We start from the raw sequence: 57,671 nt of genomic DNA on the forward strand, positions 1-57,671 counted from the left end.
AGGCAGGATGTCCGCGCACAGCCCGTGGCCCCGGCACAGCGTCCAGTCGACGTGGATCTTCTGGCGGCTGGGACCGGTCCCGGCGGACGCGCCGCCGCCCGGTACGCCCGTCGGTGCCCCGCCTCCCCCGAGGAGCGGCAGCACCCCCGCCACGGGCCGTCCGCAGCCGGTGCCGAGGACATGGGCGGCGAGGTCGTCGGTGCACGCCCGCACGGCCGACTCCAGGAACATCGCCGAACCGTCGGGGTGCGCGTACGCGCCGCGCCGCTTGACGTTCCGCGTGACCTGCTCGAGCGCCTCCAGGGCGGCCGGCCCGCCGCCGTCCAGGACGTCCGCGGGGCCGCGCGCCGCGGCCGGCAGCCCCAGGTAGGGGGGTCCGCACTGGCCGGCGCTCTCCTCCGCCAGCCACTGCGCCACCCGCAGTGACTCGCCCAGCGGGCACGTCTCCTGACCGATCGGCAGGATCGCGCCCGCGCCGAGTGAACCGCCCGTCGCGTCCAGGGAGCTCCGGGAGACGATCACCTCGTCCACGGTGGCCGCGTCGGTCCACTTGCCGTGGTAGCCGCCCGTCAGCACCCCCCTGCGGGACCGGCGGGGCGCCAGCGAGCTGGAGGACGTAGCGCAGCGGCACCCCTGTGGGGACCTCGATCACCATGGGGCGGGCCACCGCGCCGGAGACGGTGAGCATGACGGTGCCCGGCTCGTCGTACAGGCCGGTGTTGCCGTAGCGCGCCGGGCCGATGCGGGCGGCGATGGCGAGCTGGGCGAAGGCCCCGGCGTCGGAGAGCAGTGTCGGGGCGCCGCCGACGCCGCTTCCGGAGGCGCTGACCTTGCGGCCGGGAGGGATCGCCGGGCCGCCGTCGATGGAGCGGATCAGCGAGGCGGCGGCGCCGGTGACCATGCGGACCGGATGCGTGGCGACCCAGGAGTCGTCCGCCGTCATGGCGAGGAAAGGGTTCACGGGGGGTGGGTTCGTGGGGGCACTCCGAGCGGTTCGGGGAAGCGGTCCCGGTGCCGCACTCCAGGTGGCGCCGTACCCGCGGGTAGGAGGTTTCGGTTATTGCGTTGTTATCAAATGACTATGCGGTTGTTGTGATGCCCTTCAGTGGCTGTTACGCGAGTGATCCTCGGCCCTCCTCCCGGCCGGGAGGGGCCGGGCAGCCCGTCGCGGCCCCTGGGGCGACTGCGGTACCCTGACCCCATGCGTGCCGTACGCCTTCTGCTTAGCGAGCCGCGCTGATCAGTACCGACCTCCGGTGCTCCGGACGGGTCGGAATCGGCGCGGCGTCCCCTCCTGTGCGAGGGGATTTTTCATTTCCGGCACGGGCGGCCGTCCGGCAGGGACGACCGCCCCGGGCTGAAAGTCGCAGCCGCAGGCGAAGACGATCGATGGAGCTTTGAGGACCATGAGCGAGACGAACCCCGCTGCCGCCGCCGAGGTGGCCGCGCCGCACCGCTACACGGCCGCCCTGGCGGCCGACATCGAGGCACGCTGGCAGGACTTCTGGGACGCCGAGGGCACCTACGCCGCGCCGAACCCCACCGGTGACCTGGCGGGCGACCCGGAGACGGTCGCCCGGCCCAAGAAATTCATCATGGACATGTTCCCGTACCCGTCCGGTGCGGGCCTGCACGTCGGCCACCCCCTGGGTTACATCGCCACCGACGTCTTCGCCCGCTTCCAGCGGATGACCGGCCACAACGTCCTGCACACCCTGGGCTTCGACGCCTTCGGCCTGCCCGCCGAGCAGTACGCCGTGCAGACCGGCACGCACCCGCGCGTGTCCACCGAGGCCAACATGGAGAACATGAAGGCCCAGTTGCGCCGGCTGGGCCTGGGCCACGACAAGCGCCGGTCGTTCGCCACGATCGACCCGGAGTACTACAAGTGGACGCAGTGGATCTTCCTGCAGATCTTCAACTCCTGGTACGACCAGGAGGCCGGGAAGGCCCGCCCGATCGCCGAGCTGGTCGCCGCCTTCGAGACCGGTGAGCGCCCCGTCCCCGGCGGACGCCCCTGGAGCGAGCTGACCGCCGCCGAACGCGCCGACGTCCTCGGCGAGTACCGCCTGGCCTACGCCTCGGACGCCCCCGTCAACTGGTGCCCCGGCCTGGGCACCGTCCTGGCCAACGAGGAGGTCACCGCCGACGGCCGCTCCGAGCGCGGCAACTTCCCCGTCTTCAAGGCCAAGCTGCGCCAGTGGAACATGCGCATCACCGCCTACGCCGACCGGCTGCTGGAGGACCTGGAGGAGCTGGACTGGCCCGAGGCCATCAAACTCCAGCAGCGCAACTGGATCGGCCGCAGCGAGGGCGCCCGCGTCGACTTCCCCGTCGACGGCGACCACATCACGGTCTTCACCACCCGCCAGGACACCCTGTTCGGCGCCACCTACATGGTGCTGGCCCCCGAACACCCCCTGGTGGAGAAGTTCACGCCCGCCGCCTGGCCCGAGGGCACCCGCGAGGCGTGGACCGGCGGCCACGCCACCCCCGCCGGGGCCGTCGCCGCCTACCGCGCGCAGGCCGCCGCCAAGTCCGACGTCGAGCGGCAGGCCGAGGCCAAGGACAAGACCGGCGTCTTCACCGGCGTGTACGCCACCAACCCCGTCACCGGCGAGCAGATCCCCGTCTTCATCGCCGACTACGTCCTGATGGGCTACGGCACCGGCGCCATCATGGCCGTCCCCGCCCACGACAGCCGCGACTTCGCCTTCGCCCGTGCCTTCGACCTGCCGATGCGCTGCGTCGTGGAGCCCTCCGACGGCCGCTCCACCGACCCGTCGACCTGGGACGACGCCTTCGCCTCGTACGACGCGAAACTCGTGAACTCCTCCGGTGCGGACATCTCCCTGGACGGCCTGGGCGTGGTGGACGCCAAGGCCCGCATCACCGAGTGGCTGGCCCAGCGCGGCATCGGCGAGGGCACCGTCAACTTCCGCCTGCGCGACTGGCTGTTCAGCCGCCAGCGCTACTGGGGCGAGCCCTTCCCCATCGTCTACGACGAGGACGGCATCGCCCACCCGCTGCCCGAGTCGATGCTGCCGCTGGAACTGCCCGAGGTCGAGGACTACTCCCCGCGCACCTTCGACCCCGACGACGCCGACACCCAGCCGGAGACGCCCCTGTCCCGCAACGAGGACTGGGTCAACGTCACCCTGGACCTGGGGGACGGCCCCAAGAAGTACCGGCGCGAGACCAACACCATGCCCAACTGGGCCGGTTCCTGCTGGTACGAGCTGCGCTACCTCGACCCGCACAACAGCGAGGAGCTGGTCGACCCCCAGATCGAGCAGTACTGGATGGGCCCGCGCGAGGGCCGGCCGCACGGCGGCGTCGACCTGTACGTCGGCGGCGCCGAGCACGCCGTACTGCACCTGCTGTACGCCCGCTTCTGGTCCAAGGTCCTGTTCGACCTGGGGCACATCTCCTCGGCCGAGCCGTTCCACAAGCTGTTCAACCAGGGCATGATCCAGGCCTACGTCTACCGCGACGCGCGCGGCATCGCCGTACCGGCCGCCGAGGTGGAGGAACGCGACGGCGCGTACTTCTACCAGGGCGAGAAGGTGTCCCGCCTGCTCGGCAAGATGGGCAAGTCCCTGAAGAACGCGGTCACCCCGGACGAGATCTGCGCCGAGTACGGCGCGGACACGCTCCGCCTGTACGAGATGGCCATGGGCCCCCTGGACGTCTCCCGGCCGTGGGACACCCGCGCGGTGGTCGGCCAGTTCCGGCTGCTCCAGCGCCTGTGGCGCAACGTCGTCGACGAGGCGACCGGTGAGGTCACGGTCGTGGACGCCGAACCCGACGTGGACACCCTGCGCGCGCTGCACAAGGCGATCGACGGGGTCCGCGGCGACCTGGAGGGCATGCGGTTCAACACCGCCATCGCCAAGGTCACCGAGCTGAACAACCACCTGACCAAGGCCGGCGGCCCGGTCGCGCGGCCGGTCGCCGAGGCCCTGGTGCTGATGATCGCGCCGCTGGCCCCGCACATCGCCGAGGAGCTGTGGCGCAAGCTCGGCCACACCGACTCGGTCGTCCACCAGGACTTCCCGGTCGCCGACCCGGCGTACGTCGTCGACGAGACCGTCACCTGCGTCGTGCAGATCAAGGGCAAGGTCAAGGCGCGGCTGGAGGTCGCCCCCTCCATCTCCGGCGAAGACCTGGAGAAGGCGGCGCTGGCCGACGAGAAGGTCGTGGCCGCGCTGGGCGGCGCCGGCATCCGCAAGGTGATCGTGCGCGCGCCGAAGCTGGTCAACATCGTGACGGCCTGATCCGGCCGGGACCGGTCCCCGGGGTGACTCCCTAGGGGGCTCTCGGGTGATTTCCTACGGGCAGGTTCGGGGTTCCGCCGGAACTCCTTGCCTGCCCGTGGCGTTTACGGTGGAAGAGGTGGCGCGGTGGGCGCCGCGAGCGCTCGCCGGGCCACACCGCCCGCAGGGCCCAAGGAGGAGCACCGTGGAAGCAGTGATCACCGTCATCGCCCTGCTCTTCGTGCTCATGGTCGCCCTCGGCGCCTACGCCACGGTGAAGGCCGTCGGCGCCGCCCGGCGCGGCGTGGACCGCACCCTCACCCAGGCCCGCCGCACGGTCGAGGACCAGACCCTGCGCGCCAGGTCCTTCGCCCAGCCGGGCACCGCGGGCGAGGTCGCGCGGCTGCGGCTGGCGCTGCGCACGTCCATGCGTGCCACGCGGGACGCGCTGCACGCGGGCGCGGCCGAGGACGCGTCCCTCAAGGAGTCCCTGGGCCTCTTCGAGCGGCTCAGCGCCCACGGTCAGGAACTCGACGCCGAGCTGCGCCGCCTGGAGTCCGAACCGGACCGCGCCGCGCTCGCCGACACCCTCCCCGCGCTGCGGGAACGCACCGAGCGCATCACCGGCGCCGCGGATTCGCTGCGCTGGGCGGCCCGCGACCGGGCCCGGCGCTTCGCCGACGACGACCTGGACTCGCTGAGCGCGCAGATCGACGTCGAGGCGGGCGCCCTGCGGCACTGGACCCGGACGGAACCGACCCGGGAGCCGTGGACCGTCACCCCGGACGACAAGAGGACATCGGACGGGGAGAGGGCACCGGACGGGGAGAGGACACCGGGCGTGAAGAAGAAGGCGGACCTGAAGAAGACGCCGGACGCCTCCGAGGGGCGTCGTTCCGGGTCCGCCGGGGAGCGGTCCCGGCCGGCCATCGACCCCGCCGCACCCCGCCCGGCCTACCCCTGGCAGCGCAAGGCCCGGCCGGAGAGCACGACCTGACGCAGGTGCCGTAGGCCGGTGACCCGGCCGGGCCGGGACGCCGGTCGGGCCGGACGGGGCCGGTCAGCGGGCGGGCGGAGCCGCCGGCCGGACCGAGGGGAGCCGGTGGCCGGGCCGGGCTGCCGTACGGGCGCTACGGCAGGTAACCTCCAGCTCATGTCCCGCCATGTCGCGATCATCACCGATTCAACGGCCTACCTGCCGCCCCGGACGATGGAGCGCCACGGCATCACGGCGGTGCCTCTGACCGTGGTCCTGGGCGACCGGGCCCTGGAGGAGGGCACCGAGATCTCGACCCGCTCACTGGCCCAGGCGTTGCAGAAGCGACGACCCGTCACGACCTCCCGGCCCGGCCCGGAGGTGTTCGCCGAGACCTACCGCAAGGCCGCCGCCTCCGGCGCCACCGGCATCGTCTCCCTCCACCTCTCCGCCGAACTGTCGGGTACCTACGACGCCGCGGTCGTCGCGGCCCGCCAGGCACCCGTCCCGGTGCGCGTCGTGGACACCGGCATGATCGCGATGGCCCTGGGCTTCTGCGCGGTCGCCGCGGCCGAGGCCGCGCAGAGCGGCGGCACGGTCGACGATGCCGTCACCGCGGCGGAGAAACGAGCCGCGGACACCTCCGCCTACTTCTACGTCGACACCCTCGACTACCTGCGCCGGGGCGGCCGGATCGGCGCCGCGCAGGCCCTGTTCGGGTCCGCGCTCGCGGTGAAACCCCTGCTGCGGCTGGACGGCGGCCGGATCGAGCCGCTGGAGAAGGTGCGTACGGCGTCCCGGGCCATCGCCCGCCTGGAGGAGATCGCCGCCGAACGGGCGGGCACCGCGGAGGTCGACATCGCCGTCCACCACCTCGCCGCCCCCGACCGGGCCACGGCCCTGGCGGACCGGCTGCGCACCCGGCTGCCGGGCCTGGCCGACCTGCACGTCAGCGAGGTCGGAGCGGTGATCGGGGCGCACACGGGACCCGGGTTGCTGGGGGTCGTGGTCTCGTCCCGCTGAGGGCGGCCCCGCCGGGGGGCGGTCCGAGGCTGGCGGCCGGCGGTCGGCGACTGATGGTCGGCGGTCGGCGGTCGGCGGGTGGGGGTTGGCGGTCGGCGGTCGGCGGTCGGCGGGGAGTGGTGAGGGCCGGCGGCCGAGGGACGTGAGGGGGACCGGTGGCCGACGGCGAGTGGCGGCGGGCGGTGGCCGGCAGCGAGTGATGGCGGCCGGTGGGCGGTGGGCGGTGGCCCGTGGCGGCGGTCGTCCGGCGGTGACGCGAAGATGTCCGTCACTCGTGCGGGTGGCGGAGTTATCCACAATCGGGCGTTCGTCCACGGAAATCCAGCAAGATCATCGAGAGAGTGCCGGCCCGTCCCATCCTCTTCGCATGGCACTTCGATCACGCTCTCGCGCAACGGCCCCGACCAGCGGTCCGGGCCGCCACCCCGTTTCCGACGGCCGCTTCCGGCACCGTCGCCCGCCGTACGCCCGCGACCGGCCGGGCGCACGGCACCAGCGCCGCCGGGCCTCGGCGGAGGAACTCCGCAGGCGGGCGGAGGCGCTCTTCGAGGAACGGCCCTCCTGGGCCGAACACGGGGAGCACGCGGACCGCGCCGACCCGGTGGCCGCCGATCGGCGGCACTCGGGGAAGGCGCCGCCGGGCACGGGAGCGCCTTCGGGTACGGGAGCGCCTTCGGGTACGGCGGCGGAGGCGGGCGCGGCGCGGGAGGCGGGCGCGGGTTCCGGGGGCGGCGCGGCGAGCGGTGACGTTCCCGGCGTGGGCTCCCGGTGGGGGCGGGCCCGGCTGGCACTGCGGGAGCGGATGCCGCTGTGGCTGCAGACCCGGTGTGGGCTGGAACGGCGCGGGGCGGTGGCGCTGACGGTGGTGCTGGTCGCCGCCGCAGGGCTCGCGGCCCAGCACTTCTGGACCGGCCGGACGCATTCCGTCGCCGCACCGGAAGTCGTACGGGCGGCGGCGACCCCCGCGACGGACGAGCAGGCCACGGGCACCGACACGCCGGCCGGTGCGGACGGGACGGGGAGCGAAGTGGCGGGAGCCGCCTCACGAGCCCCGGGTGCCAGCGGTACCGCCGGCGCGGAGATCGTCGTCGACGTCAGCGGCAAGGTCCGCGAACCCGGCGTCCACCGGCTGCCGGCCGGTTCACGTGTGGCGGACGCCCTGCGCGCGGCCGGTGGCGTGCGGCCCGGCACGAACACCGACGCGCTCAACCGGGCACGGTTCCTGGTCGACGGCGAGCAGGTCGTCGTCGGCCCGCCACCGGAGGGCGCACCGGTCGGCACGGGTGCCGGGGCGGGCGCGGCGACCGGCGCCGCCCCCGGCGCGCCGCCCGCCGCCCCCGTCTCCCTCAACACGGCCACCGTCGACCAGCTCGACACCCTTCCGGGAGTCGGCCCCGTCCTCGCCGGGCACATCATCGAGTACCGGACCAGCCACGGCGGCTTCCGCTCCGTGGACGAACTGCGCGAGGTCAACGGCATCGGTGAACGCCGCTTCGCCGACCTGCGCGACCTCGTACGCCCATGACCCGCCCGACCGGGCCGGCCCGCGCACCGGACGACGCGAAGGACGCCCCGCGGGCGGCAGGGGCCGGCCGACCGCGCTCCGCGGCGGGCCGGGGCGCCCCGCCGGCACCCCGGTCCGCCGTCCACGCCGCATCCGGCAGACGCCTCGGCGCCTCCCGTCCCCGCCAGGAGGGCCCGGCTGATCTGCGCCTGGTGCCCCCCGCCCTCGGCGCCTGGGCGGCAGCGGCCCTGGCACCGGACCTGCCCTCCGCGTGGATCGTGTGTACGGCGGTGGCCTGCACCGTGACCGCCGGCGCCCTGCTCCTGACGTGCCGCCGGAGGACCCGCGGGCGGTACCGGCCCGCCGTCGCCGCCCTGCTGCTCTGCGTCGCCGCGTCCGTCACCTCCGCCGGACTGCACGGCGCCGACGCGCGCCGCGGACCGGTACCGGAACTGGCCCGGCGGTACGCCACCGTGACCGCCGAGGCGCAGCTCACCTCCGCCCCCCGCCTCGCCCGCCCCCGCGTCCAGGGCAACCGCGCGGCCCCGCCCGCCGCACTGGTGGACGCCGACGTCCGCCGGGTGGAACAGCGGGACGGGACGACGACGACCACACGGACACCGGTACGCCTGATCGTCGACCTCGACACCACCGCGGACCGGGCCCGCGCCTCGCCCTGGCTCGAACTGCTGCCGACGACACGGGTACGGGTCACCGCGCGGACGGCACCCCCGACGGCGGGCGGGGACCGCATCGCCGCCGTGCTGCGGGTACGGGACGAGGCGGAGCCGGACGTCGTGAGCGGGCCGTCGCGGGCCCAGCGGATCGCGGGACGGCTGCGCGCCGGACTGCGGGAGGCCACCGACGACCTGCCGGCGGACGCGCGGGCACTGCTTCCGGGGCTGGTCGTCGGCGACACCTCACGGGTCACTCCGGAACTGGACGAGGCGTTCAAGGAGACCGACCTCACCCACACGCTGGCCGTGAGCGGAGCCAACTTCACCATCCTGCTCGCCCTGCTGCTGGGGCCCCCCGGTCTGGCGCAGCGCAGCGAACGCCGGGGACTGGCACCCCGGCTCGGGGTCCCGCTGCGGACGACGGCACTGCTCGGGGCGGCGCTGGCCCTCGGGTTCACCGTGGTGTGCGGCCCCGACCCGAGCGTGCTGCGGGCCGCGGCCTGCGGAGGCGTGGCCCTGCTCGCCCTCGCCACCGGACGCCGCAGATCCCTGATCCCGGCACTCGCGACGGCGGTACTGCTGCTGGTGCTGTACGACCCGTGGCTCGCCCGGAGTTACGGCTTCCTGCTCTCGGTGCTGGCCACCGGCGCCCTGCTCACCCTGGCACCGCGCTGGAGCGCCACCCTGCGCGGGCGGGGTGTGCCGCCCCGGCTCGCCGAGGCGCTGGCCGCCGCTGCCGCCGCCCAGGCGGTGTGCGCGCCGGTCGTCACCGTGCTGTCGGCGCGGGTGAGCCTGGTGGCGGTGCCGTGCAACCTGCTGGCCGAGTTCGCCGTCGCCCCGGCCACCGTCCTGGGCTTCGGCGCGCTGGTGAGCGCACCGGTGGTGATGCCCGTGGCCAAGGCACTGGCGTGGTGCGCGAGCTGGCCGGCGGGGTGGCTCGCGGCCGTCGCCCGGACCGGGGCGGAACTGCCCGGCGCGGGCGTGGACTGGCCGGGGAGCTGGGCCGGGGCGGCCCTGCTCGCCCTGCTCACGGGCATCGTCCTGCTCGTGGGGCGGCGGCTGCTGCGGCATCCCTGGTGGTGCGGGGTCTGCGTGGTGGCACTGGCCGTCGCGGTGGTCCGGCCGGCTCCGCTGGCCCAGGTCATCACGGGCTGGCCGCCACCGGACTGGCGGATGGTGATGTGCGACGTCGGGCAGGGGGACGCGATGGTGCTCGCCGCGGGTGAGGGCGCGGGAGTGGTGGTGGACGCCGGACCCGACCCCGCGCTCGTCGACCACTGTCTGCAGTCGCTGGGGATCACCCGGGTCCCACTCGTCGTGCTGACCCACTTCCACGCCGACCATGTCGCGGGTCTGCCAGGGGTGCTCCGGGGCCGTGCGGTCGGCGCGATCGAGACGACCGGCTGGGAGGAACCGGCGGACCAGGCCGACTTCGTCCGTCACCAGGCGACGGCACGGAAGGTCCCCCTGCGGCATGCCGTCGCCGGGGAGGAACGGAGGGCGGGCCCCCTGTCCTGGCGGGTCCTGTGGCCTCCGCCGAACCCGGATGGCGTGGGGCCCGGTGGTCCGGTGCGCGGTCCGGTACCGGGCCTGGAGGGGGCGAACGACGCCAGCGTCACGCTGCTGGTGCGCACAGCAGGGCTGCGGCTGCTCCTGCTCGGCGACCTCGAACCGCCCGCCCAGCGGGCGCTGGCCGCGTCACCGGCGGACTCCGCACTGGAACGCGTGGACGTGCTCAAGGTGGCCCACCACGGCTCGGCGTACCAGGATCCCGGCCTCCTGCGCAGGGTGGCACCACGGATGGCGTTGATCTCCTGCGGTGCGGACAACGCCTACGGCCACCCCGCGCCTGGCACACTCGCCGCACTGCGCGCCCAGGGCACGGCGGTCCTCCGGACGGACCGGGACGGCACGTTGGCGGTCGCGGGATCGGGACCGGGACCGAGGCCGGCGATGGCTTCGGAGGCCGGCGTGGCGAGCGGGGCGGGAGACGGGGACGGTGGTGGTGCCCGAGGGGAGGGGTTGCGGGTGGTGAGGGGCTGAGGAGGGAGGGTGGGGGAGGCGGGGCGGGTGGGGGGGTGGGGGGGAGGGGGAGCCCCCCCAGGCTTCCCATACCGCCTATGGGGCAGCTGGGCAAAACCCGTACCCGTGCCATCAATCCGCATCACATCGGGGCCACTCGTCCACACTCCCGTCACATGCGCCGCTTTGCTGTGATGTGGTCCCGTGTTGCCTGGAAAGCCTCAACGGTGATCGAATGCTTCTTCGGTAGGAGCAGATTCACGTCGTGCAGAGGGTGTCGTAGATGATCGGCCGCTTGTTGGGAAGCCGCGCCAAGCGGGTACGTCGGACGGGGCCTCTGGCGGCGGTGCAGATACCGCCGAGTGCCGGGGTGTTGAGCTGCAGGGTGCTCGACGGGGTCAATGAGCCGGTGGCGCACGCCGAGTTGACGGTGAGCGACATCATGGGGCGCAAGGTCGTCAGCGGGGGGACGGATCCTTACGGGTCGTTCGTCACGGCCGTGCCGGCGGGGGAGTACCGGCTCGCGGTGTCCGCCGAGGGTTTCACTCCGTACCGGGCGTCGGTGACGGTGATCGAGGATTCGCTCGCCTCGCTCGGGGATGTGACCTTGCAGGTCGCGGCGCCGCCGGAGGTGCCGTCGGCGGGGGAGTGGGAGATCGAGCCGGCGCACTCCTCGATCGGGTTCACCGCGCGGCACATCGGGCTGGCCCGTATCCACGGGCGGTTCAACTCCTTCGCCGGGGCGGTGCGGATCGCCGACGAGATGGAGCAGTCGGCGATGCACGTGGTGATCGACGCGGCGTCCATCGACACCAATGTGCGGATGCGCGACGACCATCTGCGGTCGGCGGACTTCCTGGACGTGCAGCGGTATCCGACGCTGGAGTTCTACAGTGACCGGTTCGCGCACCGGGGCGGCAACCGGTGGTCGATCACCGGCGGGCTGTCGCTGCACGGCGTGACGCGGACGGTCACCCTGGACGCGGAGTACCTCGGGCTGGGCAACGGCATGGAGGGCGAGACGCGGGCGGCCTGCCGGGCCACCACGGAACTGCGCCGCGACGACTTCACGGTGAGCTGGCAGACGATGCTGGCGCGCGGCATCGCGGTGGTCGGCCCCAGCATCAAGATCGACCTCGATGTGCAGATCGTGCCCAAGGGCTGACTTCGGGCCCGGAGCCGTGCGGTCGGCGTCGGGCGCGGCCCCGCGGGGCCGGTCGCGCGGCGTGGACCCGGGCGGACGTCCGCCGGCGGGGGTGACGGAGAATGGCCGGCGTGAGTGACGTGAGACATGTGCTGGTGCTGCCCGACCGCGATGCCGCGGAAGAGGCGGCGGAGGCGCTCGGGGAGCGGTTCGGCGTCGCCGAGGAGCCGCAGCTCGTCCGGGACGCGCTGGCCGGGGAGGACGACGCGGAGGACGCCCAGTGGCTCGTCGTCCTGCGGGACGAGGACGGGGAACTGGACGCCGCCGAGCTGGACGAGTTCGCCGCGGAGTGGGACGGCTGGCGGGAGGAGCCCTAGCCTCGCGCCGTGCGGGCCGTGCGGGCCCGGACGGGCCGGACGGTGCGTCGGCTGCCCGGAGCGAGGGCGGGGGCGCCGCCGAGCAGGGTGGGGGCACCGCCCTTCGTGACGAGGGGGCCGTGACCGTTCGCCTGGCCGGGCTGCACGGCGCGCAGGCTTCTCCCGTCGGCCCGTCGGCCCGTCGGCCCGTCGGCCCGTCGGCCCGTCGGCCCGTCGGCCCGCCCGTTCCCCCGCGGGAACCGGTCAGCCCCAGGTGAGCGGGTCGAGGTGGAGGTAGAAGCGCAGGCGGTCGGGGTCGAGGGCGGTGCCGTACCTCATGGCGAAGGCCGTGTCCGCGGCGCGGGCCCGTTCCTCGTCGGGCCATGTCTCGCGCGCGTTGGCGAGCAGCAGGGCCAGGTCGGCGTGGCGGTCGGCCGGTCCGAGGCGGCCCAGGTCGATGAAGCCCGCCACGTCCAGGGTCCGCGGGTCGAGAACGATGTTGGGCAGGCACAGGTCGCCGTGGCACACGACCGTGTCGGCGGCTTCCTGCTCCCGTCGCCGCGAGACCTGCCGGGTGAGGCGGTCCAGCAGTTTCGCAGGGGGCGTCCGCCGCTGGTCGACGGGGAGGAAGTCGGGGTCGACGGCGTCCCGGGCCACGACGTCGCGCGCCATGGCGACCATGGCGTCCAGGCCCCGGCGGAAGGGGCACCGGGACACCGGTACCTCGTGCAGTCGGCGGACCGCGTCCGCGAGGGGACCCCAGGCGGTCCGCAGGTCCTCGGCGGACACCTGGTCGGCGGGTGTGCCGGAGACGGCGCGGGTCACCAGGCAGGCGCCGGCGTCACCGGACCGCCAGTCGAGCACCCGGGGACCAGGTACGCCCTGATCGCCGAGCCACACGACCCGGTCGCGCTCGGCCGCGAGGCCGGCCGCGTCCGCGGCGGGGACGCACTTGGCGTACCGGGTGGCGTCCGCGCTGCGGAAGACGGCCGCTCCCGACTCGCCGGCGGTGACGGGCGACCAGCCGTCGTCGTCCACGCCGAGCAGCATCGGCGATACGGTGCGGGGCGCGGGCCGGTCGCTCATGGCGGCCACTGTAGTCAGCCCCGGCGCACCGGGGCGGGCCACGGAGCGCCGGCTCCCGGTCGGCGTCCGGCACGCGCCGGAATCCGAAGGCGGGAACCAGCCCGTTCCCCGCCTTCGGGGGCCGTCGCCCCTCCGGGCTCGGGACGTGGTGTCGGTGCCCCGTGCGATGCTTGGCGCGATGGCCAGGAAGACTGCGAATGACGACCCTCTCGCCCCGGTGACGCTCGCCGTGGGCCAGGAGGACCTGCTGCTCGACCGCGCGGTGCGGGAGGTGGTGGCCGCCGCGAAGGCCGCCGACGCCGACACCGACGTGCGCGACCTCACGCCGGACCAGTTGCAGCCCGGCACGCTCGCCGAGCTGACCAGTCCCTCCCTCTTCGCCGAGCGCAAGGTCGTGGTCGTACGCAACGCCCAGGACCTGTCCGCCGACACGGTCAAGGACGTCAAGGTCTACCTGGGCGCCCCCGCCGAGGAGATCACCCTCGTCCTGCTGCACGCGGGCGGCGCCAAGGGCAAGGGGCTGTTGGACGCCGCGCGCAAGGCGGGGGCGCGGGAGGTGGCGTGCCCGAAGATGACCAAGCCGGCGGACCGGCTCGCCTTCACCCGCGCGGAGTTCCGTGGCGCGGGGCGGTCGGCGACGCCCGAGGCGTGCCAGGCGCTGGTGGACGCGATCGGCAGTGATCTGCGGGAGCTGGCGTCGGCGGTGTCGCAGCTCGTCGCGGACGTCGAGGGGACGATCGACGAGGCCGTGGTCGGGCGGTACTACACCGGGCGGGCCGAGGCGTCCAGCTTCACGGTCGCCGACCGGGCGGTGGAGGGGCGGGCCGCGGAGGCGCTGGAGGCGCTGCGGTGGTCTTTGTCGACGGGGGTGGCGCCGGTGCTGATCACCAGCGCGCTGGCGCAGGGGGTGCGGGCGATCGGGAAGCTGTCGTCGGCGCGCGGGGGGCGGCCGGCGGATCTCGCCCGGGAGCTGGGGATGCCGCCGTGGAAGATCGACCGGGTGCGGCAGCAGATGCGGGGGTGGACGCCGGACGGGGTGGCGGTCGCGCTGCGGGCCGTGGCCGAGGCGGACGCGGGGGTGAAGGGCGGGGGTGAGGACCCCGGGTACGCGTTGGAGAAGGCGGTCGTCACGGTGGCGCGGGCGGCACGGTCGCGGGGGCGGTAGTCACGGGCGCGGGCCGGGACGGGAGTCTCCATCCCGGTCCGTGCGTGGACGATCTGGGTCTGTGTGTGGACGATCCGGGTCCGTGCGTCGACGATCCGGGTCTGTGCGTGGACGATCCGGGTCCGTGCGTGGACGCGGTCGGTCCCGTCCCCTCCGCCCCCTCTCTCTCCGCCCCTTCCCTTCCCGTTCCTGGCGGCCGCGCCGCCCCCAGGACCCCCCTTCGCTGGACGGTTCCGCCCTCTCCCGTCCCTGGGAGCCGCGCCCCCAGACCCCTCTTCGGGCCTTGACCCCAGGTCCCCCTTCGGCCTGGACGGCCCCGTCGTCGAACGCCGGACGGGCCGCCCCCCTGGCCCTCCCGCACACGCCAAAACCCCGCCCAGGACACTGGGGCGGGGTTCCGGGTCACGCTTCGGTTGAGCCCACACCCGCGTGGCGAACGCAGGCCGCGTGCGGGCTCGGGGTGCCGGTCGGGAGCGGAGAGAGAGGGCCCGCTCTGGGTCCTTCCGGCGGTCAGATCAAGAGAAGAGGTCAGGCCTTGATGCCGGCGACCTTCTGCGCCAGCGCCGACTTCTTGTTGGCGGCCTGGTTCTTGTGGATGACGCCCTTGGAGACGGCCTTGTCGAGCTGGCGCGCCGCGGCGCGCTGGTACTCGGTGGCCTTCTCGACGTCACCCGCGGCAGCGGCCTCGCGGGCCTTGCGGATCGCGGTCTTCAGGGAGGACTTGACGGCCTTGTTGCGCAGCCGGGCCTTCTCGTTGGTCTTGATCCGCTTGATCTGGGACTTGATGTTCGCCACGAATGAGCCTTTACAGGTTCAGGCACGGAGCCCCGGAGGGTCCCGCGCCGGTGATTTCCAGAGGGTGTGTCTCGCGCTGAGAGGGCAAGAGACACAGCCCCCCACACTAGCAGCGGCCCGGTGCGGGTCCCAAACCGCGTCCGGCGCCCCCCTGCCGGAGCCGCCCAGACCCCGCCGCGGTCGCCGCGCGTGGGACGATGGAGGCTACGTATCGATCCGACCCGAGACCGCAGACACTGCGGACGCCTCAAGAATCAGGACCCTGCGTGCCCGCGATCCCCAGCCATGTGCCCGAGCCGAGCCGTACCGACCCGGCGCTGATCCGCAACTTCTGCATCATCGCGCACATCGACCACGGCAAGTCCACGCTCGCCGACCGGATGCTCCAGCTGACCGGTGTGGTCGAGCAGCGGCAGATGCGCGCCCAGTACCTCGACCGCATGGACATCGAGCGCGAGCGCGGCATCACGATCAAGTCCCAGGCGGTGCGACTGCCGTGGGCCCCGACCACGGGTCCCGACCGGGGCAGCACGCACATCCTCAACATGATCGACACCCCGGGGCACGTCGACTTCACCTACGAGGTGTCGAGGTCGCTCGCCGCGTGCGAGGGGACCATCCTCCTCGTCGACGCCGCCCAGGGCATCGAGGCGCAGACCCTCGCCAACCTGTACCTGGCGATGGAGAACGACCTCACCATCGTCCCCGTGCTGAACAAGATCGACCTGCCGGCCGCGCAGCCCGAGAAGTTCGCCGAGGAGCTGGCCAACCTCATCGGCTGCGACCCGTCCGACGTGCTCAAGGTCTCCGCCAAGACCGGTCTCGGCGTCGAGGCGCTGCTGGACCGGGTGGTCGCCGACGTCCCGGCTCCGGTCGGGGTGGCCGACGCCCCCGCCCGCGCGATGATCTTCGACTCGGTCTATGACTCGTACCGCGGCGTCGTGACGTACGTACGTGTCATCGACGGCCAGCTCAACAAGCGTGAGCGCATCAAGATGATGTCGACCGGCGCGACCCACGAGCTGCTGGAGATCGGGACGAACTCGCCGGAGATGCTCGGCGCCGACGGCCTCGGGGTCGGCGAGGTGGGCTATCTGATCACCGGGGTGAAGGACGTCCGCCAGTCGAAGGTCGGTGACACCGTCACCAGCCAACACAAGGGGGCCACGGAGGCCCTCGGCGGGTACAAGGACCCCAAGCCGATGGTGTTCTCCGGGCTGTACCCGCTGGACGGCTCGGACTACCCGGAGCTGCGCGAGGCGCTGGACAAGCTCCAGCTCAACGACGCGGCCCTGGTCTACGAGCCGGAGACCTCGGCCGCCCTCGGCTTCGGTTTCCGCGTCGGCTTCCTCGGTCTCCTCCACCTGGACGTGATCCGGGAGCGGCTGGAGCGCGAGTTCGGGCTCGACCTGATCGCGACGGCGCCCAACGTCGTCTACCGGGTGGTCATGGAGGACGGCAGCGAGCACACCGTCACCAACCCGAGCGAATTCCCCGAGGGCAAGATCCAGGAGGTGTACGAGCCGGTCGTGCGCGCCACGATCCTGGCGCCGACCGAGTTCATCGGCTCGATCATGGAGCTGTGCCAGAACCGGCGCGGCACCCTGCTCGGCATGGACTACCTCTCCGAGGACCGGGTCGAGATCCGCTACACACTGCCCCTCGCGGAGATCGTCTTCGACTTCTTCGACCAGCTGAAGTCGAAGACCCGCGGCTACGCCTCGCTGGACTACGAGCCCACCGGCGAGCAGACCTCCAGCCTGGTCAAGGTCGACATCCTGCTGCACGGCGACAAGGTGGACGCCTTCTCGGCGATCACCCACAAGGACCAGGCGTACGCGTACGGCGTACGGCTGGTCGCCAAGCTCAAGGAGCTGATCCCGCGGCAGGCGTTCGAGGTGCCGGTGCAGGCGGCCATCGGTTCCCGGGTGATCGCCCGCGAGACCATCCGCGCCATCCGCAAGGACGTCCTCGCCAAGTGCTACGGCGGTGACATCTCCCGCAAGCGCAAGCTGCTGGAGAAGCAGAAGGAAGGCAAGAAGCGGATGAAGATGGTGGGTTCCGTGGAGGTTCCCCAGGAGGCCTTCATCGCCGTCCTCTCCAGTGACGACAGCGCGGCGTCGGGCAAGGGCAAGAAGTAGCCGCGGGAACGGACGGAAGGGGCCCGCCGTGCGAGAGCACGGCGGGCCCCTTCCGCGTCCGGGGGGCCGCCGGCCGTGCGAAGTGACGGGGCGCGGGCTCTTACGTACCGGGCGGTCGGGCCTTACTCTGATCCCCTGCCCGATAGTTACTCGCGAGTTAAACAAGAGAGTCACCAGAGTCAGCCGCACAGAGCCAGCCGCACCGTCGCGGGCCCGGAGGATGTCGTGAGCGACACACAGACACTGATCGAGAACCGTCCGCCCTCCGTGGCGGGCCTCTTCCTGGAGCGCGTGGCGGCCACGCCGGACGCCGAGGCGTACCGCTACCCCGTACCGCCCGCCTCCGGTGTGGGGCCGGACGACTGGAAGTCGCTGACCTGGGCGGCGGCCGCCGAGCGGGTGCACGCCATCGCGGCCGGCCTGATCGAGCTGGGTGTCGAGCCGGAGCAGCGGGTGGCGCTGGCCTCCTCGACCCGGCTGGAGTGGATCCTCGCCGACCTCGGCATCATGTGCGCGGGCGCGGCCACCACCACCGTCTATCCGCAGACCAACGCCGACGAGTCGGCGTACATCCTCTCCGACTCCGAGTCCCGGGTGCTGATCGCGGAGAACGCCGAGCAGCTCGCCAAGGCGCGGACGAAGCGCGCCGAGCTGCCCGACCTCACCCATGTGGTCGTCGTCGACCCGGCCGGTGCCGACGCCGACGAGGACTGGATCCTCACCCTGGACGAGCTGGAGCGCCGGGGCGCGGCCCGCCTGGAGCAGGACCCGGACCTGATCACGAAGCGGGTCGGCGCGCTCACCAAGGACCAGCTCGCCACCCTCATCTACACCTCCGGCACCACCGGCCGCCCCAAGGGCGTGCGGCTGCCGCACGACTGCTGGTCGTACATGGCGAAGGCGATCGCCGCGACCGGGCTGGTGACCCGGGACGACGTGCAGTACCTGTGGCTGCCGCTGGCGCACGTCTTCGGCAAGGTGCTGACCTCCGGGCAGATCGAGGTCGGGCACGTCACCGCCGTCGACGGCCGCGTCGACAAGATCATCGAGAATCTGCCGGTGGTCCGGCCGACGTACATGGCGGCCGTGCCGCGCATCTTCGAGAAGGTCTACAACGGCGTCGCCGCCAAGGCGAAGGCGGGCGGGGCCGCCAAGTACAAGATCTTCCAGTGGGCCGCCGGGGTCGCCCGGGAGTACGCCAGGGTCACCCAGGACAACTTCCGCCGCACCGGCACCGCGAGCGCCCCCTTCGGCCTGTCCGCCAAGCACAAGGCCGCCGACGCCCTGGTCTACGCCAAGATCCGCGAGGCGTTCGGCGGCAACCTGCGCGCCTGCGTCTCCGGCTCGGCCGCCCTCGCCCCCGACATCGGCTACTTCTTCTCCGGCGCCGGCGTGCACATCCTGGAGGGCTACGGCCTCACCGAGACCTCCGCCGCCTCCTTCGTCAACCCCGGTGAGGCGTACCGCACCGGCACGGTCGGCAAGCCGCTGCCCGGCACCGAGGTCCGCATCGCCGACGACGGGGAGATCCTGCTGCGCGGCCCCGGTGTCATGCAGGGCTACCACAAGCTGCCCGAGAAGACCGCCGAGGTGCTGGAGGCGGACGGCTGGTTGCACACCGGGGACATCGGCGAGCTGTCGCCCGACGGCTATCTGCGGATCACCGACCGCAAGAAGGACCTGATCAAGACCTCCGGCGGCAAGTACATCGCGCCCGCCGAGGTCGAGGGCCAGTTCAAGGCGGTCTGCCCGTACGTCTCCAACATCCTCGTGCACGGCGCCGACCGGAACTACTGCACCGCCCTGATCGCCCTCGACGAGGCCGCGCTCATGGAGTGGGCGAAGGAGAACGGCCTGGCGGGCCGCACCTACGCCGAGGTCGTCGCCGCGCCGGCCACGGTGGAGATGGTCGACGGTTACGTCCAGCAGCTCAACACCGGGCTCCAGCGCTGGCAGACCATCAAGAAGTTCCGGCTGCTGCCGCGCGACCTCGACATCGAGCACGGCGAGATCACGCCGAGCCTGAAGCTGAAGCGGCCGGTGGTGGAGCGGGAGTACAAGAACCTGATCGACGAGATGTACGAGGGGACCCGCGAGGCGTAGTCCGGGGGCGCGCGCCGTGACGGTACCGCCCCTCCGTCACCGCGCGCGCCCGCCGCGCGCCACCAGGTCCCGCAGCTCCCGCACCTGCCGGCGCAGCGCCGGGACGTCCGGCGGCGCGGTGCCGTCCAGCTGGGCCTCCAGCCCGGCCAGCCACGCCTCGAACGCCTCCCGGACGGCCCGCTCCCGGGCCAGCACCAGCTCCAGCTGCCGGTTCTTGCGGTGCAGGTCGAGGAAGACACCGACCTTCGCGCGCAGCACCCAGGGGTCGAACGGCTTGGCCAGATAGTCGGCGGCACCGGTGGCGTAGCCGCGGAACGCGTACCCGGGATCGTCGTCCGCGCCGGTCAGGAAGATGATCGGGACGTCTTTGGCCCGGTCGAGCCGGCGGATCTCCGCGGCCGTCTCGAAGCCGTCCATGCCCGGCATCCGCACGTCCAGCAGGACCAGGGCGAACCGGCGGCACTGCAGCGCCCGCAGCGCCTCCTCGCCGGACCGCGCCCGCACCAGCGGCTCGTCCAGGGAGCCCAGCACGGCCTCCAGCGCGATCAGGTTGTCCTCCATGTCGTCGACGAGGAGGATGCCGGCGCGCTCGTCCGTCCTCGCCCCGGCGCTCCCGCCCGTAACCCGTCCCGGCCCGTCGGGACGCACACCTGTAGCACGGTTCTCACTCATCGCGGCCCACTTCGGTGACTCGGCGCGTATGGGCGGGGTCAGTCTGTCACTCTGTCGCCATCGACTGCGGCGTATCCGTACGAACTGCCCGGGGAGCTGTGCATGGGGGCCATTCCGACGCAGCGGGAGACCGCCTCCCGCGCCACCGGGGCGTACGCCCGCCCGTCCGATGCGCCCGCCCAGGTCCGCGCGGCCCTGCCCGGCACCTCCGCCGCGCCGGGAGCCGCCCGGCAACTGGTCCGGGCGGCGCTCACCGAGTGGACCGGGGCGGGACTGCCCGGCACCGAGCGCCTCACCGCCCGGCACGCCGACGACGCCCTGCTGGTCGTCAGCGAGCTGGTCACCAACGCCGTCGTGCACGCCGGCACGGACGTCGAGGTGGTCTTCCGGCTGGAGCCCTGGGGCACGCTCGTCGTCGAGGTCGCCGACCGCCATCCCGCGCGCGCTCCCCGCAGGGGCGACACCGAGCCCGCCGGCGACGCCCCCGAGTACGGCCGCGGCCTGCGGCTCGTCGCCACGCTCTGCGACGCCTGGGGGATCACGTACCGCACCGGCACCAAGACGGTCTGGGCCGGCCTGCCCGCCGAGGGGGACGCGGCCGTCGTCGCCGGGCGGATCGAGGCCCACGCCGAGGAGCGCGCCCGGGAAGGGGACCTGCGGGTCACCGGGATCCTGGGCTCGCTGGGCGCGGCGACGGCCGGCCCGGCCCGGACGGCCGGCCCCGACGCGCCACGGGGCCCCTGGGACTGCGCCGCGCAGTGGGCCCGCCCGGGTACGGCGGTGACACCGGCCGGTGCCGCGGACCCGCCCGCCGGTGCCGCGGATGCGGACGGTCCCCGGGACGCCCGGGACCGTCCGTGGCTGGGCCGCGGCGCCCTGTCCTTCCTCGCCGAGGCGTCCGACCTGCTCGCCGGGCAGCTCGACGAGGACATGATCGCCGCCCTCACCGCGCAGCTCGTCGTCCCCCGCCTCGCCGACTGGTGCGCGGTCTGGCTGGAGGACGAGTCCCTGGGCCGCGCCGACCGGGGCGACGGCGCCACCACGGTCGGCGTCCGCCTGGCCCGCGTCTGGCACGGCGACGAGACCCGCGTCGAGGACCTCCGCCGGGCCCTGGAGAAGGACCCGCCGCGCCCGCCCGACCCCTCGCACTCCGGACCGGCCGCCCACCCCTGGCCGGGCGACGCCCTCGGCCCGCGCGGCGCGTGGGGCGCGGCCCTGGCCTACCGGCTCGTCGCGGCCGGCCGGCCGCTGGGCACCCTGGTCATCGGCCGGGCCGGCGCTCCCCGCGTCCCCGACGGGATCACCGGCCTGGTCGAGGACCTCGGCCGCCGTGTCGCCCTCGCCGTCGGCACCGCCCGTCAGTACGCCCGGCAGGCCACCATCAGTGCCGTCCTCCAGCGCGGCCTGCTGCCCGGCGCGGTCGCCGAGATCCCCGGCATGCGCAGCGCCCTCGTCCACGAACCCCGGGACCGGGGCGGACCCAGCGGCGACTTCTACGACCTCTTCCCGGCCGGCGACGGCCGCTGGTGCTTCGCCGTCGGCGACGTCCAGGGCAAGGGCCCGGAGGCCGCCGTCGTCATCGGCCTGGCCCGGCCCTGGCTGCGGCTGCTGGCCCGCGAGGGCTACGGCGTCGCCGACGTCCTGGACCGCCTCAACCAGCTCCTCCTCGACGACGCCACCGAGGTCGCGGACGCCGCCGCCCGCGCCCTGGTCGGCGGCGGCGGCCGGCCCCTGGCCCCCGGCGAGGGGCCGCAGACCCGCTTCCTCTCCCTGCTCTACGGCGAGCTGGCCCCGTTCGACGGCGGGGTGCGCTGCACCCTCGCCTCCGCCGGCCACCCGCTGCCGCTGCTGCTCACCCCCGGCGGAACGGTCCGCGCGGTCGCCCGCCCGCAGACCCTGCTGGGGGTCGTGGAGGACGAGACGTACACCAGCGAGGAGTTCGACCTGCGGCCCGGGGACAGCCTGCTGTGCGTCACGGACGGCGTCACCGAGCGGCGCGACGGCTCCCGCCAGTTCGACGACGACGACGGTCTCGCCGCCGCGCTCGCGGGCTGCGCGGGCCTGGACGCGCGGCGGATCGCCGAGCGCGTCCGACGGCTGGTGCACGCGTTCGGCGACGGCCCGCCGGAGGACGACCTGGCGCTGCTGGTCCTCCAGGCCGAGTAGCGCGCCCGGTGCGGGACAATGGAGCCCATGCCCTCCGCACTCCCCGACGGCGAACCCGTCCCCGCCGACGGCGCGCTGCCCGCCTCCGCGCTCGCCGGGGCCGCGAGCCGCCCCCTCGGCTTCTACCTCCACGTCCCGTACTGCGCGACCCGCTGCGGCTACTGCGACTTCAACACCTACACCGCCACCGAGCTGCGCGGCACCGGCGGCGTCCTCGCCTCCCGCGACAACTACGCCGGCACCCTCACCGACGAGGTCCGCCTCGCCCGGAAGGTCCTCGGCGACGACCCCCGCGAGGTCCGCACGGTCTTCGTCGGCGGCGGCACCCCCACCCTGCTGGCCGCCGGCGACCTCGTGCGGATGCTGTCCGCGATCCGTGACGAGTTCGGTCTCGCGCCGGACGCGGAGATCACCACCGAGGCCAACCCGGAGTCCGTCGACCCGGCCTACCTCGCCACCCTCCGCGAGGGCGGCTTCAACCGGATCTCCTTCGGCATGCAGAGCGCGCGGCAGCACGTGCTCCGGGTCCTCGACCGCGCCCACACCCCGGGCCGCCCCGAGGCCTGCGTCGCCGAGGCCCGCGCCGCCGGCTTCGACCACGTCAACCTCGACCTGATCTACGGCACCCCCGGCGAGTCCGACGACGACTGGCGGGCCTCCCTGGACGCCGCGCTCGGCGCCGGACCCGACCACGTCAGCGCCTACGCCCTGATCGTCGAGGAGGGCACCCGGCTGGCCCGCCGGGTCCGCCGCGGCGAGATCCCCATGACCGACGACGACGTGCACGCCGACCGGTACCTGATCGCCGACGAGACCCTCGCCGCGGCGGGCTTCGACTGGTACGAGGTGTCCAACTGGGCCACCTCCGACGCCGGGCGCTGCCTGCACAACGAGCTGTACTGGCGCGGCGCCGACTGGTGGGGCGCCGGGCCGGGCGCCCACTCCCACGTGGGCGGCGTGCGCTGGTGGAACGTCAAGCACCCCGGCGCGTACGCGGCGGCGCTGGCGCAGGGGCGCTCCCCGGGCGCCGGGCGCGAGGTCCTCACCGACGAGGACCGGCGGGTCGAGCGCGTCCTGCTGGAGCTGCGCCTGCGCGAGGGCGTGCCCCTGTCCCTCCTCCACGAGGCCGGCCTCGCGGCCTCCCGCCGGGCCCTGTCGGACGGACTCCTCCAGCCGGGGCCGTACGAGGAGGGCCGGGCCGTGCTGACCCTGCGGGGCCGGCTGCTGGCGGACGCGGTGGTGCGGGACCTGGTGGACTGACCCCGCTCTGGGGCCTGTCGTTCGGATCAGGTCGCGGGGAATCGGCTGGGCCTTCCTCGCGCCGGCGAGTGACGACAACGCGGCAGGTGCGCGTGCCAGGCCCCGCGTCCGCGGCGTGATCCGAACGACCGGCCCTAGCCGTCGTCCGCGGGTGCCGTCACGAAGTCGATCAGCTCCTCGACCCGGCCCAGCAGCTCCGGCTCCAGGTCCTTGTACGACCGCACCCGCCCCAGGATGTGCTGCCAGGCCGCGCCCGTGTTCTCGGGCCAGCCCAGGGCCCGGCAGACCCCCGTCTTCCAGTCCTGGCCGCGCGGCACCCGGGGCCAGGCGGCGATGCCCACGGAGGCCGGTTTCACCGCCTCCCAGACGTCGATGTACGGGTGGCCGACGACCAGCGCGTGCTCGCTCGTCACCGCCTGGGCGATCCGCCACTCCTTCGACCCCGGCACCAGGTGGTCCACCAGGACGCCGAGCCGGGCGTCGGGACCGGGCGCGAAGGCGGACACGATCGACGGCAGGTCGTCCACGCCCTCCAGGTACTCGACGACCACCCCCTCGATCCGCAGGTCGTCGCCCCACACCTTCTCGACCAGCTCGGCGTCGTGCCGCCCCTCGACGTAGATCCTCCCGGCGCGGGCCACCCGGGCCCGCGCCCCGGGCACGGCCACCGAACCGGACGCCGTACGGGACGGCCGTACCGGACCCGGTGAGGGCTTGACCAGGGTCACCACCCGGCCCTCCAGCAGGAACCCGCGCGGCTCCAGCGGGAAGACGCGGCGCTTGCCGAAGCGGTCCTCCAGCGTCACGGTGCCCGCCTCGCACCCGGTCACCGCGCCGCAGAACCCGGTGCCGGGCTCCTCGACCACGAGGCCGGGATCGGCCGGCACCTCCGGCGCGGGCTGCGGTTTCTTCCACGGGGGAGTGAGATCGGCGGAGTACTGGCGCATTCTGCCGACGATACGAGGAACGTCCCGGACGCGATCAGCGCGACACGCCGAACCGCGCGGCCAGGGCGTCCCGTTGGGCCCGCACGAACGCCGCGTCCACCACCGCCCCGTGCCCCGGCACGTACAGCGCGTCCTCGCCGCCCAGGCGGAGCAGCCGGTCCAGTGCCGCGGGCCACTGCCCCGGCAGCGCGTCGGGGCCCGCCTGCGGCTCGCCGGACTCCTCCACCAGATCCCCGCAGAAGACGACCTCCGGGCTGCCCGGCACCAGCACCGCCAGGTCGTGCGCGGTGTGCCCCGGCCCCACGTCGGCCAGCAGCACCTGCCGGCCGCCGCCCAGGTCGAGGGTCCGCTCCCCGGACACCGGGTGGCGGACGGCGGTGAGCGCGTCCACCGCCTCCTCCGCGCGCCGCCGGTCCAGCCCGTTGGCCACCGCGTCCGCGCGCAGCGCCTCCCGCCCGGCGCCCAGCGCCGTCTCCGCGCCGGCCGCGCCGAACACCTCCGCGTCCGCGAACGCCGCCGCCCCGAAGACGTGGTCGAAGTGCGGATGGGTCAGCGCGAGATGCGTCACACGGTGACCCGCGAGCGCCTGCGCCTCCGCCCGCAGCCGCGCGCCCTCGCCGAGGCTCGACCCCGCGTCGATCAGCAGCGCGGCCCCCGCGCCGACCACCAGGCCGGCCGTGCAGTCCCACACCGGCAGCCGGTGCCGCCCCACCCCGGCCGCCACCCGCTCCCATCCCAGCTCTTCCCAAGTCACGGTCATGGCGGCGACGCTAGCGGTGCGGACCCCTCGGGGACGGCAGCGCGGGCCCGGCCTTGCCGGGGGCGTACCCCACGGCCGTACACTGGGCCGGGGAAGTCTGGCACTCGCAGTGGTTGAGTGCCAGGAGGGAATCCGGGCAGACGGCTTCTGGAGGTGTGCGCGAATGCTCAGTGAACGCAGGCTCCAGGTGCTGCGCGCCATCGTCCAGGACTACGTCGGCACCGAGGAGCCGGTCGGCTCCAAGGCCCTGACCGAGCGGCACGCCCTGGGCGTCTCCCCGGCGACCGTGCGCAACGACATGGCGGCGCTGGAGGAGGAGGGGTTCATCGCCCAGCCGCACACCAGCGCCGGGCGCATCCCGACCGACAAGGGCTACCGGCTGTTCGTCGACAAGCTCGCCGGGGTCAAGCCGATGACCGGCCCCGAGCGGCGCGCGATCCAGAACTTCCTGGAGGGCGCCGTCGACCTCGACGACGTCGTGGCCCGCACGGTGCGGCTGCTGGCGCAGCTCACCCGGCAGGTCGCCGTGGTGCAGTACCCGTCGCTGACCCGCTCGACCGTGCGCCACGTGGAGCTGCTCTCCCTGGCGCCGGCCCGCCTGATGCTCGTGCTGATCACGGACACCGGGCGGGTGGAGCAGCGGATGGTGGACTGCCCGGCGCCGTTCGGCGAGACCGCGGTGGCGGATCTGCGGGCGCGGCTCAACAGCCGGGTCGCGGGCCGCCGGTTCACGGACGTGCCCACGCTCGTGGAGGACCTCCCGGACGCCTTCGAGGCGGAGGACCGCGGTACGGTCTCGACGGTGCTCTCCACCCTGCTGGAGACCCTGGTCGAGGAGAACGAGGAGCGGCTGATGATCGGCGGCACCGCCAATCTGACCCGCTTCGGCCATGACTTCCCCCTCACGATCCGGCCGGTGCTGGAGGCGCTGGAGGAGCAGGTGGTGCTCCTGAAGCTGCTCGGCGAGGCGAAGGATGCGGGCGTGACCGTGCGAATCGGTCATGAGAACGCCCATGAAGGACTCAACTCCACGTCCGTCGTGTCGGTGGGCTACGGTTCGGGCGGCGAGGCGGTTGCCAAGCTCGGCGTGGTCGGACCGACCCGCATGGACTACCCGGGAACGATGGGAGCGGTACGCGCAGTGGCACGGTACGTCGGACAGATCCTGGCGGAGTCATAGGTGGCCACGGACTACTACGCCGTGCTCGGCGTGCGCCGCGACGCTTCTCAGGACGAGATCAAGAAGGCGTTCCGGAGGCTCGCCCGCGAGCTGCATCCGGACGTCAACCCCGATCCGAAGACCCAGGAGCGGTTCAAGGAGATCAACGCCGCCTACGAGGTGCTGTCGGACCCGCAGAAGAAGCAGGTCTACGACCTCGGCGGCGATCCCTTGTCGCAGAGCGGCGGCGCGGGCGCCGGCGGCTTCGGCGCGGGCGGCTTCGGGAACTTCTCGGACATCATGGACGCCTTCTTCGGCACGGCGTCGCAGCGCGGACCGCGCTCGCGCACCCGCCGCGGCCAGGACGCCATGATCCGCATCGAGGTCGAGCTGGACGAGGCGGCCTTCGGCACGACCAAGGACATCCAGGTCGACACGGCCGTCGTCTGCAACACCTGCAACGGCGAGGGGGCCGCGCCCGGCACGTCGGCGCAGACCTGCGACATGTGCCGCGGCCGCGGTGAGGTGTCGCAGGTCACCCGGTCCTTCCTGGGCCAGGTCATGACCTCCCGGCCCTGCCCCCAGTGCCAGGGCTTCGGCACGGTGGTGCCGACGCCGTGCCCGGAGTGCGCCGGTGACGGCCGCATCCGCTCGCGGCGCACCCTGACGGTGAAGATCCCGGCCGGCGTCGACAACGGCACCCGCATCCAGCTCGCCGGCGAGGGCGAGGTCGGCCCCGGCGGCGGCCCGGCCGGCGACCTGTACGTCGAGATCCACGAGCTGCCGCACTCCCAGTTCCAGCGCCGGGGCGACGACCTGCACTGCACGGTCACCCTGCCGATGACGGCGGCGGCCCTCGGCACCAAGGTGCCGCTGGAGACGCTGGACGGCCTGGAGGAGGTCGACATCCGGCCGGGCACCCAGTCCGGCCAGTCGATCCCGCTGCACGGCCGGGGCGTCACCCACCTGCGCGGCGGCGGCCGGGGCGACCTCATCGTCCACGTCGAGGTGCAGACCCCGTCCAAGCTCGACCCCGACCAGGAGCGCGTGCTGCGCGAACTGGCCAAGCTGCGCGGCGAGGAGCGGCCCCAGGGCCAGTTCCAGCCGGGGCAGCAGGGCCTGTTCTCCCGGCTGAAGGACGCCTTCAACGGCCGCTGAGGCCACCGGCGTCCGGCCGGGGCGGGCGCTCCGCCGCGGCCGGGGGCACGCCCCGGCCGACGGGCCCGTCGCCGCAGGTCGGACGAGGCGGCCGGCGGGCGCCGGGCCCGGGCGCGCGCGGGTGCGGAGCCGCCGGGCGGGCGGATTCGGCGCTGTCCGGGGGACGTGGCACGATGCGGTCATGTCCTCCGCGCTGACCGATCTCTTCCCGTACCCGATCGTGCAGGCCCCCATGGCGGGCGGCGTCTCCGTGCCCCGCCTCGCCGCCGCCGTCTGCGAGGCGGGCGGGCTCGGGTTCCTGGCCGCCGGGTACAAGACGCCCGACGGGATGTACCAGGAGATCAAGCAGCTGCGGAGCCTGACCGGCCGCCCGTTCGGGGTGAACCTCTTCCTGCCGCAGCCGGAGACCGCCGACCCCGCCGCCGTCGGTGTCTACGCCCACCAGCTGGCCGGCGAGGCCGCCTGGTACGAGACGGAACTGGGCGATCCGGACAGCGGCCGGGACGACGGCTACGAGACCAAGCTCGCCGTCCTCCTCGACAACCCCGTACCTGTGGTGTCGTTCCACTTCGGCGTCCCCGCCCGCGAGGTGGTCGACGCCCTGCACCGCGTCGGCACCTTCGTCCTGGTCACCGCCACCACCGCCGAGGAGGCGCGGGCCGTCGAGGAGTGCGGCGCCGACGCGGTGATCGCGCAGGGCGTGGAGGCCGGCGGCCACCAGGGCACCCACCGGGACCTGCCGGAGGCGGACGGCGCCGGGACGGGACTGCTGTCCCTGCTCGCCCAGGTCCGCGAGGCGGTGGGCCTGCCGGTGATCGCCGCCGGCGGCCTGATGAACGGCGGCCAGGTCGCCGCGGTCCTCGCGGCCGGCGCGGGCGCGGCCCAGCTCGGCACCGCCTTCCTCGCCACCCCCGAGTCCGGCGCGCACGCCCTGCACAAGGCGGCGCTGACCAACCCGCTCTTCGTCCGTACGGCGCTGACCCGGGCCTTCTCCGGGCGGCCCGCCCGCGGCCTGGTCAACCGCTTCCTGCGCGAGCACGGCCCGTACGCCCCCGCCGCCTACCCGGACGTCCACCACCTCACCGCGCCGCTGCGCAAGGCCGCGGCCCAGGCGGGTGACGCGCAGGGCCTGGCCCTGTGGGCGGGGCAGGGCCACCGGCTCGCCCGCGACCTGCCCGCCGGACGGCTGGTGGAGGTGCTGGTGGCCGAACTCGCCGCCGCCGGCGCCGCGTTGTCGCGGTACGCGACGGGAGGTGCGGGCCGATGACCGCGCCGGTGTTCGTGGTCGACTCCCTCGACGTCCTGCCCGGCGGGGAGTGTGTCGTGGACGGCCCCGAGGGACGGCACGCCGTCTCCGTCAAGCGGCTGCGCCCCGGCGAGGACGTCGTCCTCACCGACGGGCGCGGACACTGGGCGGACGGCGTCGTCAAGGCCGCCGAGGGCAAGGACCGGCTGGTCGTCACGGGCCTGGAGAGCGTCCACGAGGAGCCCGCGCCCGCGCCCCGGATCACCGTCGTCCAGGCCCTCCCCAAGGGCGACCGCGGCGAACTCGCCGTGGAGACGATGACCGAGGTCGGCGTCGACGCGATCGTGCCGTGGGCCGCGTCCCGCTGCATCACCCAGTGGAAGGGCGACCGCGGCCTGAAGGCCCTCGCCAAGTGGCGGGCCACCGCCCGGGAGGCCGGCAAGCAGTCCCGCCGGGTCCGGTTCCCCGAGGTCGCGGACGCGGCCACGACCCAGCGGGTCGCCGCGCTGCTGGCCGGCGCGGGCTTCGCCGCCGTGCTCCACGAGAGCGGCGACCTCCCGCTGGCCACCGCCGACCTCCCCGCCGAGGGCGAGATCGTCCTGGTCGTCGGCCCCGAGGGCGGCGTCTCCCCGGAGGAGCTGGCCCTCTTCACCCGGGCGGGCGCCCGGCCGTACGTCCTCGGCCCGACCGTGCTGCGCACCTCGACCGCCGGCACGGCCGCCGCCGCCCTGCTGCTGGGCCGCACGGGGCGCTGGGGCTGACCCCGCCGGGGTGGTGCGGAGTGGCCGTATGCGCCCTACCGCCCCGCCCCGGTTCGGTGGCACGCTGACCGGCATGGGGGCAACGAGGCGTATCCGGCAGGGGCGGCGCGGAGTGCTGGCCGCCGGACTGGTCGTGGTGGCCGCCGGCTCCGTCGTGGCCTGCGATCCCACCGCGGGGCTCAACTCCGCGACGGTGGCGTACACCACCGACCAGGTGGTCACCCGCGAACTGGAGCGGCGGGACACCGGAGTGCGGTGGATGACCTGCAACGCGTCCTACGACGAGGGCGCCAGCCCCTCGGCGGGGGAGCGGACCGTCGCGCGGGTCGACTGCGAGGGGCAGACCGACGACGGCGAGGACATCACCGTCGACGGCCACGTCACCCGCGTCGTCGAGGGCGCCTGCGTCCGCGGGGAGCTCACCGCGAAGGTGGACGGCAGGCAGCGGTTCCGGGTCAGCGGGCTGGGGAACTGCGACGCCACCCCCACCCCGCCCGTGAGCGACCCGAGCCGGACCGGACCCCGGCCCACCGTCACCGTGACCGTCACCAGGACCGTCTACTGCCAGGGCCGCCCCGACTGCTGGCCCGAGGGCAAGTGATCCAAACCCCTGTCCGGTGCCGCCGCCGCTGCTTAGGGTGAGGGGGTGACTCAGTCCGCAGCCCCTGCCTACCTCCGGTTCCCGCACCCGCACGGCGAGTTGACCGCCTTCACCGCCGAGGACGACGTGTGGCTCGCGCCCCTCGACGGGGGACGGGCCTGGCGGGTCAGCGCCGACAACACCCCCGTCACCCAGCCGCGTATCTCGCCCGACGGCACCACCGTCGCCTGGACCTCCACCCGGGACGGCGCCCCCGAGGTGCACGTCGCGCCCGTCGACGGCGGCCCGTCCCGGCGCCTGACGTACTGGGGGAGCCTCAGGACACAGGTCCGCGGCTGGCTCCCGGACGGCCGGGTGCTGGCCATCAGCGCCTACGGCCAGGCCAGCCTCCGCCGCACCTGGGCCCGCGCGATCCCGCTGGACGGCGGCCCGGCCGAGACCCTGCCCTACGGCCCGGTCGGCGACGTCGCGCTCGGCCCGCACACCGTGCTGCTCTCCGCCCCGATGGGCCGCGAGGCCGCCTGGTGGAAGCGGTACCGCGGCGGCACGGCCGGCAAGCTGTGGACCGACCGGGACGGCGACGGCGAGTTCGTCCGGCTGCACCAGGACCTCGACGGCAACATCGAGTACCCGTTCTGGGTCGGCGACCGGATCGCGTTCCTCTCCGACCACGAGGGCACCGGCGCGGTGTACTCCTCCCTCGCCGACGGCACCGACCTGCGCCGCCACACGCCCCTCGGGGGCTTCTACGCCCGGCACGCCGCCACCGACGGCACCCGCGTCGTCTACTCCAGCGCCGGTGAGCTGTGGGCGCTGGACGACCTGGACGGCGCCGAACCCCGCCGCCTCGACATCCGGCTCGGCGGCTCCCGCGCCGACCTCCAGCCCTACCCGGTCAACGCCGCCCGCTGGTTCGGCTCCGCCTCCCCCGACCACACCGGCCGGGGCAGCGCCGTCGCCGTGCGCGGCGGCGTGCACTGGGTCACCCACCGCTCCGGACCCGCCCGCGCGCTGGCCGCCACCCCCGGCGTCCGCGCCCGGCTGCCGCGCGCCTTCCGCGCCGACGGCGAGCAGTGGGTGGTGTGGGTGACCGACGCCGAGGGCGAGGACGCCCTGGAGTTCGCGCCCGCCACCGGCCTGCTCCCCGGCGCCACCCCGCGCCGCCTCGCCGCCGGGCGGCTCGGCCGGGTCCTGGGCCTCGCGATGGCCCCCGACGGCAGCAAGGCCGCCGTCGCCTCCCACGACGGCCGCGTCCTGCTCGTGGAGCGCGCCACCGGCGAGGTCCGCGAGGTCGACCGCAGCGAGGACGGCGACGCCTCCGGCCTGGTCTTCTCCCCCGACTCCGGCTGGCTGGCCTGGTCCCACCCCGGCCCCCGCCCGCTGTCCCAGCTCAGACTCGCCAACACCACCGACCTCACCGTCACCGAGGCGACCCCGCTGCGCTTCCAGGACTACGCCCCCGCCTTCACCCTCGACGGCAAGCACCTGGCGTTCCTCTCCACCCGCTCCTTCGACCCCGTCTACGACGAGCACGTCTTCGACCTGGGCTTCGTCGAGGGCACCCGGCCGCACCTGATCACGCTGGCCGCGACCACCCCCTCGCCGTTCGGTCCGCAGCGCCACGGCCGCCCCTTCGACTCCTCCGACAAGGAGGGCACCCCGGACAGCGAGGGCGCCCCCACCACCCGCGTCGACCTCGAAGGACTCGCCGACCGGATCGTGCCCTTCCCGGTCGAGGCCGCCCGCTACTCCGGGCTGCGCGCCGCCAAGGACGGCGTGCTGTGGCTGCGCCACCCCGTCACCGGCGTCCTCGGCGCCTCCCGGGCCACCCCCGACGACTCCGACCCGGGCCCCCGGCTGGAGCGCTACGACCTCGCCCAGCAGCGCGTCGAGCACCTCGCTCCGGACGCCGACCGGTTCACCGTCAGCGGCGACGGCAAACGCGTCCTGCTGTGGACCGACGGCCGCCTCAAGGTCGTCCCCAGCGACCGCCGCGCCTCGAACGACGACGACAGCGACACCAACATCACCGTCGACCTCTCCCGCGTCCTGCAGACCGTCGACCCGGCGGCCGAGTGGCGGCAGATGTACGAGGAGACCGGCCGGGTCATGCGGGACCACTTCTGGCGGCCCGACATGAACGGTGTCGACTGGGACGGCGTGCTCGACCGCTACCGGCCCGTCCTTGACCGCGTCGCCACCCACGACGACCTGGTCGACCTCCTCTGGGAGGTGCAGGGCGAACTGGGCACCTCGCACGCCTACGTCGTCCCGCCCGGCGGCCACGGCCACGGCGCCCGGCAGGGCCTGCTCGGCGCCGACCTGTCCCGGCACGAGGACGGCTCCTGGCGCGTCGACCGGGTGCTGCCCTCGGAGACCTCCGACCCGCTCGCCCGCTCCCCGCTCGCCGCCCCCGGCGTCGCCGTCCGCGCCGGGGACGCGGTCGTCGCGGTCGCCGGCCGCCCCGTCGACCCGGTGGCCGGACCCGGCCCGCTCCTCGTCGGCACCGCCGGCAAACCGGTCGAGCTGACCGTCCTGCCCGCCGGCGGCGGCGAGGCCCGGCACGTGGTCGTCGTCCCCGTCGCCGACGAGGAGCCGCTGCGCTACCACGCCTGGGTCGCCGACCGCCGGGCCCGCGTCCACGAGCTGTCCGGCGGCCGGCTCGGCTACCTCCACGTCCCCGACATGCAGGCCCCCGGCTGGGCGCAGATCCACCGGGACCTCGCCGTCGAGGTCGCTCGGGAGGGCCTGGTCGTCGACGTCCGCGAGAACCGCGGCGGGCACACCTCCCAACTCGTCGTGGAGAAACTGGCCCGCCGGATCGTCGGCTGGGGCGTGCCGCGCGGCATGCGGCCGTACAGCTACCCGCAGGACGCCCCGCGCGGCCCGGTCGTCGCCGTCGCCAACGAGTTCTCCGGCTCCGACGGCGACATCGTCAACGCCGCGTTCAGGGCCCTCGGCCTCGGCCCCGTCGTCGGCACCCGCACCTGGGGCGGCGTCATCGGCATCGACAGCCGCTACCGCCTGGTCGACGGCACCCTGGTCACGCAGCCGAAGTACGCCTTCTGGCTGGAGGGCTACGAGTGGGGCGTGGAGAACCACGGCGTCGACCCGGACGTGGAGGTCGAGCAGCGCCCCCAGGACCACGCGGCGGGCCGCGACCCCCAGCTGGAGGAGGCGGTACGCGTCGCCCTTGAGGCGCTGGAGGCCGTACCCGCGAAAACGCCGCCGGGATCGCCCACCTAGTCTCTCCCGGTCGAGTTCGCCCAGGGACCTCTTGGACTCCTCGGCGCGGTGCCGGGAGCCCGGTCACCTTGCCGGTGGCCATTTCCAGCGTGGTGGTCCCGGCACGCACGTGGTCATGGGTGATCCGCTGCGGGACGCCGGACACCGTCGGCGGCACCGGCTGCTGAACGGAGTTCCTGGCGCAGAGGACCAGGGGCGCGAGGCCGTGTCCATGTGCGGCTCCGCCGGGTGGGCGCGACCGGCCACAACGGACTCGCGCTCGGCGACGATACGCTTACGACCACCACCTGACGCGCCGGAAGGAGACCCGCACATGCCAGGGGACCCCCAGGAAGACTGCCTCTTCTGCAAGATCGTCGCCGGCCGGATCCCGGCCACGGTCGTCCGCGAGACGGAGACCACCGTCGCCTTCCGCGACATCAACCCCCAGGCCCCGACCCACGTCCTGGTCATCCCCAAGGCCCACTACAAGGACGCCGCCGCCCTCGCCGCCGGCGCCCCGGAGCTGGCCGCGGACGTACTCCGCGAGACCCAGGCCGTCGCCGACGAGGAGAAGCTCGACAGCTACCGCATCGTCTTCAACACCGGCCCCGGCGCCGGCCAGACCGTCTGGCACACCCACGCCCACGTCCTCGGTGGCCGCGGCCTCCAGTGGCCCCCCGGATAACCCGCGGCCGATGTCCGTACGTGAACTGGTGATCCTCGGCACCGCCAGCCAGGTCCCCACCCGCCACCGCAACCACAACGGCTACCTGCTCCGCTGGGACGGCGAGGGCATCCTGTTCGACCCCGGCGAGGGCACGCAGCGCCAGATGCTCCGCGCCGGGGTCGCCGCGCACGACCTGAACCGGATCTGCGTCACCCATTTCCACGGGGACCACAGCCTGGGCCTGGCCGGCGTCATCCAGCGGATCAACCTCGACCGCGTCCCGCACGAGGTCACCGCCCACTACCCTCGCTCCGGGCAGCGCTTCTTCGACCGCCTCCGGTACGCCACCGCCTACCGCGAGACGGTCACCCTCACCGAGGCCCCGGTCGACACCGACGGCGCCCTCGCCCGCACCCCCGGCTACACCCTCGACGCCCGCCGCCTCTCCCACCCCGTCGAGTCCTACGGCTACCGCCTCACCGAACCCGACGGCCGCCGCATGCTGCCCGACCGGCTCGCCGCGCACGGCATCAAGGGCCCCGACGTCGGCCGCATCCAGCGCGAGGGCGTGCTGAACGGCGTCCCGCTGGACGAGGTCAGCGAGGTCCGCCGCGGCCAGCGGTTCGCGTTCGTCATGGACACCCGGCTCTGTGACGGGGTGCACGCGCTCGCCGAGGGCTGCGACCTGCTCGTCATCGAGTCGACCTTCCTGGACGAGGACGAGGCCCTCGCCGTCGAGCACGGCCACCTCACCGCCGGCCAGGCGGCCCGCGCGGCCCGCGACGCCGGCGTCCGCCACCTCGTCCTCACCCACTTCAGCCAGCGCTACTCCGAACCCGAGGAATTCGAACGGCAGGCGCGGGCCGCCGGTTACGAGGGCGAGCTGACCGTGGCCCGCGACCTGCTCCGGGTACCGGTTCCGAAACGTCGGTGATGTCCCCGTACCATGCACTGATGCCCCTGCCCAAAGCTGAACTCCACCTGCACATCGAAGGCACCCTGGAGCCGGAGCTGGCCTTCGAGCTGGCCGCCCGCAACGGGGTCGCGCTGCGCTACCCGGACACCGAGGCCCTGCGCCAGGCGTACCGCTTCGCCGACCTCCAGTCCTTCCTGAACCTGTACTACGAGCTGATGGCGGTCCTGCGCACCGAGCGCGACTTCGAGGACCTCGCCAACGCCTACCTCGCCCGCGCCGCCGCGCAGGGCGTCCGGCACGCGGAGATCTTCTTCGACCCGCAGGCGCACATCGCCCGGGGCGTCAGCATGGGCACGGTCGTCGAGGGGCTGTGGCGGGCGCTGGAGAAGAGCCGGCAGAACCACGGCGTCTCCACCCGGCTGATCCTCTGCTTCCTGCGCGACGAGTCCGCCGACTCGGCGCTGACCACGCTGGAGGCGGCCCGGCCCCACCTGGACCGGATCACCGGGATCGGCCTGGACTCCGCCGAGGCCGGGCACCCGCCGGCCAAGTTCCGCGAGGTGTACCGCGCCGCCGCCGACCTCGGCCTGCACCGGGTCGCGCACGCCGGTGAGGAGGGCCCGCCCGCGTACATCACCGAGGCCCTGGACGTCCTCGGCGTCGAGCGGATCGATCACGGCCTGCGCTGCGCGGAGGACCCGGCCCTGGTGGAGCGCCTGGTGCGGGACCGCGTACCGCTCACCCTCTGCCCGCTCTCCAACGTCCGGCTGCGCGCCGTGGACTCTCTCGCCGACCACCCGCTGCCCGCCCTGCTCGACGCGGGCCTCATGTGCACGGTCAACTCCGACGACCCGGCCTACTTCGGCGGCTACGCGGGCGACAATTTCGACGCCGTACGGGACACCCTCGGCCTCGGCGAGGACCGGCTGCGGGAGCTGGCCCGCAACTCCTTCCTCGCCTCCTTCCTGGAGGACGACGAGGAGCTGCGGGCCGCGTACCTCGCCGAGGTGGAGGCGTACGTCTTCCCCTAGGCCTGTCGTTCGGATCACGCCGCGGACGCGGGGCCTGGTGCGCGCACCTGCCGCGTTGCACGCACCAGGCCCCGCTCACCAGGGAGAGGAAGACGCAGCCGATTCCCCGCGACCTGATCCGAACGACAGGCCCCAGAGGCGCCCGCTCAGAGCGCCCCGGGCGCCGTGCCGTAGGCGTCCTGGTCGGGTACGGCGGGGGCCTCCACGGCGATCTCCACGACCGGCTGCTCGTGGGCGCCGACCTCCGGGACCGCGCCACTGGGCGTGCCCGTCTGCGCGGCGACCACGGCCGCCGCGTGCCCGCCCCGGCGGCGGACCGCGCCCGGCAGCAGCGGACGCCCGCCGGTGTGCACGGCGACGGCCGTCATCGGCGCCGCCACCAGCAGCAGCCCCGCGCCGAGCACCAGGCCCATGCCGCCGAACCCGGCCTGTGCGGAGAGCACGCTGCCGGTCAGTGGCCCGGCCGCCGTCCCCAGCGAGGACGCCGAGCCGACCAGCACCGCCCACCGGCCGCGCGGGTCGAGCGAGGCGGCGAGACCGATCAGGTACGACAGGACCACCGGGTACAGCGCGTTCCAGGCGATCTCCCCGGCGGTGAAGGAGGCGGGGCCGGTCGCGGACGCGGTCAGCGCGATGCACCCGGCGATCAGCACGGTCCCGGCGCCGACCGGCACCGCCCGTCCCAGCCGGGCCCCGAGCGCCCCGGCGGCGAGCACCCCGACCAGGCCGGCGCCGAGCGCGGCCGCGAGCACCGCGCCGAGCGCGGTCTCGCCGAGCCCCGCCTGCTCCAGGCCGATCCGGCCGCTGACGCCCCACAGGGAGTTCTGCGCGAGCGACCAGCAGACCATCGCGGCGGCCAGCACCAGCCCGGAGCGACGGTGCGGGGCCGGCGCCCGGTCATGACCGGCCGTCACGTCCCTGGTCGGGCCGGGCAGCCGGCCGGTCAGCGGCCACACGGCGAGCGCGGTCAGTGCGATCGCGGCCAGCGGCAGCCCGTGCCCGGACCCCAGGTGCGGCACGGTCAGATAGACGGCGGCGGCCAGCGCCGACACGGACAACAGCCCGAGCGTCGAGGCCCGGTGAGGGTCACGTTCGGCGGCGATCCGGGTGGCGGCGACCGTCGTCGCCGTACCCGAGCCGAAGCCGCCGACGACCGCGCCGGCCACCACGGCGGGGACGGAACCGGTGAGGGCGGCGGTGCCGTAGCCGAGGACCGCGAGCGCGAGGCCCAGCCGGGCCAGGCCCCGGGCGCCGACGCGTTCGACGCGGGAGGCGAGCAGGAAGCCGGCGGTCGCGGAGCTGAGCAGCAGCGCGCTGCCGACCGCGCCCGCCTGCGTGGCGGTCAGCGGCAGTCCGGAGTCGAGCCGGCCGACGGTGGTGGGCAGCAGGTACGGGGCGAGGTACCCGGCCGTGAACAGGGCGACGAGGGGCCAGGGGGTGGTGCGGGCGAACACGGGCGTTCCCAGGGCGTGCGAAAGGAAGCGGGCAGAAAGGCGTCAAGAAGACGACAAGAAGGCGTCAGAACGACAAGAAAGGGGGGCAGCGGCCGTCGACGGACGGTGACGTGCGGCCAATTTGTATCAAGCGTGAGGAGCCTCCAGCCAAGGCGGGGGATGTGTTGTGGATCACTATCCGGTTTGGCTGCTCGGTTACCGGGTAAAAGTGTGCGCCCGCGCATGCGAGGAGCGTGCGTTCGCGCAGGCCGGGAAGGGGAGTTCCACCGGCCGTTCGGCCGACCCCGGCCCGCCGCCCCGGCACCGTGAACGCCCCCGCTCCCCGCCCGCCAGGCCCGCCGCCCGCGCGCGGTGGACGGGCTGTCGGTGCGGTGGTGCACACTGGCCAGCATTCGCAGAATGTCGTGATCCGCACCACGTCAGGGAGCACCACCGTGACCGCGTCCTTCGCGTCTTCCGGGACGGACCCTTCCGAGGAGCCTTTGGGAAAGGGACACCACCGCCACCCCGGGGCCGACCCCCTGGCCGCCCTGCGCGCCCCCGGCGACCCGCCCGTGGACGTCTACCTCACCGGCACCGTCTTCCTCGACATCGTCTTCACCGGCCTCGACTCCGCCCCGGTGCGCGGCACCGAGTCCTGGGCGCGCGGCATGGGATCGAGCCCCGGCGGCGTCGCCAACATGGCCACCGCCCTCGCCCGCCTCGGTCTGCGCACCTCACTCGCCGCCGCCTTCGGCGACGACCACTACGGCGACTACTGCTGGGACGCCCTCGAACAGGGCGAGGGCATCGACCTGACCCCCTCCCGCACCGTGCCCGGCTGGCACTCGCCGGTCACCGTCTCCATGGCCTACGAGGGCGAACGCACCATGGTCTCGCACGGCCACGAGGCCCCCGCCGGGCAGCGGCCCGCCCCCGGCTGCCCGCCGCACGCCCGCGCCGCCGTCGCCTCCCTCACCCCCGGCGTGAGCGCCCCCTGGATCGCCCGCGCCGCCGCGCACGGCACCCGGGTCTTCGCCGACGTCGGCTGGGACGACACCGGCGCCTGGGACCTGGCCGCCCTGCCCGACCTCGCGCACTGCGAGGCGTTCCTGCCCAACGCGCAGGAGGCGATGCGCTACACCCGCACCGACTGCCCGCGCGCCGCCGCCCACGCCCTGACCGAGCACGTGCCGCTCGCCGTGGTCACCCTCGGCGCGGACGGCGCCTACGCCGTGGACCGGCGCACCGGGGAGACCGCCGAGGTCCCCGCCATCGCCGTGGAGGCCCTGGACCCGACCGGCGCCGGGGACGTCTTCGTCGCCGGGTTCGTCACCGGCACCCTGGCCGGCTGGCCGCTGGCCGACCGGCTGGCCTTCGCCGGGCTGACCGCCGCGCTCTCCGTGCAGGAGTTCGGCGGCTCGCTCTCCGCGCCCGGCTGGTCCGAGGTGGCGGCCTGGTGGCGCGAGGTCCAGTCCCTCGACGACCAGGACCCGGCCGCCCTCACCAGGTACGCCTTCCTGGCCGGCCTGGTGCCCGGCGACGCGGCCCGCCCCTGGCCGCTGCGCCGCGCGGTCCCGACGATCGGCTTCCGCACACCGCAGTGACCGGCGCGCCACGGCTGCCGCGCCCGACGACGGCGGTCCGCGCAGGACGGCGGTCCGCGCAGGACGGCGGTCCGCGCAGGACGGCGGTCCGCGCAGGACGGCGATCCGCGACGGCGGTGATCGGCCACGGCGGCGAGGTGATCGGCCACGGCGGCGATGCGAAAACTCTTACGGCGTTGTCGGCGCGCCGTCGTACCCTGGAACACGCGAGGCCGCTCCCGACAGGGCGGCCGTGACGAGGAGGAACCGCAGGCCTTCAGCGCCGGCCCATGACTCAGACACCCACAGCTCACACCCCCGCGCAGGGACAGGCACGGGCACGGTTCACCGTCCCCGCCCAGCACCCCATGGTGACCGTCCTGGGGTCGGGCGACTCCCTGCTGCGCGTGATCGAGAGGGCCTTCCCGGCGGCCGACATCCACGTCCGGGGCAATGAGATCAGCGCGACGGGCGACCCGGCGGACGTCGGGCTCATCCAGCGCGTGTTCGACGAGATGATGCTGGTGCTCCGCACCGGACAGCCGATGACGGAGGACGCAGTGGAACGCTCGATCGCCATGCTCAAGGCGAGCGAGAACGGGGAGAGCGACGGCCAGGAGACCCCGGCCGAGGTGCTCACGCAGAACATCCTGTCCTCGCGTGGCCGCACCATCCGTCCCAAGACGCTCAACCAGAAGCGGTACGTCGACGCCATCGACCGGCACACCATCGTCTTCGGCATCGGCCCCGCCGGCACCGGCAAGACCTACCTGGCCATGGCCAAGGCCGTCCAGGCCCTCCAGTCCAAGCAGGTCAACCGCATCATCCTGACCCGCCCCGCGGTCGAGGCCGGCGAGCGCCTGGGCTTCCTGCCCGGCACCCTCTACGAGAAGATCGACCCCTACCTGCGCCCGCTCTACGACGCCCTGCACGACATGATCGACCCGGACTCGATCCCCCGGCTCATGGCGGCCGGCACGATCGAGGTGGCGCCGCTGGCGTACATGCGCGGCCGTACGCTCAATGACGCCTTCATCATCCTGGACGAGGCGCAGAACACCAGCCCCGAGCAGATGAAGATGTTCCTCACCCGGCTCGGCTTCGACTCCAAGATCGTGATCACGGGTGACGTCACCCAGGTCGACCTGCCCGGCGGCACCAAGTCCGGGCTGCGGCAGGTGCAGGACATCCTGGACGGCGTGGACGACGTGCACTTCTCCCGGCTCTCCTCCCAGGACGTCGTACGGCACCGGCTGGTGGGCCGTATCGTCGACGCCTACGAGAAGTACGACAGCGACCACGGCACCGAGAACGGCACGCACAAGCCGCGCGCCGGCGCCAAGGGCACCAAGGGGAAGTAGACCAGCACGACCATGTCGATCGACGTCAACAACGAGTCCGGAACCGAGGTCGACGAGCAGGCGATCCTCGACATCGCCCGCTACGCGCTCGCGCGGATGCGCATCCACCCGCTCTCCGAGCTCTCGGTGATCGTCGTGGACGCCGACGCCATGGAGCAGCTGCACATCCAGTGGATGGACCTTCCCGGCCCCACCGATGTCATGTCGTTCCCCATGGACGAGCTGCGTCCGCCGTCCAAGGACGACGACGAGCCGCCGCAGGGCCTCCTCGGTGACATCGTGCTCTGCCCCGAGGTCGCCGAGAAGCAGGGCAAGGAGGCCGAGACCGGGCACACCATGGACGAGGAGCTGCAACTGCTCACCGTCCACGGTGTGCTGCACCTGCTCGGCTACGACCACGAGGAACCGGACGAGAAGGCCGAGATGTTCGGCCTCCAGGCGGCCATCGTGGACGGCTGGCGCGCGGAGAAGGGCCTGACCGGCCCGTCCCCGGCCCCGACCGTCTCATGAGCTTCCCCCTCGTCGCCGGCGCGGTCGCCCTGGTCGTCGTCGCCTGGCTCGCCGCCAGCGCGGAGGCCGGACTGGCCCGCGTCTCCAGCTTCCGTGCCGAGGAGGCCGTACGCTCCGGGCGGCGCGGCAGCGCGGGGCTCGCCCAGGTCGCCGCCGACCCGACGCGCTACCTCAACGTGGCGCTGCTGGTGCGCGTCGCCTGCGAGATGGCCGCCGCCGCGCTGATCACCTACGGCTGCCTCAACGAGTTCAGCAACACCACCGAGGCGCTGCTCATCGCCATCGCCGTCATGGTGCTGGTCTCGTACGTCGCCGTCGGGGTCTCCCCGCGCACCATCGGCCGCCAGCACCCGCTGAACATGGCGACGGCGGCGGCGTACGTCCTGGTGCCGCTGGCCCGGATCATGGGCCCGATCCCGTCGCTGCTGATCCTCATCGGCAACGCGCTCACCCCCGGCAAGGGCTTCCGGCGCGGCCCGTTCGCCTCCGAGGCCGAGCTGCGCGCGCTGGTCGACCTCGCGGAGAAGGAGTCGCTGATCGAGGCCGAGGAGCGCCGCATGGTGCACTCGGTCTTCGAGCTGGGCGACACCCTCGTCCGGGAGGTCATGGTCCCGCGCACCGACCTCGTCGTCATCGAGCGGTACAAGACCATCCGCCAGGCGCTCACCCTCGCCCTGCGCTCCGGTTTCTCCCGCATACCGGTGACCGGCGACAGCGAGGACGACATCGTCGGCATCGTGTACCTGAAGGACCTGGCCCGCAAGACGCACATCAGCCGGGACGCGGAGAGCGAGCTGGTGTCGTCGGCGATGCGCCCGGCGTACTTCGTGCCCGACACCAAGAACGCCGGTGACCTGCTGCGGGACATGCAGAAGGACCGCAACCACGTCGCCGTCGTCATCGACGAGTACGGCGGTACCGCCGGCATCGTCACCATCGAGGACATCCTGGAGGAGATCGTCGGCGAGATCACCGACGAGTACGACCGCGAACTCCCGCCGGTCCAGGAACTCGGCGCGGACCGCTACCGGGTCACCGCCCGACTCGACATCGGCGACCTGGGCGAGCTGTACGGCCTGGAGGCATTCGACGACGAGGACGTGGAAACCGTCGGCGGCCTGCTGGCCAAGGCCCTCGGCCGGGTCCCGATCGCCGGTGCCTCCGCCGTGGTCGACCTGCCCGACGGCCGTGCGCTGCGGCTGACCGCGGAGGCCGCCGCCGGGCGTCGCAACAAGATCGTGACGGTGCTCGCGGAGCCCACCGAGGACCCCGGGGAGAAGGAGCCGGAGTGAACCCGCGGGAACTGCGGGCGTTCTGCCTTGCCTTCGACGAGGCCGTGGAGGACTTCCCGTTCGGCCCGGAGTTCTCCGTCTTCAAGGTGCTGGGCAAGATGTTCGCGCTGACGGCCCTGGACGCGCGTCCGCTCACCGTCAACCTCAAGTGCGACCCCGACGACGCGGTCCGCCTGCGCGCCGGGCACCCGGACCTGATCGTCCCCGGCTGGCACATGAACAAGCGGCACTGGAACACGGTGACGGCCGACGGCGGCCTTCCCGACCGCCTGGTCCGCGAGTTGGTCGAGGACTCCTACGACCTGGTCGTCGCCGGTCTGCCGCGCGCCGAGCGGCTCCGCCTGGACCGCCCCTGAACGGCGGCCGGGCGGGCTTTCGTATGCTCGGCTCATGACCGACACCGGCGCCCTCGCCCCCGAGGACAAGAAGATCGTCACCCTGGCCCGTTCCGCGCGGGCCCGCAACCAGGTGCCCGAGGGCGCCGCCGTGCGGGACGAGACCGGCCGCACGTATGTCGCCGGGACCGTCGCCCTGGAGTCCCTGCGGCTCAGCGCGCTGCGCACGGCGGTGGCGATGGCGGTGGCCTCCGGCGCGACCTCGCTGGAGGCGGCGGCCGTGGTGACCGGCGCGGACTCCGTCTCCGACGAGGACCGGGCGGCCGTACGGGACCTGGGCGGCCCCGGGACGCCGGTGCTGCTGGCCGGTCCCGACGGCGAGGTCCGGGAGACCGTCACCGCCGGGTGAGGCGGGGGGCTTCCCGGTCCGTGTGCGGGGTCCGCGGCCCAGCGGCTGGCGGGACGCGGATGCGCCTGTCGGGGACACGCCAGAGTGCTGGTACGGCGGTGCCTTCCGGATCAGGGACAATGGGCGCCATGAGCGTTCGCAGTCAGTCGTCCGAGCCGTCGGAAACATCAGAAGCCGCCCACCGGGCGGGCTTCGCCTGCTTCGTGGGCCGCCCCAACGCGGGCAAGTCCACCCTCACGAACGCTCTGGTCGGGCAGAAGGTGGCGATCACCTCCAACCGCCCGCAGACGACCCGGCACACCGTACGGGGCATCGTGCACCGCCCGGACGCCCAGCTGATCCTGGTCGACACCCCGGGCCTGCACAAGCCGCGCACCCTGCTGGGCGAGCGGCTCAACGACGTGGTGCGCACCACCTGGGCCGAGGTCGACGTGATCGGCTTCTGCCTGCCGGCCAACGAGAAGCTCGGCCCCGGCGACCGGTTCATCGCCAAGGAACTCGCCGGGATCAAGAAGACCCCGAAGGTCGCCGTCGTCACCAAGACCGACCTGGTCGACGCGAAGACCCTCGCCGAACAGCTCATCGCCGTCGACCAGCTCGGGCAGGAGCTGGGCATCACCTGGGCCGAGATCGTCCCGGTCTCGGCCACCGCCGGCCAGCAGGTCGGCCTCCTGGCCGACCTCCTCGTCCCGCTGCTCCCCGAGGGCCCCGCCCTCTACCCGGAGGGCGACCTCACCGACGAGCCCGAGCAGGTCATGGTCGCCGAGCTGATCCGGGAGGCCGCGCTGGAGGGCGTGCGCGACGAGCTGCCGCACTCCATCGCCGTCGTCGTGGAGGAGATGCTGCCCCGCGAGGACCGCCCCGCCGACCGGCCGCTCCTCGACATCCACGCCAATGTGTTCATCGAGCGCCCCAGCCAGAAGGGCATCATCATCGGCCCCAAGGGCAAGCGCCTGAAGGACGTCGGCATCAAGTCCCGGCAGCAGATCGAGGCGCTGCTGGGCACGCCGGTCTTCCTCGACCTGCACGTGAAGGTGGCGAAGGACTGGCAGCGGGACCCGAAGCAGCTCCGGCGGCTCGGGTTCTGACCCTCAGCGCTGCGCGGCGAGCATCTCCCGGAACCACGCGTACGACGCCTTCGGGGTGCGCCGCTGCGTCGTGAAGTCGACGTGGACCAGGCCGAAGCGGTGGGCGTACCCCTCCGCCCACTCGAAGTTGTCCAGCAGCGACCACACGAAGTAGCCGCGTACGTCCACCCCCGCCGTCAACGCCTCGTGCAGGGCGCGGAGATGGCCGTCCAGGTAGGTGATGCGGTCCTGGTCGTCGAGGCCGTCGTAGGCGCAGCCGTTCTCGGTGATCACGATCGGCGGGAGCCGGTCGCCGTAGCGGGCCCGGAAACCGGTGAGCAGCTCCGTCAGCGCCTCGGGGTCGACGGGCCAGCCGGAGTCCGTCACCGGCCGGCCCTCGGTCTCCCGCACGGAGAAGGGGAGCCCGGCGGGCAGCGGCACCCCGCCGAAGTCGCCCGGGGCGTCCGAGGGGGCGCCCACCCGCGCCGGCGCGTAGAAGTTCACGCCGTAGAAGTCCAGGGGCTCCGCGATCACGTCCAGGTCGGCCGCCACGTTCCCCGGCATCAGTTCGCCGATGCCCTCCGGGTACCGGCCCAGCAGCGGCGGGTCGGCGAACGTCCGGTTCAGCAGCACGTCGTAGAAGTCCGCCGCCTCCCGGTCGGCGAGGGCGTCGGAGGCCGGCCGGACCGGGCCGTGGGAGTTGGCGATGCCGATCTCCGTCGCGCCGGCCGCGCGCAGCGCCCGTACCGCCAGGCCGTGCGCGAGCAGTTGGTGGTGGGCCACCGGCAGCGCGTCGAACAGCAGCCGCTCGCCCGGCGCGTGCACGCCCAGCGCGTGGCCGAGCAGGGTGTGCTCGGCCGGTTCGTTGAGCGTGATCCAGGTCGGCACCCGGTCCCCGAGCCGCGCCGCGACCCGCTCGGCGTGCGCCGCGAACCGGGACGCCGTGTCCCGCTCCCGCCAGTCCAGTTCCACCGGCAGGTCCCAGTGGAAGAGCGTCGGCACCGGGCGGACGCCCGCCGCGCACAGCTCGTCGACCAGGCGGTCGTAGAAGCCGAGGCCGCCGGGGGAGTCCGCCCGCGGCCAGGACACCGAGAAGCGGTAGGCGTCCACGCCGAGTCCGGCCAGCAGCGCGACGTCCTCCCGGTAGCGGCGCACGTGGTCGCAGGCCACCGCCGCCGTCGAGCCGTCCCTGATCCGGCCCGGCCGGTCCGTGAACGCGTCCCACACGGACCGCCCGCGCGTCTCGACGGCGCCCTCGATCTGGTGCGCCGAGGTCGACACGCCCCACAGGAAGCCGGCCGGGAACGGGGGTAACGGGTTCGCCTCGGTCGCCATGCGCGGATCATCCGCACCGGCCCCGGCTCACGTCAACCGCTACGACCCCTCTTTCAGTACCCGGGAGACCAGCCGCCGCTGCTCCTCGGTCAGCCGGGGGTCGGCGGCGTACACCGTCCTCCCGTCCACGGTGATCCGGTAGGCAAACCCGTCCGGGACCCCGGCCGGCGGGGCGCTCCGCCCGCCGGCGACCGCCCGCTCCGCGAGGGCGTGCCACTCGGCGGCGTCGGGGCGGCCCGCCGTGTCGACCTCCGCGTGGCGCTCGATGCCCGCGAAGCCTCCTGTGCGCCTGACTCGAATACGCATGGTCCGTGTCTAGTACGTCCGCGCCCGGTAGGGAACCGTCCCCCGCCCCGGACCTACGCGGCCTCCACCCCCACCTGTTCCCAGGCCTTGCCGACCGCGTCCAGCTCGTCGCCGTCGCCGTAGCGCTCGCGTGCCGCCTTCAGGGTCAGCCGGGCGAACTCCGCGAAGTCCGCGCTCTGGGTCAGCTCGCCGCCGGTCAGCGTGTCGTACCAGACCTGCCCGGCGCGCTCCCATGCCTTGCCGCCCAGTGCCTCGGCGAAGAGGTAGAAGGCGTGGTTGGGGATGCCGGAGTTGATGTGCACGCCGCCGTTGTCCTGGCCGGTGCGGACGTAGTCGTCCATCGTCGCGGGCTGCGGGTCCTTGCCGAGGACGTCGTCGTCGTAGGCGGTGCCCGGTTCCCTCAGGGAGCGCAGCGCCGTGCCGGTGACGTCCGGGCCGAGCAGGCCCTCGCCGATCAGCCAGTCGGCCTGCTCGGCGGTCTGGTTCTTGGAGTACTGCTTGATGAGGGAACCGAAGACGTCCGAGACCGACTCGTTGAGGGCGCCGCTCTGGCCGAAGTACTCCAGGTTCGCCGTGTACTGGGTGACGCCGTGGACGAGTTCGTGGCCGATGACGTCGAGGGAGGTGGTGAAGTCGAGGAAGATCTCGCCGTCGCCGTCGCCGAACACCATCTGCTCGCCGTTCCAGAAGGCGTTGCCGTAGTCGTGGTCGTAGTGCACGGACGCGTCCAGCGGCAGTCCGTCGCCGTCGATCGAGTTCCGGCCGTAGGACTTGAGCAGCATCTCGAAGGTGGTGCCGAGGCCCGCGTAGGCGCGGTTGACGGCGGCGTCCTTGGTGGGGCCGTCGCCCTCGCCGCGCACCTTGGTGCCCGGGAGGGCGGTGCCGTGCCGGAGGTCGTAGACGGTGCGGTGCGGCTTGCCGGCCTCGGCGCCCGCGGGCGCGGCCACGGCCCGCGCGCCGACCACCGTGGTCAGGCGGCGCCGGGTGCGCTCGGAGGCGTCGCGCTGGAGGGTGCGGCGGGCGCGGTCGGCGACCGTGGCGTTCTCCGACCGGGCGAGCTTGTCCAGGACGTGCGGTGGGACGATGGTGCAGAAGACGGGCCGGAAGCCCCCGTTGGTGTTCATGCCCGAAACCATCGCACTGCGTAGCATGACTGTCACTACCTGCAACCGGGATTGGTGAACGTGAGGCACCAGTGAGTGACGCGGGCGTCCCCGGAGTGGTACGGAGCACTTTTTGCCCCGGTATTCCCACTGGTCCCGCATACTGATACGGACCCGCGTATCCGGCAGGGCTGGGCTAGGCTGCACAGCACCATGCGTTTCGGGCTGCTTCTCCTTAGCTGCCGCGGCGAGGGCCTGTAGACAAGGCCGACTCCCTCCCCGCGGAGCTTCTGCGTTGCCGTCGGCCGTCCTTCCGGACCCGCGGACACCGCGGACACATCGAGGAGCCCACGCCACCATGGCCAATCGCCAGCAGCCCAGTTCCATGCCGGTCAAGAAGTACCGCGGCTATGAGCAGGTCGACATCCCCGACCGCACCTGGCCGGGCCGGCGCGTCGCCCAGGCCCCCCGCTGGCTCTCCACCGACCTGCGCGACGGCAACCAGGCCCTGATCGACCCCATGTCGCCCGCCCGCAAGCGCGCGATGTTCGACCTGCTGGTCAAGATGGGCTACAAGGAGATCGAGGTCGGCTTCCCGGCCTCCGGCCAGACCGACTACGACTTCGTCCGGTCCATCATCGAGGACCCGGACGCCATCCCGGACGACGTCACCATCTCCGTACTGACCCAGGCCCGCGAGGACCTGATCGAGCGGACCGTGGAGTCCCTGAAGGGCGCCCGGCGGGCCACCGTCCACCTGTACAACGCCACCGCGCCGGTCTTCCGCCGGGTCGTCTTCCGCGGCTCCCGGGACGACATCAAGCAGATCGCCGTCGACGGCACCCGCCTGGTGATGGAGTACGCCGAGAAGCTGCTGGGCCCGGAGACCGTCTTCGGCTACCAGTACAGCCCGGAGATCTTCACCGACACCGAGCTGGACTTCGCGCTGGAGGTCTGCGAGGCGGTGATGGACGTCTACCAGCCCGGCCCGGACCGCGAGATCATCCTCAATCTGCCCGCCACCGTGGAGCGTTCCACGCCGTCCACGCACGCGGACCGCTTCGAGTGGATGCACCGCAACCTGTCCCGCCGCGAGCACGTGGTCCTCTCCGTCCACCCGCACAACGACCGCGGTACGGCGGTGGCGGCGGCCGAACTGGCCCTGATGGCCGGCGCCGACCGCGTCGAGGGCTGCCTGTTCGGACAGGGCGAGCGCACCGGCAACGTCGACCTGGTCACCCTGGGCATGAACCTCTTCTCCCAGGGCGTCGACCCGCAGATCGACTTCTCCGACATCGACGAGATCCGCCGTACGTGGGAGTACTGCAACCAGATGGAGGTCCACCCGCGCCACCCCTACGTGGGCGACCTGGTCTACACGTCCTTCTCCGGCTCCCACCAGGACGCCATCAAGAAGGGCTTCGACGCCATGGAGGCCGACGCGCGGGCCAAGGGCGTCACCGTGGACGACCTGGAATGGGCCGTTCCGTACCTGCCGATCGACCCCAAGGACGTCGGCCGCTCCTACGAGGCGGTCATCCGGGTCAACTCGCAGTCCGGCAAGGGCGGTATCGCCTACGTCCTGAAGAACGACCACAAGCTGGACCTGCCCCGCCGGATGCAGATCGAGTTCTCGAAGATCATCCAGGCGAAGACCGACGCCGAGGGCGGCGAGATCACCCCGAAGGCGATCTGGGAGGTCTTCCAGGACGAGTACCTGCCCAACCCCGAAAACCCCTGGGGGCGCATCCAGGTCAGGACCGGCCAGACGATCACCGACCGGGACGGCGTGGACACCCTCACCGTCGAGGCCACCGTCGACGGCGCCGACACCGTGCTGACCGGCTCCGGCAACGGCCCCATCTCGGCCTTCTTCGACGCCCTCCAGGCCGTCGGCATCGACGTGCGCCTGCTGGACTACCAGGAGCACACGATGAGCGAGGGCGCCTCCGCGCAGGCCGCCTCGTACATCGAGTGCGCGATCGACGGCAAGGTCCTGTGGGGGATCGGGATCGACGCGAACACGACGCGCGCCTCGCTGAAGGCGGTCGTCTCCGCCGTCAACCGCGCGGCCCGCTGACCAGCCGGACCGGTGATCCGCTGCCCCGTTCGCCCCGCTATGGGGGAGGCCGGGGCAGCGGCGCATACCGGCCATGTACCCGTGCAGGTCACGGAAAGGTCTCGTCCGGGGTACTGACTGCGCGTCGGTGATGTGGCTAACATCACGCCAGCACGGCGATGTTGCCGTGCGGTTACGGAGGTGCGACGTGCTGCCTGGACGGGGACGGAACGGCCGAGCTGCCCGGCCGCCGCGCATCCTGGGAACCCGCACCGCGTGGACGGCCGTCGGTGACGGCGAGTTCTTCTGCCCCGGCTGTGGGGGCGACCGCAACTACCAGCGGCTCACCGGCCGTCGCCGTCTCGCCCTGTGCGGCGTGCCGGTGCTGCCGCGCGGCGCGGCGGGGCCGGTGGTGGAGTGCGCGGCCTGCCGCCGTCACTACGGCACCGACGTCCTCGGCCACCCCACCACCACCCGGTTCGCCGCGATGCTCCGCGACGCGGTGCAGACCGTCGCCCTCGCGGTCCTCGCGGCCGGCGGCGCCTGCTCCCGTACGTCGCTGACCGCGGCGGCCGGCGCGGTGCGCGCCGCGGGCTTCGACGACTGCACCGAGGAGCGGCTGGACACGCTGGTGCGGGCGGTGGCCGCGGACGCCGGGCGGCTCACCGGGGAGCCGTGCGGGCCCGGCCTCGCCATAGAGCTGCACGAGGCGCTGGACCCGCTGGCCCCGCACCTCGCCGCCGCCGGCCGCGCGTCGATCCTGCTCCAGGGCGCCCGGATCGCCCTCGCGGACGGGCCCTACACCCCGGCCGAGCGCGAGGTCCTCGCCACGGTGGGCGCGGCACTGACGCTCGGCCCGGACGAGGTGACGCGGCTGCTGGCGGCGGCCCGCACGTCCTCCTGAGGCGCCCCGGCCCACCCGCCCCGGCCCACCCGCCCCGGTCCACTCCGCCCGGCTCACGCACCCCCGGCCAGTTCCAGCCGCATGATGTGCCGGTGCATGCCGGGGCCGAAGTAGTCGCGGCGCAGCCCGCCCTCCGGCTCCTCGAAGCGGAATCCCAGGGACCGGTAGAGCAGGATCGCGGCGTGGTTGGCGGGTTCCACGGTGAGCCGCACCCGCTCGGTCCCGGCCCGCCGCAGCAGGCCGAGGATCTCCGTCATCAGCTCCCGCCCCAGCCCGTGCCGCCGCCGGTCCCGGGTCACGCACAGGCCCAGGATCCAGCTGTCCCGGTCCAGCGCCGTGGTGCCGGCCAGCACATAGCCGCGCAGCCGCCCGCGGCCGTCGTCCAGGACCAGGAAGTGCCCGGCGTACATGTCGTACAGCTGCCGCAGCAGGAAACCGGGGTACGCGACCTCGTGGAACACCTCCTGGTCCAGCCGCCGCAACTCGGGCAGATCGGTCTCCCGCGCCGTCCGCAGCACCAGGTCCCCGGTGCCCGGCGAGGCCGGTGGGGCCGGCAGGGGGAAGGGGGTTCTGAGCTGCTCGGGGCTATTGAGGAAACGTTCCAGCGGTTCGGCGGTCATGCCACCCCCCAGTCGGACTTACGACGGCGAAAGTCAACACGACGCCTCTGCGATTCACCCCAAAGAAGAACTCGGTCTCCGGCGGCGGCAGAAGACGGCTTCTGGCTAGAGTGTGCTGCCAACTCCCGCCGCACAAGGGCGAGTTCGGATGTGCGACAGTGCGCCCGACGTGCCCCCGCAGAAGAGGACTGGCGTATTCCGCGCTGGCCGCCCCGTATTACGTGGCCTACCGTGCGGAATACGGTGTGCCGTTTTCCTCCGTCGCCGTCCGAGGAGAGCGCGCGCACGGTACTCCGGTTCTGTCGGAAGACGAATGGAAAGCGGCAGGGTGACTATGGATCGCAACGCCGACGCGCCTTGGTCGAAGTTCGATCCGGAGGCATATGTCGACGTCAATTACCGAACTCCGCTCGATGTCGACCTGTTGATCCTGCGGGCGATGCGCGACCATTTCAGCCGCTGTTTCGGGGGAGTCGTCCCGCAATCGGTCCTCGGTATCGACGTCGGCGCGGGTGCGAACATGTATCCGGCGCTGGCCATGCTTCCGTGGTGCGAGAAGATCGTGCTGCTCGAATACGCGCAGCCGAACGTCGCCTATCTGGACCGGCAGACCGCCGAGGGCGGCGTCGACGCCACCTGGGGCGCGTTCTGGGACGTCCTGCTGGAGGACCCGGCCTACCGGGACGTCGAACCGGCCGAGCGGATCGCCGAGATCGTCCGCGTCGAGCGGGGCAACCTCTTCGACCTGGACGCCCAGCCCCGGCGCTACGACCTGGGCACGATGTTCTTCGTCGCCGATTCGATGTCCGAATGCCCGGACGAGTTCCGGCGGGGTGTGCGGTGTTTCATGAACACTTTGTCACCGGGCGCCCCGTTCGCCGCCGCGTTCATGAAGGAATCGGTCGGATACTGGGTCGGGGACCAGCACTACCCGGCCTACCGGGTGAACGAGGAGCGGGCCAGGGAGAGCCTCGCCGAGTTCACCGGCGAACTGGAGATCCGCGATCTCCACCAAGTGGTGCGCAAGGGACACGAGGGAATGCTGCTCGTCCTCGGACGACGCAATTCCACGGTTGCCGTTCCCTGAGAACGGGGACCATGTCGGCACACAAGGCATTGAGATCTGTGCGAGGGGTGCGGGGATGCAGATCAAGCCACGCCAGCATTTGCTGGACGTCTGGCGGGCGGTGGCCCGTTACTCGTTCGACAACGGGAAGTACCTGACGGGGGAGACCGGCGGACTGAGCAGCGTCGCGGACGCCGAACGGCTGCTCTGCCTGCTCTACCCGGCCACCGAGGTGCCCGCCTTCCGGCTGGACCAGCCGGACACCACCGACCGGGACGTCCTGCGCGTCCTGGAGGGCGTCGGCGGCCGGCTGGAGATCCCCTCCAACCTGATCACCGCCCTGACCCAGTACATGCGCACCCACACCGGCCCGGACGAGAGCCCCACCTTCTCCGGCGGCTACTACTTCAAACCGGCCGACCCCTCCCTGGAACTCACCCACCAGCAGGCCCAGTTGGGAGTGGTGGACTCCTACTCCATGTCCGTCACCCTGTGCCTGGCCACCCTCGGCTTCCTCAAGGTCTACGAGGCCACCACCACCCGGCCCGAGGTCCTCACGGCCGTCGCCGAGCTGAGGGAAGCCACCAACACCCGGCTCACCGCCGCCATGGTCAGCCTGCTGCGCTCCTTCACGGTGAACGTCTTCGACGCCGAGTCCGAGCAGGGCAGACGGCTGATCGAGGTCATCGGGCAGGGCAGGCAGTCCGACCGGGTCGTGCTCCAGCAGTTCGCCCGCCGCTTCCGCCCGCTGCGCGCCACCATCATCGAGAGCCTCAGCCGCGGCATCCAGGTCGACGAGTCCATCCGCGACGAGAGCCAGCTCTTCGAATGCGGCTGGGCCTGGGGCGTGGTGCGCGACGCGCCGAAGATCACCGACCTGGAGGCGCCGGTCCCCGGCCAGCCCGACGGCATCGCCGACCGGCTGCCCTACGTCTACTTCACCGTCGTCGCCCTCGACGGCATCCAGGACCTCTTCTCCCACCGCACCCTCACCCTGGGCCTGCTCGACGAGGACCAGCAGAAACTCGCCGAGATGCTCCGCCTGCGCTGGGAACTGAGCCAGCAGTACTGGTCGGCGATCGCCCGCTTCGGCGCCGACCGCTGGCCACTGGAGGACCTGCCCTGGCAGACCACCGGACTGCGGCTGGAGTCCGAGTACTTCTCCCTCACCGTCGCCGCCATCCTCGTCCACGACCTGGTCCGCCGGAACGCCACCGACGACGACCTCACCCGCACCGTCGCCGTCATGGAACGCCTCGCCGACCGCGGCCGGGTCAACAGCCGGATGACCAAGGACGACCCCGTGATCCGGATGCACCACCCGGGCGTCACCATGCCGCTCGCCGGGTCCGACCGCTCCGGCGGACTCCTCCACTGGCGGATGACCGACTTCTCCGCCCAGTTGCTCAAGCGCATCATCCAGCTCGCCGTCCTCTCCCAGAACATCAACTCCCAGGGCCGCCTGCTGCGGCTGGCCGAGCAGACCTTCGACCACCTCTGGCACCGGCGGATACGCTCGGGCGAGGGCCTCGACCTGTGGGACGACGTACGGGCCGTCTACCCGGACGCCCACGACGTCGACCGGCGGCTGTCCTGGAGCGTCACCGAGCGCGTCACCGAGTGCCTGGTCGCCGCCCGCAACCTCTACGAACAGCAGCCCATCCCCAGCGAGGACATCGCCCAGCTCGCCCGGGAACTGCTCAGCGAGGCCACCCACCTGTTCGGCAAGGAACAGCTCCTCGCCTCCGGCGGCACCACCGGGAACCGGGGACGGGCCATGCGCAGCATCGAGAACCGCCTCGACCGGGCCCGGGTCCTGGTCGACAAACAGCCCGCCACCGCCTTCGCGCTGACCCTGCCGGTGCTCCAGGAACTCGACACCCTGGCCCAGGCCAGGGACGCCGGCGTCAAGGAGGGGTGAAGCCCACGTGATCGTCTTCGCCGCCTCCGACAAGGGAGGCACCGGCCGCTCGGTGACCAGCGCCAACCTCGCCTACCAGCGCGCCCTGAACGGGGACCACGTCGCCTACGTCGACTTCGACTTCGGCTCCCCGACCGCCGCGGCCGTCTTCGACGTGCCCAGCGCCGTGCGCGGCACCCGGGAACGGGGCCTGCACTCCTACCTGGAGGGCGGCACCCCCGAGCCCGCCATGATCGACGTCTGGCGGCAGACCGAGCACCCGCACCTGCACGCCTGGCCCAACCAGTCCGGCCGCCTGGTGCTGTTCCCCGGCGACATCGGCGGCGGCGAGTTCGCCACCGACGAGGACGCCCTGGAGCGCTGCGTCGACCTGCTGCTGCGGCTCAACGGCGAGTTCGACGTGATCATGGTCGACCTCAGCGCCGGACGCAGCTACGCCGTCGACATGGCGCTGGCGGCCACCGCCCACCCCCGGATGCGCAACGTCCCGTTCCGCTGGCTGGTCTTCCACCGCTGGACCCGGCAGCACGTCATCGCCGCCTCCGGCCTCGTCCACCGCGAGCACGGCATCATCAGGAGCGGCGTCGAACGCGGCCATGACGAGCTGGCGCTGCGGTCCGCCATCCGGTTCGTCCGGGCCGCCGTGCCCGACCCGGAGTCGGCGGTGTGGTCGCAGGGCTCGCCCGCCCAGGCCGCCTGGATGCAGTCCTGCGACGAGGCACTGCGCCGGCTCGCCGCCGAGCACGCCATCGGCGACAGCGTCGTCCTCGGCATCGTCCCCCTGGAGCCCATCCTGCAATGGCGGGAGCAGCTCATCACCGAGGAGGACGTCCTCGCCACGCAGATAGCCAACAAGGAGACGCTGGAGGCGCTGGAGGAGATCGCCCGGCGGCTGACCGACGACACGTACTGGGGGCAGCCGTGACCGGGGCCGAGTCTGTGACGGGAGCCGGAGCCGAGCCGGGGACGGCGGGGGCCCTGTCCGGCTCGGGGACCGGGTCCGGGGCCGTGTTCCGGGAGACCACCGCCGACCCCCGGACCCAGGCCGTGCCCCTGTCCCACCTCTCCCTGGAACTGGGCCACCTGTACATGGAGGACTTCGAGGCCGGGCCCCAGCGGCTGCGGGAGCACTTCGCCCGGGTACGGCCCTGGGCGGACGCCGCCCGCGCCGCCGCCACCGTGCCCGGCGGCCGGCGGCCCCGCGTCAGCACCTGCTTCCTCATCGACGACTACTTCGCCCGGTTCTCCAGCCCCGCCGAACTCGTCCCGCTGATCGTCGAGGAGGCCGGCCGGGCCGGGCTCACCGTCGACTACCTGGCCCGCGAGTCCGGCTGTGCCGTCACCGGCAAGGTGCCGGTCGCCGAGGCGGTGGCCGGCCGCATCGTGGAGTCCCCGCCGCCCGGCAGCTACGGACTGCGTCCGCCCGCCCGGCAGACCGGCTGGCTGGCCAACGGCGAGCGCAGCCCGGTCGCCCGCGCCCCGCAGGCGATGAAACGCGCCGTCCCCTGGGAGCCGCCCAAGGAGACCGCGGCCCGCCGCCACTCCGTCTTCCTCGACGTCGAACTGTGGAGCGACGACGCCGACGGCCACCGCCTCTGGTCCTGCCCCTTCCTCGCCGCCGTCTGGCAGCTCGCCCGCCTCGGACTCCTCCGCAACGAGGGCGAGGCCGTCTTCGTCGCGGAACAGCCCGACCCCGGCGCCTTCCCCGAGGACTGGGACGAACTGCCCTCCCTGGTCCGGCTCAACCCGCGCGCCGACCCCTTCGCCGCCTACCGGACCGCCTCCGTGCTGCCCAGCCGGTTCCTGCCCGTCGAGCACGCCGTCCGGGTCGTCCTCGACCAGCTCGACGTGGACCACGGCGCGCTGCGCCAGGTCGCCGAGCGCTCCGCCCGCGAGCACGCCGCCGTCCCCGACTCGGTCGCCGACCGCGTCTCCTACGTCTTCTACGCGGGGCCCTGACATGGCGCGGCCCGAGGCAAGCGCACCGGACGCCGTGCTCGCCTGCGGCGAGGTCCGCACCCGTCTGCTGCCCACCCGGCAGGCGCTCGACATCCGCTCCGCCGCACAGTTCCTCGCCCTGCGCGCCGACGAACGCGTCCTCCTCTCCGAACGGCCGGCTCTCTACGCGCGTTCCCCCGAGACCCTGACCGGCGTCGACTGCCCCCTGCCCAGCGCCAACGGCTCCCGGGTCCGCGCCGTCGGCACGGTCGCCGCGCGGGCCGCGCTCACCGAGGGCCGGGTCCTGCAGACCTCCGCGTACTTCCGACTGCCGTCCACCGGACCCGACCAGCGCCGGCCCTGGGGGCACTACCTGGTGCGGCCCGGTGTCGTCGAGCCGTTCGGCAAGCTGCTGCCCGAGGCCATCGCCGAGGGCGTGCTCGGCGGCGGCCGGCCCGGCGACCTCGACGTCGGCCTCATCGCCGACGGCCTGCTCACCCGGCTGCTGCGCCACCCCCTCCTCGACCAGCGCCCGCCCCTGCGGTCCCGGCCCACCCGGCTGCGCTGGGCGGCGCTGCCCGCCGCCCCGGGCGCCGGTCCCTCCCTTGAGCGGTTCACCCTGGCCGAGGACGACCTGCGCACCGTCCGCCTCCGCGTACCCCCCGCCATCCCGCCCGACCGGATCGCCGGGCTCTGCGACGATCTCGCCCTGCACGACTGGCTGCTGACCACCGTCGTACACCTCCTCGACGGCGTACGGTTCGGGGCGCCGGAGCCGTCCGCCCGGCCGCGCCCCGGCGACGACCGGCCGGCCGCCGTCCTGGCGCTGCGCCCCGCCGTCGACCATCTGCTGCACCTGTGGATGCCGCGGGCCCGGGTGGCGAGCGAACTCGCCCCGCTCTGGGACACGCTGGAGCGACAGCCCGGCTTCACCCGGCAGTGGCAGGCCCTGGTCCAGCGCATCCGGGACCAGCTCACCCTGCACGCGATCCCCGCGCTGTACCGGGAGGCCGAGTTGACACCCTGACCCCACCCACCGCGCCGCGCCGGGACGCCGGGGCCGGCCCCCGGCCGCAACCGCCGCTCCGTACGGCACACCCCCGCACCCCACCCCGCAGCACCCATCGGCACCAGCACACCCAGCACACCCGTCCACCCAGCACACCCGTCCACCCAGCACACCCGTCCACCCATCGCACCCGCTCAGCCGTCCCCACGCACCTCACCGCATCTCGATCCACGATCGATCCGAGCGCATCCCGACGGGGGGAGCAGCGAGATGAGCACGGCACAGACACCCCAGCCCCAGGACCCGGCACCACCGCCGGGCCGCCGCCCGGGGGCCGCGTCCCGGGCCCGTTGGCGGAACCGTCCCGGCGCGGACCTCTGGGCGCGCCGGCTGGCGGCCGGCCTCGTCGTCGGCGTCCTCGCCTGGGGCGTCGCGGCCCTCCTCGGCCCCGGGGAGGCGGTACTGCGGCAGTTCACGGCGGCGCTGCTGTGCGCCGCCGCCGCGGTCGCCGTCCAGCACGTCCTCGCCCTGGACCGCCGGGTACGGGAGCAGGACCGCCGCACCCGGCAGGCACTGGCCGAGACCGCCAGCACCGTCCAGGACCTCCTCCGGAACCAGCAGGACGAACTGCGCACCGGCCTCGCCCGCGCCACCGACGACCTGCGCGAACTGGTCGACGACCGCCTGCCCGAGGTCCGCGCGGACGCCCTCCGCCTGCCGGAGCGCACCGACGCCGACGGCGTCCCCGACCTGGCGCACAGCTTCGCCGAGGTCCTCGCGCCCGGCCCGGCCATCCTCGGCACCTTCGTCCGCATGGAGATGAAACGGGTGGTCGGCCATCTGTCGGACCTGACCAACCTGACCGCGGAGTGCCCCGGTGAGAACCACGACTGGATGCTCACCCTGACCCGCGCCGCCCAGCACTCCATCTGCGCCATCAGCACCTCCGTCGACCGTGAGTTCTGGAACAGCGAGCCCGCCAGCCGCTACCTCCAGGCCCAGCGGGAGGTGATCGAGGAGCGGGGCCTGCCGGTGCGCCGGCTCTTCCTGCTGCAGAGCGCCCGCGAACTCAACGACCGGCTGCTGCGCCTCTGCGACGAGCAGGAACTGCTGCGCATAGAGGTCCGCGTCGCCGTCCTGCCCGAGCTGCCGCCGCACCTCCAGCGGGGCACCACCGACGACTTCATCGTCTACGACGAGGAGGTCACCTTCGAGATCGAGCAGGACCTGCGCGAGGTCAACGTCCGCACCCGGCTCGACGCCCGCCAGGACCACGTCCAGGACCGGATGAAGCGGTTCCGGGAGCTGTGGGACGTCGGGATGAGCGTCCGTGAGCTGGAGGTCCGGGTCGACGACGAGGAGGACAGCACCTGGATGGTGGACCGGGGCTGAGCACGGTCGCCGTCCGCGGTGGTCAGCGGCAGTACGTGTCGCCGGCCGGGCGCTCGCCGGTCGCCAGGAAGCGGGAGACCGTGGCGTCGCCGCAGGCGTTGCCGTGGGCCAGATAGGCGCCGTGGCCGGTGGAGTCCACGGTGACCAGGACCGCGCGCCGGCCGAGGGCGTCACGGAGCCGGTGGGCGCCGGCGAGCGGGGTGGC

46 protein-coding genes and 2 pseudogenes (2 of these 48 only partly in view) are annotated in these 57,671 nt (G+C 73.5%); 36 read left to right on the forward strand and 12 right to left on the reverse strand.

The features are described 5' to 3' along the window. Positions 1 to 922: pseudogene (locus tag Sdagh_RS29820) on the reverse strand (ferredoxin); its annotated part reaches 201 nt to the left of the window's first position; the annotation flags it as partial. A gap of 484 nt (positions 923 to 1,406) precedes the next feature. Between Sdagh_RS29820 and leuS the strand changes: the two are divergent. The 7 genes from leuS (at position 1,407) to Sdagh_RS29855 (ending at position 11,979) form a co-directional block, all read left to right on the forward strand. Further along, positions 1,407 to 4,277: a leucine--tRNA ligase gene (leuS, locus tag Sdagh_RS29825; protein WP_190007799.1), complete on the forward strand. Its 2,871-nt coding sequence runs from the start codon at positions 1,407 to 1,409 to the stop codon at positions 4,275 to 4,277. Positions 4,278 to 4,461: 184 nt separating this feature from the next. Continuing rightward, positions 4,462 to 5,253: a hypothetical protein gene (locus tag Sdagh_RS29830; RefSeq protein WP_190077243.1), complete on the forward strand. Its 792-nt coding sequence runs from the start codon at positions 4,462 to 4,464 to the stop codon at positions 5,251 to 5,253. 156 nt (positions 5,254 to 5,409) lie between these two features. Continuing rightward, entirely contained in the window at positions 5,410 to 6,255 is an 846-nt protein-coding gene (locus Sdagh_RS29835; protein ID WP_190077244.1) for a DegV family protein, read from the forward strand. Positions 6,256 to 6,622: 367 nt separating this feature from the next. Then, a complete protein-coding gene (locus tag Sdagh_RS29840) occupies positions 6,623 to 7,780 on the forward strand; it encodes a ComEA family DNA-binding protein (protein ID WP_190077245.1) in 1,158 nt (385 codons plus the stop codon). Further along, the gene (locus Sdagh_RS29845) at positions 7,777 to 10,479 is read left to right on the forward strand and encodes a ComEC/Rec2 family competence protein (RefSeq protein ID WP_190077246.1); all 2,703 of its coding nucleotides are present in this window, start codon (positions 7,777 to 7,779) and stop codon (positions 10,477 to 10,479) included. Before Sdagh_RS29840 ends, Sdagh_RS29845 begins: the two co-directional genes overlap by 4 nt. Before the next feature lie 262 nt (positions 10,480 to 10,741). Then, the gene (locus Sdagh_RS29850; RefSeq protein ID WP_190077247.1) at positions 10,742 to 11,623 is read left to right on the forward strand and encodes a YceI family protein; all 882 of its coding nucleotides are present in this window, start codon (positions 10,742 to 10,744) and stop codon (positions 11,621 to 11,623) included. A gap of 110 nt (positions 11,624 to 11,733) precedes the next feature. Beyond that, positions 11,734 to 11,979 carry a hypothetical protein gene (locus Sdagh_RS29855; protein ID WP_189412748.1) on the forward strand — a complete coding sequence of 82 codons (246 nt, stop codon included), beginning with the start codon at positions 11,734 to 11,736 and terminating at the stop codon, positions 11,977 to 11,979. A gap of 243 nt (positions 11,980 to 12,222) precedes the next feature. On the opposite strand, the gene Sdagh_RS29860 is transcribed toward Sdagh_RS29855, so the two are convergent. Continuing rightward, positions 12,223 to 13,044, reverse strand: coding sequence for an APH(3'') family aminoglycoside O-phosphotransferase (locus Sdagh_RS29860; RefSeq protein WP_190077248.1), 822 nt, complete (start codon positions 13,042 to 13,044; stop codon positions 12,223 to 12,225). A 178-nt stretch (positions 13,045 to 13,222) separates the two neighbouring features. Between Sdagh_RS29860 and holA the strand changes: the two genes are divergently transcribed. Then, positions 13,223 to 14,209: a DNA polymerase III subunit delta gene (gene holA / locus Sdagh_RS29865; protein WP_189412752.1), complete on the forward strand. Its 987-nt coding sequence runs from the start codon at positions 13,223 to 13,225 to the stop codon at positions 14,207 to 14,209. 528 nt (positions 14,210 to 14,737) lie between these two features. Here the strand turns inward: holA and rpsT are convergent. Continuing rightward, the gene (gene rpsT / locus Sdagh_RS29870) at positions 14,738 to 15,004 is read right to left on the reverse strand and encodes a 30S ribosomal protein S20 (RefSeq protein WP_189412754.1); all 267 of its coding nucleotides are present in this window, start codon (positions 15,002 to 15,004) and stop codon (positions 14,738 to 14,740) included. A 266-nt stretch (positions 15,005 to 15,270) separates the two neighbouring features. Here rpsT and lepA point away from each other — a divergent pair, with 266 nt between their 5' ends. Together lepA and Sdagh_RS29880 are read left to right on the forward strand one after the other, a co-directional pair. Further along, a complete protein-coding gene (lepA, locus tag Sdagh_RS29875) occupies positions 15,271 to 17,145 on the forward strand; it encodes a translation elongation factor 4 (RefSeq protein WP_189412755.1) in 1,875 nt (624 codons plus the stop codon). 225 nt (positions 17,146 to 17,370) lie between these two features. Then, positions 17,371 to 19,248, forward strand: a complete 1,878-nt coding sequence (locus Sdagh_RS29880; protein ID WP_189412758.1) for an AMP-dependent synthetase/ligase — start codon at positions 17,371 to 17,373, stop codon at positions 19,246 to 19,248. A gap of 36 nt (positions 19,249 to 19,284) precedes the next feature. On the opposite strand, the gene Sdagh_RS29885 is transcribed toward Sdagh_RS29880, so the two are convergent. Continuing rightward, positions 19,285 to 19,809, reverse strand: a complete 525-nt coding sequence (locus Sdagh_RS29885; protein WP_229879811.1) for a response regulator — start codon at positions 19,807 to 19,809, stop codon at positions 19,285 to 19,287. Positions 19,810 to 20,022: 213 nt separating this feature from the next. Here Sdagh_RS29885 and Sdagh_RS29890 point away from each other — a divergent pair, with 213 nt between their 5' ends. Further along, entirely contained in the window at positions 20,023 to 22,086 is a 2,064-nt protein-coding gene (locus Sdagh_RS29890) for an ATP-binding SpoIIE family protein phosphatase (RefSeq protein ID WP_190077250.1), read from the forward strand. A 27-nt stretch (positions 22,087 to 22,113) separates the two neighbouring features. Beyond that, positions 22,114 to 23,346, forward strand: coding sequence for a radical SAM family heme chaperone HemW (gene hemW / locus Sdagh_RS29895; RefSeq protein WP_189412764.1), 1,233 nt, complete (start codon positions 22,114 to 22,116; stop codon positions 23,344 to 23,346). A 134-nt stretch (positions 23,347 to 23,480) separates the two neighbouring features. Here the strand turns inward: hemW and Sdagh_RS29900 are convergent, their stop codons facing one another. Then, entirely contained in the window at positions 23,481 to 24,293 is an 813-nt protein-coding gene (locus Sdagh_RS29900; RefSeq protein WP_189412767.1) for a DUF3097 domain-containing protein, read from the reverse strand. Between the two features lie 34 nt (positions 24,294 to 24,327). Next, the gene (locus Sdagh_RS29905) at positions 24,328 to 25,053 is read right to left on the reverse strand and encodes an MBL fold metallo-hydrolase (RefSeq protein ID WP_190077251.1); all 726 of its coding nucleotides are present in this window, start codon (positions 25,051 to 25,053) and stop codon (positions 24,328 to 24,330) included. A 163-nt stretch (positions 25,054 to 25,216) separates the two neighbouring features. Here Sdagh_RS29905 and hrcA point away from each other — a divergent pair, with 163 nt between their 5' ends. From hrcA to Sdagh_RS29950, 9 genes are all read left to right on the forward strand, one after another. Further along, positions 25,217 to 26,233 (forward strand): heat-inducible transcriptional repressor HrcA, encoded by a 1,017-nt coding sequence (gene hrcA, locus Sdagh_RS29910; protein ID WP_189412769.1) that lies wholly within the window; start codon positions 25,217 to 25,219, stop codon positions 26,231 to 26,233. After that, positions 26,234 to 27,370 (forward strand): molecular chaperone DnaJ, encoded by a 1,137-nt coding sequence (gene dnaJ / locus Sdagh_RS29915; RefSeq protein ID WP_189412770.1) that lies wholly within the window; start codon positions 26,234 to 26,236, stop codon positions 27,368 to 27,370. A gap of 181 nt (positions 27,371 to 27,551) precedes the next feature. Then, complete coding sequence (locus tag Sdagh_RS29920) at positions 27,552 to 28,637, forward strand: nitronate monooxygenase (protein WP_189412771.1); 1,086 nt, start codon at positions 27,552 to 27,554, stop codon at positions 28,635 to 28,637. Beyond that, positions 28,634 to 29,377, forward strand: a complete 744-nt coding sequence (locus tag Sdagh_RS29925) for a 16S rRNA (uracil(1498)-N(3))-methyltransferase (RefSeq protein WP_189412772.1) — start codon at positions 28,634 to 28,636, stop codon at positions 29,375 to 29,377. Before Sdagh_RS29920 ends, Sdagh_RS29925 begins: the two co-directional genes overlap by 4 nt. Positions 29,378 to 29,450: 73 nt before the next feature. Beyond that, positions 29,451 to 29,978 (forward strand): hypothetical protein, encoded by a 528-nt coding sequence (locus Sdagh_RS29930; RefSeq protein ID WP_189412773.1) that lies wholly within the window; start codon positions 29,451 to 29,453, stop codon positions 29,976 to 29,978. Between the two features lie 45 nt (positions 29,979 to 30,023). After that, positions 30,024 to 33,224, forward strand: a complete 3,201-nt coding sequence (locus Sdagh_RS29935; RefSeq protein ID WP_190077252.1) for a S41 family peptidase — start codon at positions 30,024 to 30,026, stop codon at positions 33,222 to 33,224. A 313-nt stretch (positions 33,225 to 33,537) separates the two neighbouring features. After that, the gene (locus Sdagh_RS29940; protein WP_189412775.1) at positions 33,538 to 33,891 is read left to right on the forward strand and encodes a histidine triad nucleotide-binding protein; all 354 of its coding nucleotides are present in this window, start codon (positions 33,538 to 33,540) and stop codon (positions 33,889 to 33,891) included. Positions 33,892 to 33,901: 10 nt separating this feature from the next. Then, positions 33,902 to 34,807 carry a ribonuclease Z gene (locus Sdagh_RS29945; protein ID WP_189412777.1) on the forward strand — a complete coding sequence of 302 codons (906 nt, stop codon included), beginning with the start codon at positions 33,902 to 33,904 and terminating at the stop codon, positions 34,805 to 34,807. Positions 34,808 to 34,827: 20 nt separating this feature from the next. After that, complete coding sequence (locus tag Sdagh_RS29950) at positions 34,828 to 35,820, forward strand: adenosine deaminase (RefSeq protein ID WP_189412779.1); 993 nt, start codon at positions 34,828 to 34,830, stop codon at positions 35,818 to 35,820. Positions 35,821 to 35,966: 146 nt separating this feature from the next. On the opposite strand, the gene Sdagh_RS29955 is transcribed toward Sdagh_RS29950, so the two are convergent. Next, positions 35,967 to 37,274 (reverse strand): MFS transporter, encoded by a 1,308-nt coding sequence (locus Sdagh_RS29955; RefSeq protein ID WP_190077253.1) that lies wholly within the window; start codon positions 37,272 to 37,274, stop codon positions 35,967 to 35,969. 434 nt (positions 37,275 to 37,708) lie between these two features. On the opposite strand from Sdagh_RS29955, the gene Sdagh_RS29960 reads away from it, so the two are divergent. The 7 genes from Sdagh_RS29960 (at position 37,709) to era (ending at position 43,834) form a co-directional block, all read left to right on the forward strand. Next, complete coding sequence (locus Sdagh_RS29960) at positions 37,709 to 38,860, forward strand: carbohydrate kinase family protein (RefSeq protein WP_190077254.1); 1,152 nt, start codon at positions 37,709 to 37,711, stop codon at positions 38,858 to 38,860. Between the two features lie 269 nt (positions 38,861 to 39,129). Next, positions 39,130 to 40,200 carry a PhoH family protein gene (locus Sdagh_RS29965; RefSeq protein ID WP_189412785.1) on the forward strand — a complete coding sequence of 357 codons (1,071 nt, stop codon included), beginning with the start codon at positions 39,130 to 39,132 and terminating at the stop codon, positions 40,198 to 40,200. A 12-nt stretch (positions 40,201 to 40,212) separates the two neighbouring features. After that, complete coding sequence (gene ybeY / locus Sdagh_RS29970; protein ID WP_189412787.1) at positions 40,213 to 40,710, forward strand: rRNA maturation RNase YbeY; 498 nt, start codon at positions 40,213 to 40,215, stop codon at positions 40,708 to 40,710. Continuing rightward, on the forward strand, positions 40,707 to 42,002 hold the full coding sequence (locus Sdagh_RS29975) for a hemolysin family protein (RefSeq protein WP_190077255.1): 1,296 nt from the start codon (positions 40,707 to 40,709) through the stop codon (positions 42,000 to 42,002). The genes ybeY and Sdagh_RS29975 overlap by 4 nt, the downstream gene beginning before the upstream one ends. Beyond that, the gene (locus Sdagh_RS29980) at positions 41,999 to 42,358 is read left to right on the forward strand and encodes an MmcQ/YjbR family DNA-binding protein (protein ID WP_189412791.1); all 360 of its coding nucleotides are present in this window, start codon (positions 41,999 to 42,001) and stop codon (positions 42,356 to 42,358) included. The genes Sdagh_RS29975 and Sdagh_RS29980 overlap by 4 nt, the downstream gene beginning before the upstream one ends. Positions 42,359 to 42,392: 34 nt before the next feature. Continuing rightward, complete coding sequence (locus Sdagh_RS29985) at positions 42,393 to 42,746, forward strand: cytidine deaminase-like protein (protein ID WP_189412793.1); 354 nt, start codon at positions 42,393 to 42,395, stop codon at positions 42,744 to 42,746. A gap of 128 nt (positions 42,747 to 42,874) precedes the next feature. Beyond that, positions 42,875 to 43,834 (forward strand): GTPase Era, encoded by a 960-nt coding sequence (gene era, locus Sdagh_RS29990; protein ID WP_189412795.1) that lies wholly within the window; start codon positions 42,875 to 42,877, stop codon positions 43,832 to 43,834. A 3-nt stretch (positions 43,835 to 43,837) separates the two neighbouring features. Here era and Sdagh_RS29995 read toward each other — a convergent pair whose 3' ends face one another. Genes Sdagh_RS29995 through Sdagh_RS30005 form a run of 3 tightly spaced genes read right to left on the reverse strand, consistent with a single transcriptional unit; the run spans position 43,838 to position 46,578 of the window. Continuing rightward, entirely contained in the window at positions 43,838 to 45,148 is a 1,311-nt protein-coding gene (locus Sdagh_RS29995) for a GH1 family beta-glucosidase (protein WP_189412797.1), read from the reverse strand. Between the two features lie 39 nt (positions 45,149 to 45,187). Further along, positions 45,188 to 45,454, reverse strand: coding sequence for a protealysin inhibitor emfourin (locus Sdagh_RS30000; protein WP_189412799.1), 267 nt, complete (start codon positions 45,452 to 45,454; stop codon positions 45,188 to 45,190). A gap of 53 nt (positions 45,455 to 45,507) precedes the next feature. Then, complete coding sequence (locus Sdagh_RS30005; RefSeq protein ID WP_189412801.1) at positions 45,508 to 46,578, reverse strand: M4 family metallopeptidase; 1,071 nt, start codon at positions 46,576 to 46,578, stop codon at positions 45,508 to 45,510. 337 nt (positions 46,579 to 46,915) lie between these two features. On the opposite strand from Sdagh_RS30005, the gene leuA reads away from it, so the two are divergent. Then, positions 46,916 to 48,637: a 2-isopropylmalate synthase gene (leuA, locus tag Sdagh_RS30010; protein ID WP_189412803.1), complete on the forward strand. Its 1,722-nt coding sequence runs from the start codon at positions 46,916 to 46,918 to the stop codon at positions 48,635 to 48,637. Positions 48,638 to 48,824: 187 nt separating this feature from the next. Continuing rightward, a complete protein-coding gene (locus Sdagh_RS30015) occupies positions 48,825 to 49,520 on the forward strand; it encodes a TerB family tellurite resistance protein (RefSeq protein ID WP_189412805.1) in 696 nt (231 codons plus the stop codon). 53 nt (positions 49,521 to 49,573) lie between these two features. Here Sdagh_RS30015 and Sdagh_RS30020 read toward each other — a convergent pair whose 3' ends face one another. Beyond that, entirely contained in the window at positions 49,574 to 50,140 is a 567-nt protein-coding gene (locus Sdagh_RS30020; protein WP_189412807.1) for a GNAT family N-acetyltransferase, read from the reverse strand. 334 nt (positions 50,141 to 50,474) lie between these two features. On the opposite strand from Sdagh_RS30020, the gene Sdagh_RS30025 reads away from it, so the two are divergent. The 6 genes from Sdagh_RS30025 to Sdagh_RS30050 all read left to right on the forward strand — a co-directional run bounded on the left by Sdagh_RS30025 (position 50,475) and on the right by Sdagh_RS30050 (position 57,466). Then, complete coding sequence (locus Sdagh_RS30025) at positions 50,475 to 51,227, forward strand: SCO2525 family SAM-dependent methyltransferase (protein ID WP_226536046.1); 753 nt, start codon at positions 50,475 to 50,477, stop codon at positions 51,225 to 51,227. 55 nt (positions 51,228 to 51,282) lie between these two features. Beyond that, positions 51,283 to 53,127 (forward strand): SCO2524 family protein, encoded by a 1,845-nt coding sequence (locus tag Sdagh_RS30030; protein WP_189412811.1) that lies wholly within the window; start codon positions 51,283 to 51,285, stop codon positions 53,125 to 53,127. A 7-nt stretch (positions 53,128 to 53,134) separates the two neighbouring features. Continuing rightward, complete coding sequence (locus Sdagh_RS30035) at positions 53,135 to 54,052, forward strand: SCO2523 family variant P-loop protein (protein ID WP_190077257.1); 918 nt, start codon at positions 53,135 to 53,137, stop codon at positions 54,050 to 54,052. A gap of 83 nt (positions 54,053 to 54,135) precedes the next feature. Then, positions 54,136 to 55,086, forward strand: a complete 951-nt coding sequence (locus Sdagh_RS30040; RefSeq protein ID WP_190077258.1) for an SCO2522 family protein — start codon at positions 54,136 to 54,138, stop codon at positions 55,084 to 55,086. Position 55,087: 1 nt separating this feature from the next. After that, complete coding sequence (locus Sdagh_RS30045; RefSeq protein ID WP_189412815.1) at positions 55,088 to 56,092, forward strand: SCO2521 family protein; 1,005 nt, start codon at positions 55,088 to 55,090, stop codon at positions 56,090 to 56,092. A 252-nt stretch (positions 56,093 to 56,344) separates the two neighbouring features. Further along, entirely contained in the window at positions 56,345 to 57,466 is a 1,122-nt protein-coding gene (locus tag Sdagh_RS30050) for a hypothetical protein (protein ID WP_189412817.1), read from the forward strand. A 22-nt stretch (positions 57,467 to 57,488) separates the two neighbouring features. On the opposite strand, the pseudogene Sdagh_RS30055 reads toward Sdagh_RS30050, so the two are convergent. After that, positions 57,489 to 57,671: pseudogene (locus tag Sdagh_RS30055) on the reverse strand (alpha/beta hydrolase); its annotated part runs 1,206 nt beyond the window's last position; the annotation flags it as partial.

Source organism: Streptomyces daghestanicus (genome assembly GCF_020521275.1).
Lineage (GTDB): Bacteria > Actinomycetota > Actinomycetes > Streptomycetales > Streptomycetaceae > Streptomyces > Streptomyces griseoviridis.

Coding starts and splice junctions, on each gene's coding strand:
- Sdagh_RS29930 (WP_189412773.1), top strand. CDS start 29,451: ATGGGGGCAACGAGGCGTATCCGGCAGGGGCGGCGCGGAGTGCTGGCC.
- Sdagh_RS29945 (WP_189412777.1), top strand. CDS start 33,902: ATGTCCGTACGTGAACTGGTGATCCTCGGCACCGCCAGCCAGGTCCCC.
- hemW (WP_189412764.1), top strand. CDS start 22,114: ATGCCCTCCGCACTCCCCGACGGCGAACCCGTCCCCGCCGACGGCGCG.
- holA (WP_189412752.1), top strand. CDS start 13,223: ATGGCCAGGAAGACTGCGAATGACGACCCTCTCGCCCCGGTGACGCTC.
- Sdagh_RS30020 (WP_189412807.1), bottom strand. CDS start 50,140: ATGACCGCCGAACCGCTGGAACGTTTCCTCAATAGCCCCGAGCAGCTC.
- Sdagh_RS29860 (WP_190077248.1), bottom strand. CDS start 13,044: ATGAGCGACCGGCCCGCGCCCCGCACCGTATCGCCGATGCTGCTCGGC.
- ybeY (WP_189412787.1), top strand. CDS start 40,213: ATGTCGATCGACGTCAACAACGAGTCCGGAACCGAGGTCGACGAGCAG.
- leuA (WP_189412803.1), top strand. CDS start 46,916: ATGGCCAATCGCCAGCAGCCCAGTTCCATGCCGGTCAAGAAGTACCGC.
- Sdagh_RS29985 (WP_189412793.1), top strand. CDS start 42,393: ATGACCGACACCGGCGCCCTCGCCCCCGAGGACAAGAAGATCGTCACC.
- leuS (WP_190007799.1), top strand. CDS start 1,407: ATGAGCGAGACGAACCCCGCTGCCGCCGCCGAGGTGGCCGCGCCGCAC.
- Sdagh_RS30030 (WP_189412811.1), top strand. CDS start 51,283: ATGCAGATCAAGCCACGCCAGCATTTGCTGGACGTCTGGCGGGCGGTG.
- Sdagh_RS29975 (WP_190077255.1), top strand. CDS start 40,707: ATGAGCTTCCCCCTCGTCGCCGGCGCGGTCGCCCTGGTCGTCGTCGCC.
- Sdagh_RS29965 (WP_189412785.1), top strand. CDS start 39,130: ATGACTCAGACACCCACAGCTCACACCCCCGCGCAGGGACAGGCACGG.
- Sdagh_RS30045 (WP_189412815.1), top strand. CDS start 55,088: ATGGCGCGGCCCGAGGCAAGCGCACCGGACGCCGTGCTCGCCTGCGGC.
- Sdagh_RS29890 (WP_190077250.1), top strand. CDS start 20,023: ATGGGGGCCATTCCGACGCAGCGGGAGACCGCCTCCCGCGCCACCGGG.
- Sdagh_RS29950 (WP_189412779.1), top strand. CDS start 34,828: ATGCCCCTGCCCAAAGCTGAACTCCACCTGCACATCGAAGGCACCCTG.
- Sdagh_RS29835 (WP_190077244.1), top strand. CDS start 5,410: ATGTCCCGCCATGTCGCGATCATCACCGATTCAACGGCCTACCTGCCG.
- Sdagh_RS29900 (WP_189412767.1), bottom strand. CDS start 24,293: ATGCGCCAGTACTCCGCCGATCTCACTCCCCCGTGGAAGAAACCGCAG.
- Sdagh_RS30005 (WP_189412801.1), bottom strand. CDS start 46,578: ATGAACACCAACGGGGGCTTCCGGCCCGTCTTCTGCACCATCGTCCCA.
- Sdagh_RS30025 (WP_226536046.1), top strand. CDS start 50,475: ATGGATCGCAACGCCGACGCGCCTTGGTCGAAGTTCGATCCGGAGGCA.
- Sdagh_RS29840 (WP_190077245.1), top strand. CDS start 6,623: ATGGCACTTCGATCACGCTCTCGCGCAACGGCCCCGACCAGCGGTCCG.
- Sdagh_RS29920 (WP_189412771.1), top strand. CDS start 27,552: ATGTCCTCCGCGCTGACCGATCTCTTCCCGTACCCGATCGTGCAGGCC.
- Sdagh_RS29845 (WP_190077246.1), top strand. CDS start 7,777: ATGACCCGCCCGACCGGGCCGGCCCGCGCACCGGACGACGCGAAGGAC.
- Sdagh_RS30000 (WP_189412799.1), bottom strand. CDS start 45,454: ATGCGTATTCGAGTCAGGCGCACAGGAGGCTTCGCGGGCATCGAGCGC.
- era (WP_189412795.1), top strand. CDS start 42,875: ATGAGCGTTCGCAGTCAGTCGTCCGAGCCGTCGGAAACATCAGAAGCC.
- Sdagh_RS29905 (WP_190077251.1), bottom strand. CDS start 25,053: ATGACCGTGACTTGGGAAGAGCTGGGATGGGAGCGGGTGGCGGCCGGG.
- Sdagh_RS29940 (WP_189412775.1), top strand. CDS start 33,538: ATGCCAGGGGACCCCCAGGAAGACTGCCTCTTCTGCAAGATCGTCGCC.
- Sdagh_RS29995 (WP_189412797.1), bottom strand. CDS start 45,148: ATGGCGACCGAGGCGAACCCGTTACCCCCGTTCCCGGCCGGCTTCCTG.
- Sdagh_RS29925 (WP_189412772.1), top strand. CDS start 28,634: ATGACCGCGCCGGTGTTCGTGGTCGACTCCCTCGACGTCCTGCCCGGC.
- hrcA (WP_189412769.1), top strand. CDS start 25,217: ATGCTCAGTGAACGCAGGCTCCAGGTGCTGCGCGCCATCGTCCAGGAC.
- Sdagh_RS29850 (WP_190077247.1), top strand. CDS start 10,742: ATGATCGGCCGCTTGTTGGGAAGCCGCGCCAAGCGGGTACGTCGGACG.
- Sdagh_RS30050 (WP_189412817.1), top strand. CDS start 56,345: ATGAGCACGGCACAGACACCCCAGCCCCAGGACCCGGCACCACCGCCG.
- Sdagh_RS29885 (WP_229879811.1), bottom strand. CDS start 19,809: ATGGAGGACAACCTGATCGCGCTGGAGGCCGTGCTGGGCTCCCTGGAC.